Origin of the sequence: Serratia sp. H1w (genome assembly GCF_000633355.1) — a bacterium.
Lineage (GTDB): Bacteria > Pseudomonadota > Gammaproteobacteria > Enterobacterales > Enterobacteriaceae > Chania.
The window spans coordinates 57,672-115,342 of the sequence record NZ_AYMQ01000046.1 but is presented as its reverse complement, the minus strand read 5'-3'; the positions used below and the strand labels follow the sequence as shown (position 1 = coordinate 115,342).

Genomic DNA, 57,671 nt, shown 5'->3' with positions numbered 1-57,671 from the left:
TCGATTGGGAACTAGGTTCCATATAGTGGAACAAGGCGAGCCATGACCACATTAGAAAATGCTGCTGCGGTGTTAAAATTATTTTCTCAACGGCAGATTACCCATGGGCATGGGGGGATTTCTTTTACTGATGTCGTCGAGCGACTTGGGTTGCCAAAAAGTACGGTTTCCCGTTTGCTGCAAACGATGGAAAATCAGGGGCTATTGGAGCGCGATCCGCAAAGTCGTCAGTATCACATTGGTTATATGTTGCTGGGGGTGGCTAGTCATTACCTGTCAACGCCGCTGGTAGAGAGCGCAACGGCGGCAATGATGCAGCTTAATCAGTTGACCTTTTGTACCGGTTATATTTCCAAGCTGGAAGGTCGAGAGAACTGGGTCATGCGCACCTTACCCGGCCGGCATTTTCTGCAAGTGGTGACGCCAGTAGGCACCAGTTCCCCGGCGGCAGAAACCTCGGTGGGGCGTGCGATGCTGGCGCGGGAAAGTGATGAACAGGTGCGCGAGCGTTTTGATGCGGGCTACCATGTCGCCTCGAAAAATGCCCCCCAAACGCTTGAGGAATTGCTGCAGAAACTGGCAATGATCAGGCAACAGGGATGGTCGCTGGCCCGTAACGAAACGCTGCCGGGTATCAGCTCCCTGGCGACTTCGGTGATCAACAAACATCGCAGTGAGACCGTGGGGCTCTGTTTATCTTTCCCTTCGCAGACGGAGGAGCAACCTTATTCGCCCCAGGTGCTCGAGGCACTAATGGCAGTTTCCCGGCAATTGGCAGCAAAGCTCGGTGATGAATATTGGCAGCAGATCAAATAGCTCACCGTCAATCATATCTTTAACAGGCTTAATTAGCGCGCCAACACCAGGGCATCTCGCTGATTGGTTAATGCCAGGGGCCATTTCCCTGTCATTAATTTAGCCAAGGTAGGCACTGAATAATAGATTTCAACGGCTAGAGTTCCGAATAATGGAACTTTATCGGCAACTTATGCCTGAAATATTATTTTCGCCATCAAGTAGGGATATTCACGGGGCAGATTTATGAAACCAGAAACAACCACCAATCCATTGAAAGATATCGGTACGCTATTGGTAATGGTGCTGTTATCCATCATCGGCGCGATAATTGGCGTGCAACTGATCACCACGTTGGGTGTGACGCCCAATACCTCGATTATCGGTGCGCTGATTGCCATGTTGCTGGCACGCATTCCATTGCAGATGTTCCAGCGTTACCGTTCGATCCACACCCAGAACCTGGCTCAGACGGTGATTTCCTCTGCCACCTTTGGGGCGGCCAACAGCCTGCTGATGCCGATTGCCGTGCCTTATGTCATGGGGCAGCCGCAACTGATCCTACCGATGTTCTGCGGCGTGGCTGTCGCCATGCTGTTGGATGCCTACTTGCTGTATCGGATGTTTGATACCAAGGTTTTCCCCGCCGCCAATGCCTGGCCGCCAGGCGTGGCGGCAGCGGAAGCCATCAAAGCGGGCGATCGCGGTGGCAAACAGGCCTGGCTATTGGTCGTTGGTGTATTGGTGGGCATTGCCGGTTCGATGCTGAAGATCCCGATGGCGGCCTTTGGCACCGCGTTTATCGGCAATATCTGGGCGCTGAGCATGTTTGGTGTTGGTCTGCTGCTGCGAGCCTATGGCCAACCGCTGACCGGGGTTGATATCAATGCGCACTATATTCCACATGGGGTGATGGTGGGTGCAGGGCTGGTGGCGTTGATCCAGGTCGTACAGGTGATCCGCAATAAAAACCAGCAGACGGCGGCAAGCTTTAGCCAACCAGACAGCGAGGTGCGCAAAGCCTTGGGGCTAGGGGCAGTTGGCTATGTTGCTATTGCCGCGTTACTGGCATTGGGCAGCGGGTTATATAGCGAAATGTCGTTGACCATGTTGCTGCTGTTTGTGATTTATGCCGCGTTTGCCGCCTTCGTGCATGAGCTGATAGTGGGGATTGCCGCGATGCATTCTGGCTGGTTCCCGGCATTTGCGGTGGCGCTTATTACGCTGATCGTCGGGATTTTAATTGGCTTCCCTCCGTTAGCACTTTGCGTGCTCACCGGTTTTACTGCGGCTACCGGCCCGGCGTTTGCCGATATGGGCTTTGATCTGAAAGCCGGCTTTATTTTGCGGGGCTACGGCAAGAATTTACAGCAGGAGCTGCTAGGGCGACGTATTCAGCTGATCGCCGCCATGATTGCCTTCGTGATTGCGATCCCGGTGGTTTACCTCTCTTACACCAGCTATTTCCTGCAGGAACTGATCCCGCCGGTGGCTCGGGTGTATGCCAAAACCATCGAAGCTGGGGTGCAGCCCGGTATTGCCTCCAGCCTGCTGATTTGGGCCATTCCGGGTGCCATCGTGCAGTTTATTGGTGGGCCCAAGCGCCAACTCGGCGTGCTGTTGGCCACGGGGTTGCTGATTAACAACGCGCTTGCAGGCTGGGCTGTGTTGGTAGGGATCGCACTGCGCATTCTGATCGTTAAACGCTGGGGAGATAAAGGTCGTACGCCGATGGAAATTATGGCCGCCGGGTTTATTGCTGGTGATGCGCTGTACAACTTCTTCAACTCGATCTTTTCCAGCAAGGGAAAATAACGCTATCCCCGCTATGGCGGGAGGCAACAATCTACCAGGCAACATTTGCGAGGGATGACTATGAGTTTGCAACAAACGCTACAGGTCTTTGAACTGATTGATAATGCCTATGTTAAGGGGCAGGACGTGGTGGATCTGTTTGCCGATTATCCGCAGGTATTGGCTAGCACTCTTCGCGTCAGCGGTGACAAGGGCACCACGGATTTTGTCCGTATTGAAATCCCCGGCAGTGCAGGCAAGTTATCCGGTGGCAATGCGCCCACGCTGGGGATCATTGGCAGATTGGGCGGCATTGGGGCGCGGCCAACACGTATCGGCCTGGTTTCTGACGGTGACGGCGCTATTGCGGCGATCGCCAGCGCCCTGAAGCTGGCAGAAATGCAGCGCAAAGGCGATGTGCTAGCTGGGGATGTCGTTGTTACCACCCATATTTGCCCCAATGCGCCGACTCGCCCACACGATCCGGTCGATTTTATGGACTCGCCGATCGATGACGTCACGATGAACGACAACGAAGTGGTGCCGCAAGCGGATGCCATTTTGTCGATTGATACCACTAAAGGGAATCGCATCATCAATCACAAGGGCTATGCGCTGTCACCAACGGTGAAACAGGGCTACATCCTGCGGGTGTCGGAAGATCTGTTGCGCATCATGGAGATGACCAGTGGCCGCCCGGCGGTGACTTTCCCGATCACGACGCAAGACATCACGCCTTATGGCAACGGTGTGCACCATCTTAACAGTATCTTGCAGCCCTCCACTGCGACGGCCGCGCCGGTCGTAGGCGTAGCCATCTGCACCGAGTCGGTCGTACCGGGTTGTGGCACCGGGGCCAGCCATGAGGTAGACATCGCGCTGGCGGTAAAATTTGCCGTGGAAGTGGCAAAGGAGTTCGGGCGCGGAACCTGTAGCTTCTTCGATGCCGCCGACTATGATCGCCTGTTGGCGCTCTACGGCAGCCTGAGCCATCTGCAACAGAGGAAATAATGCGATGAACGCATCATTTGCCACCTTGACCATTGGCCAGGCTCCACGCAGTGACATCATGCCGCTGTTAGCGACCTATCTGCCGCTTGAGCAAATGATGCATGTTGGGCTGCTGGATGGGATGAGTGAACAACAGATCGCTGCGCGTTACTGCCCGCAGGTGGGTGAGAAAGTGCTGGTATCCCGATTGCTGAATGGTGCTCAGGTGAGGCTTTCTGCTCAGCAGGTAGAGCAGGAACTACAACTGAAAATCACCGAGTTGGAGGCGATGGGATGTGACGTGATCATGCTGCTCTGCACCGGCGAATTCGGTCATTTACGTACGGCAACGGCGCTACTGCTGGAGCCGGACCATATTGTACCGCCGCTGATTTCTGCCATTGTCGGTGAACACAGGGTTGGTATTGTGGTGCCTGTGAAGGAACAGATCCAGGAACAGGCCAGCAAATGGCAGCTACTGGCCACGCCACCTTGTTTTGCCGTCGCCAGCCCCTACTTGGCCGATAAGGCAACCCTGGCGCAGGCCGCACAGAGCCTGCTGCAACAGGGGGCTGAAGTGGTGGTGCTAGACTGCATTGGCTATCACCAACAGCAGCGGGATTTTTTGCTGACCAAGCTAAAAATACCGGTACTGCTATCGAACGTGCTGGTAGCCAAGCTGGCTGCTGAACTCATTGTTTGATCCCGCTCATGTTTTGCCATGCGTAGCGATCGCATTTCGTAGTAAAAACCAGTGACAGACCCGGTTTCATCCCCCAATATGGAGACTCCTCAAAGATGATTACGCGGGTGCCAGTCTATGCTGAAAGTGAACGAGTATTTTGCCGGGAAAGTGAAGTCTATCGGTTACGATAGTAGCAGCATCGGTCGTACCAGCGTCGGGGTGATGGAAGAGGGTGAGTACACCTTCGGTACCGCACAGCCGGAAGAAATGACGGTGATCACCGGGGCATTGAAAGTGTTGTTACCGGGCGCGCCGGATTGGCAGGTATTTACGCCAGGCGAGAAGTTCTTTGTGCCTGCGCAGAGTGAATTCAACGTCCAGGTTGCTGATGCGACAGCCTATCTGTGTCGTTATCTCAGTAAGTAAAAATACCCGTCGTCTTTCAAGCCGCAGCGTTGTTACCTGCACTCACTCACCCCAGTCACTTACTAAAAGTAAGCTCCTGGGGCTGAGTGAGCTTGGTGCCTAACTGCGATTTGAAATCCATAGGGTATTTGTCGTGATTACCAATTTTCTAGTATTTTAGTGGGCGCAACTTGTTGCGCCCCTTTTGTTTTAGCGCTGAGCCTCGCCACCCAGGGCTTCGATGGTGTTGCTGATCAAGGCCGCCAGTTCGCTGGTCATCAGGATGAAATCGGCGTCGAAACGCTGGGCAAAATCTTCACGATCGATATCGTCGTTCTGATCGCGCAGGGTATCGGCAAACTTCAGGCGTTTGAGTGAGCCGTCGTCGGCCAGCACCAGTTGAATGCGCTCTTGCCAATCTACCGCCAGCTTGGTCACCAGCTTGCCAGCCTCGATATGCACGGCAATCTCGTCGCTGATCAGGTTCTGCTTCTTGCAGCGGATCACGCCGCCTTCTTCCAGAATGGCTTTCAGTTCAGCCTCATCCTGAATGATAAAACCGGCTGGCAGTTCACCGGAGCGCACCCATTCGGTCAGCGTCAGCTCGATCGGGCTTTCCATGGTCAGCGGCACCACCGGCAATGAACCCAGGCTCTTGCGCAGCAGCGCCAGCATATCTTCGGCACGCTTGGCACTGGCGGCATCGACCATAATCAGATCGTTAACGGTATCGATCCACATGTAGGTCTGGTTAAAGCGGCTGAAGGCGCGTGGCAGCAAGCTGTGCAGCACTTCATCTTTCAGCGAATCTTTCTCGGTTTTCTTCAGCTTACGATGCTGCTCACCTTCCAGCTTTTCGATCTTGGCCTGTAGCTCTTGTTTCAGCACCGGCGAGGGCAGGATCTTCTCTTCTTTACGGGCGCAGATCATGATCTGGCCGTTAACCGCGTGCGTCAGCGCATCGCTGTGAGAGCCCATCGGGGAAACCCAGCCGGTTTTCGCCATGTCCTGGCTGCCGCACGGAGTAAAGGCAAAGGCGCTGAGCTGTTTTTCCATTTCATCCGCAGTTAGCGCAACGTCGCGGCTCAAACGGTAAACCATCAAATTCTTAAACCACAGCATAATGTTATCCCAGGCTGGGCGTGCATTTGGCACGCAGATTCATCAAAAGCAGGGCGGCATAATAACGAATTGACGCTGAAAAATCGCCTGATTCCCGTCGATTTGCGTCCGTTACCGCGTTTCGCTGGAATTGCCATTGATGTCACATTCGCTGAGCGTGGCGTGAGCCGGGCTATGCGCTACACTGGGCGGCAAGTTTGTTGTCGTGCTGAATTAGGGAGAGGAATTGTGCGTATTGGTATCGATCTGGGTGGCACTAAAATTGAAGTGATTGCGTTAGCCAACGACGGGGCCGAGCTGTTCCGCCATCGTATCGCCACGCCTCGTGATGATTATCAACTGACGCTGGAGGCTATCTGCGGGCTGGTCAGTCTGGCGGAGGAAAAAACGGGCCAGCAAGGCTCTGTGGGCGTGGGGATCCCTGGTACGCTGTCGCCCTTTACCGGTCTGGTAAAAAATGCCAACTCGACCTGGCTGAATGGCCAGCCGATGGATAAAGACCTTTCGGCCATGCTGCAACGCGAAGTGAGGATGGCCAACGATGCCAACTGCCTGGCAGTATCGGAAGCCACCGATGGTGCCGCTGCCGGTAAGCAAACCGTGTTTGCGGTTATCATTGGTACCGGCTGTGGCGCTGGGGTGGCGATCAACGGTCAGGTGCACTCTGGCGGCAATGGAATATCCGGAGAATGGGGCCACAACCCGCTGCCGTGGCTGGATGAGGACGAACTGCGTTTTCGTGCTGAGGTGCCCTGCTACTGTGGTAAGCAAGGCTGCATTGAAACCTTTATCTCCGGCACCGGTTTCGCTACCGACTATGCCCGGCTGAGTGGCCAGGCGCTGAAAGGTTACGAAATCATGGCGCTGGTGGCGCAGAAGGATGCGGTAGCTGAGCTAGCCCTCCAGCGCTACGAAATGCGACTGGCGAAGTCCCTGGCACATGTGATCAACATCTTTGATCCCGATGTGATCGTCTTTGGCGGTGGTATGAGTAACGTGGATCGGCTGTATCAAACGGTGCCACCGCTGGTGAAAACCTGGGTGTTTGGCGGCGAGTGTGAAACACCGATCCGCAAGGCAATACATGGCGACTCCAGCGGCGTCCGTGGCGCTGCCTGGCTATGGCCGCAGGTATAACCGGGCGCAGCATGCCGCGCCCCTACGTGTGCACCCGGCTAGGGAAGGTCAGCAGTTCCAACCTTAGTCCTTCGGTGCATAATCCTTTTCACTTTCGCTGCGCACCCGCTCGATGTGGATGGTCAGAAACATCATCTCTTCACTGGTCAGCGTATGCTGGTAGCTCTTCTCGATATGCTGATTGATCTTACCGGCACAGGCGAATGACTCTCGGTATTTCTCCTTCACCACCTGGTACAGCGAATCGTCGTCGCTGTTGACGTAGTTCTTGCCTAGCAGCCGCTGGGCGAAGAACTTCAGGTGGGTGACAAAGCGATGGTAGCTGAGCGCCTCCTCGTTGTAGTCAAAGCGGAAATGGTATTTGACGATATTGAGGATTTCCTGCATCACACGGGTGATATGCAGGGTGTTGTGCATTTCGTCATTGAGCTGGGCGTTGACCAGATGCAGGGCAATAAAGCCAGCCTCGTCTTCCGGCAGCGTGGTCTCCAGGCGCTGGGCGATGATGGTTAACGCCTCCAGCCCAATGGCAAACTCGTTCGGATAGAGCTTTTTGATCTCCCACAGCAGCGCGTTCTTGATATCCAGCCCTTGAGCATGGCGTTGCAGCGCAAAATGGATATGGTCGGTCAGCGTGATGTAGACAATGTTATGCAGTTTACCCGGCAGCCGCTCGCGGGCGAGGGTGATGATCTTGTCTGCGGTGGTGACACAGGCCAGCGGAATTTCCGCCAGCAGTTCTTTGTAGCGCTCGCTCATCTCGCCGCTGTTGAGGGTGAAGACCTTTTCGATCAGGCTTTCATCCAAGCTATCCCCGGCTTTCTTTTTAAAGCCAATGCCACGCCCCATGACCACCGTTTCTTCCTGATGGTCATTCAGCGTAATCACTACATTATTATTAAGTATTTTAGCGATTTTCATGGCTATTCCCGGCCCGCTGAAAACGAAAAAACCCGACGCCCGGGTGCGATCCCGAAGGTCAGGTTTTGCCTGTATTCACAGTGACAATCCTGTTATTGGCACCATGATAAACCTTGTTGTCCTGCGCTCAATGCTTTTCACTGTGTACTGTCGCCGCGATCACACTTCTGGCGGTTGTTAGCGCTTGACGTAGTGCTCAGTCGCGGTCATTCGATGCGAAACTGAGCGTCCAGGCGGCTAACGCCCAGCCCATTGACCTTTTTCACCTTAATCTGCACCGGGATACGTTCCTTCATCGCCTCCACGTGACTGATCACGCCAATGGTTTTACCGGTGGCGTTAAGGCTGTCCAAGGCATCCAGTGCGGTATCCAGTGTCTCGGCGTCCAGCGTGCCGAAACCCTCGTCCAGGAACAGCGAATCAATGCTGGTCTTGTGGCTGACCAAATCGGACAACGCCAGGGCCAGCGCCAGGCTGACCAGGAAGCTTTCGCCGCCGGACAGGGTGCGGGTATCGCGCAGCGCGTCGGCCTGCCAGGTGTCCACCACCTGCAATTCCAGGGCATCGCTGGTTTTACGTTGCAACAGATAGCGCCCGTGCAGACGGCCAAGCTGGTTGTTGGCCAGATACACCAGATGATCGAGGGTTAAACCCTGGGCGAACTTGCGGAATTTGTCCCCCTCTTTGGAGCCGATAAGCTGGTTGAGCAAGCTCCAATCGTCGTATTGCTGCTGGCTTTGGGTGATCTGTTCGAACAGCGACTGCTGATTGAGACGACGTTCGGCATCGCTGCTCAGTTGGTTGCGCACTTCGCCTTGGCGCAGCTGTAGCGTTTTCAGCCGATCCGCCAGTTCGCTGACTGCGGCAGTAAGCTGCTCGGTATTGACCTGCGCTTCATCCAGATCCACAGGGCGATCCACACGATGCTGTTCCAGAGCCTGCACGGCCTGCGCCAACAGCGTGGTGGCCTGCACCTGGCGCTCCTGCAGCTGCTCTTTGTGCTGTTGCAAGCGCAGACGTTCGCCGTCATCCAGCAAGGCGGCGTTAAAGGCGGCCTCATCGTCGAAGGTGCTGCTGGCCAAGGCTTGTAGCCATTGCTGCTCGGCGTGATGCTCACGTTCGGTCTGCTGTTGCAGCTGTTGCTGCAAACCGAGCCACTGACCGGCCAGCCGATCGCGTTGCTCCTTCGCTTTATGCAACTGCTCCGTGGCCTGTTGTAAGGCGCTCTCTACGGCAGCTTGTGCCGTGCGTAACTGCTCGCGGACCTCGGCTACCGCTTGCTCACCAAACAGCGCGATACGTTTGTTACGCTGTTCCAGCAGTTGGGCTTCATGCGTCAGGCACTGCTGTTGCCACTGCGCCAACTGACGCTGAGTTTCCTGCTGGTTTTTTTCAAGCAATTCAAAACGTTCATTCAGTCGCGCCGTTTCCTGTTGCGAACTCTGCTGTTCGGTTTGCAGGGCATTCAGGGCGTCCTTCGCCAACTGTACCGCCTTGGCGAACCGTTCGTGTTGCAGCAGAAGTTGCTGACCGGCCTGTTCCTCACTATCGCAAGTTTCCAGCCAGTCGGTTAACCGGGCGCTGTCTTGCAGCGTAAAGTCGAAAGCCAAGGGGGCGCTGAGGGTTTGCCAGCTTTGCAGATGGCTTTGCTGCTGTGCAACTTCCTGATTCAGCTGCGTCTCCAGCCGTAGCTGTTGCTCTTTCAGACTTTCGCTGAGTGCACGCAGCTCGGTACCTTTAGTGTGCAGTTCGTCGGTTTGGGCGCGTAATTGAGTGACGCGCTGTTCCGTTTCTGACGGTTTAACGGCTTGATACTGTTCGATTGCCGGATGGTGTGTGGAGCCGCACAATGGGCAAGGGGCATCGGTTTGCAGTCGCGCCCGCTCGGCTTCCAGGCTGACGATGCGTTTTTCAAGCTCAAGCGTTTTTTCAACGTCAGTCTGATGTGCTTTTTGCTGTTTATACTGCTGGCGAACGGCATCGAGCTGGGTTTCCACCTCGGTCAGCTGTTTTTGGCGCGTGGCAAATTCGAGCCGTTGCTGTTCAAGGCGCAGTTGGTTCTGTTGGAACAGCAAAGCCAGTTTAGAGAGCTGTTGACGTACCGGGCGCAAGCCGCTCAGTTCTGTCTGGCGGTGGCGCAGTTTCTCCGCGGGGGATTGCACCTCTAGCGCCGCTTGCTGCTGGAGCTGATGATCCAGCGCTGCCGTCAGTTCGACCTGCTTAGCCCGGTATTGGCTCGCCAGGGTAGCCAGTTGGCTGCGCCTTTCGGTCAACTGTTCCAACGTACGCCGCAGTTCTTCGCTCTGCCGCTGGCTCTCCGCATGCTGCTTGCGCATTTCTGCCAGCTGATTTTGCAGCTGGGCGATCTGGTGATCGAGCGGTAGCACCTGGTCATCAATCAGCGTTTGCTGCCGTTGTTGATGCTCCGTCTGGGCCAGTTTGGCTTGCTGAGCCTGTTCCAATTGTTGTTGGAGCGGGGTCAGCTCGGCCAATTGCCGCTGTTGCTGCTGCGCCAACTGTTCGATCTGCCGTTGTAGCGCCAGGCGATCCTGCTGACAGCGATTACGTTCATTGAGCAATGGCCGGAGTTTCTCTGCGGGTTCACTGCGCGCTAATTGTTGTAACTGCGGCTCGGCCTGCTGAAACTCCTGCTGCACGCCAGCCAACTGCCGCTGATGATCAGCAGTCTGCTGCTGGAGGGTTTGCCAACGTTGCAGCCAGTTCAGTTGCTGTTGTTGCCTCTGTGCCTGTTGGTTGAGCAGCAGTTCTTCAGCACCCAGTCCGTTGAGTTGATTTTCCAACTCTTGGCGCTGCTCATCGTTGAGTAGCTCAATTCCGCTGGCACGGTGATGCAAGGCATCCAGATCGGTTTTCGCCTGTTTGTGCTGTTCGAATACCTGCGCCGACAGCCGGCCATAAATCTCGGTACCGGTCAGTTCTTCCAGTAGTTCGGCGCGCTCGTTGGCCTTGGCGTTGAGGAAGGCGGCGAACTGCCCCTGCGACAGCATCATCGACTTGGTGAAACGGCCAAAATCCAGGCCGGTGATGGCGGCAATCAGCTCTTTTTTATCGGAGATTTTATCCGCCAGGATTTTGCCATCTTCCCGCAGCGCCAACTCCACCTTGGGAGCTTGCAGGTTGCCGTCCGGATCGTTTTTCGCCCGGCGCTGGCTCCAGAAGGCACGATAGCCGACGCCTTTGACCTCAAACTCCACTTCGGCCAGCGATTCGGCGGTGTGGCGGGTCATCAATTCGTTCTGGCTGGCGCTGACTTCCAGACGCGGCGTTTGGTGATAGAGTGCCAGGCAGATGGCATCCAGCAGAGTGGTTTTCCCCGCTCCGGTGGGGCCGGTGATGGCAAACAGACCGTTGCTGGCGAAGGGTTCTGCCGTAAAATCGATTTTCCACTCACCCTGTAGCGAGTTGAGGTTTTTCAGCCTGAGGCTCAGGATCTTCATGCCGATGGCTCCTCATGCTGATGCAGGGTTTCTACCACCTGCTGGAACATTTGGCGCATTTGCTGCTGGCGCGGTTCGGCCATCTCGGCTTCCAATGCCAGCCGCCGCTCGAACACTTCGCCGACGCTCAATTCATTCAAGGTTTCTTTATCCTGCTGGGCAAGGGTCTGGTTACGCTGCTCTTTGCTGCGCCGCAGCAGTACCACTTCCACCGGTAAATCTTCTGCTAACTGTTGGATACGGCGCTGAATGTCGCTGAGGTAATCCTGGGTAGCCACTTCGATATCCAGCCAAACCGGCAATTCACCTTGATAGTCGGCAAACTGCTGCAACTGGGTTTCGATTTGCTGCAAATCCCCTTTGATCAACTGCATGGGCTGAAAGGTGGGGATTTCCAGTGGCGCGATCTGTTGCAGCGCACCGTCGGCAAAATCGACCATAAACACGCTTTTGGCTTTGCCTAACTCGTCAAAACTCAACGGGATGGGCGAGCCGCTGTAGCGGATATGTTCGGACTTGGCGACGTTCTGCGCCCGATGGATATGCCCCAGCGCAATGTAATCGGCAGGGGGGAACGCCTGGGCCGGGAAGGCGTCCAGCGTGCCGATGTAGATATCGCGCACCGAATCCGAGGTGGTGACGCCCACGGTCGTCAGATGGCCGGTGGCGACGATCGGCAGTGGCAAACCCAGCGTATCGCGACGCGCACAGGCGGCCTGATACAGGTTGTGGTAATGCTCGGCGATAGCTTCTTGCAATGCCTGCTGCTTTTGGTTGCCAGACTCGCCGGCGCGGCTGGTGAGCAGATCCCGTGGGCGCAGGAACGGGATGGCGCAGAGCACGGCACCAGGTTGGCCATCAAGCTGGTTGAGCACCACGATTTGCTGCTCAAGCTCGCTTTGCGCATTGGCAATCACGGTGGTATTCAGGCAGGAAAGCAGCTCACGCGATTCATTCAGCGTGGCCACGGAGTCATGGTTGCCGCCCAGCACCACCAACTGGCAACCAGTGCGTTGCAAATCCACCACAAAGCGGTTGTACAGTTCGCGGGCGTAGCTTGGCGGGGAGCCGGTATCGAACAGATCGCCTGCGACGATCAGCGCATCCACCTGTTGCTGTTCCACCTGTTCGATCAGCCAACGTAAGAAGGCCTGATGCTCGGCGGCGCGGCTTTTGGTGAAAAAGTACTGGCCCAAATGCCAGTCGGAGGTATGGATCAGGCGCATAAAACTCCCAGGGCGACAACATAATGGCGACGATTATAAAGGGGGGGAGCCCTCCTGTCGTGGCACAATCAAGCAGAGGGCAGAATGATTTTTGTGGCTCGTTAGAAATAATCACTATGCTTACTGCCATCCATGAGGCTTTTTTTTCATAAAAGTGTCACAAAACTGACGCATAATGGCGACCGCAATCAACTGAGATCGCTAACACATTGGCAGGATTGACGATGGCAAGACGCATACTGGTGGTGGAAGACGAAGCGCCGATCCGTGAGATGGTGTGCTTTGTGTTGGAACAGAATGGTTACCAACCGTTGGAAGCCGAGGATTATGACAGTGCCGTTACGCGCCTGTCTGAGCCGTTCCCTGATTTGGTGTTACTGGACTGGATGTTGCCCGGCGGTTCCGGGATCCAGTTTATCAAGCATATGAAGCGCGAGGCGATGACCCGGGATATTCCGGTGATGATGCTGACCGCGCGCGGTGAAGAAGAAGACCGGGTACGTGGCCTGGAGGTCGGGGCGGATGATTACATCACCAAACCTTTCTCACCCAAGGAGCTGGTGGCACGTATCAAGGCGGTGATGCGCCGGATTTCACCGATGGCCGTAGAAGAAGTGATTGAAATGCAGGGGCTAAGCCTGGATCCTTCCTCGCACCGGGTGATGGCCAATGAGCAGGCGCTGGATATGGGGCCGACCGAGTTCAAACTGCTGCACTTCTTTATGACTCATCCGGAGCGTGTTTATAGCCGTGAACAGTTGCTTAATCACGTCTGGGGCACTAACGTTTATGTGGAAGACCGCACCGTTGATGTGCATATCCGCCGGCTGCGTAAGGCGCTGGAGACCACTGGTCATGACAAGATGGTTCAAACCGTTCGCGGCACCGGTTATCGGTTCTCGACGCGCTACTAGTCGCACTGCGCTGAAGGGGTTACCGTGCTAGAACGTTTATCGTGGAAGAGGCTGGCGCTGGAGCTGGCCCTTTTTTGTTTGCCTGCTTTATTGCTGGGGCTGATTTTCGGTTATCTGCCCTGGCTGTTGTTGATTTCCGTACTGGCTGCACTGGTCTGGAACTTCTATAACCAACTCAAACTTTCTCACTGGCTGTGGGTGGATCGCAGCATGACGCCACCGCCAGGCCGCTGGAGCTGGGAACCGCTGTTCTACGGTCTGTATCAGATGCAGCAGCGTAACCGCCGCCGCCGCCGTGAGCTGGCGCTATTGATCAAACGCTTTCGCAGCGGAGCCGAATCTTTGCCGGATGCGGTGGTGATGACCACTGTTGAGGGTAATATCTTCTGGTGTAACGGTCTGGCACAACATCTGCTGGGCTTTCGTTGGCCGGAAGATAATGGCCAGCACATTCTCAACCTGCTGCGTTACCCCGAATTCAGCCACTATCTGCAACGGCAGGAATTTACCAGACCGCTGACGCTACAGCTGAATAACGAGCACTTTGTCGAATTCCGTATCATGCCCTATTCCGAAGGCCAACTGCTGATGGTGGCCCGCGATGTCACCCAGATGCGTCAATTGGAAGGGGCCAGACGTAACTTCTTCGCCAACGTCAGCCATGAGTTGCGCACGCCGCTGACGGTGTTGCAAGGCTACCTGGAGATGATGAGCGACGAAGAGCTGGATGGTTCGCTGCGTGGCAAAGCGCTGGGTACCATGCAAGAGCAGACCAAACGTATGGATGGGCTGGTGAAGCAGCTGCTTACGCTCTCCAGGATTGAAGCCGCGCCAAACGTGGATATGAACGAGAAGGTGGATATTCCGTTGATGCTGCGAGTGTTGCAGCGTGAGGCGCAATCGCTCAGCGGCGGCAATCATCAGATTAACTTCCGGGTGAACGAAAACCTGGAGGTGTTTGGTAATGAGGATCAACTGCGCAGCGCGGTTTCCAACCTGGTGTACAACGCGGTCAACCATACGCCAGCGGGTACCAACATCGAAGTGAGCTGGCAGCAGACGCCGCAGGGGGCGCAGTTCCAGGTCAGCGATAACGGGCCGGGAATTGGTCCTGAACATATCCCGCGCCTGACCGAACGCTTCTATCGGGTTGATAAGGCGCGTTCGCGACAGACCGGCGGCAGTGGGCTGGGGTTAGCCATAGTCAAGCATGCGCTCAGCCATCACGATTCACGGCTGGAGATCCTCAGCGAGCCGGGGATGGGCACCCGTTTTATCTTTACCTTGCCTAACCGGTTGATTGTTCCCGCGGCTTTATCAGAGAATGCGGTGAAAAATTAACAGGTAACCCCGCGATGAACCGATTTACCCAAGCTTTGCTATTTTGCCTGCTGTTATCGGTTGGCCGAGGGGCCGTGGCCGCACCGGACGGCATGCTCTCCGGCAACCTGTCCAGTGTAGGTTCAGATACCCTGGCCAACCTGATGGCGCTGTGGGGACAGGATTTCAGCCGACACTATCCCAACGTTAATCTGCAATTACAGGCTGCCGGTTCCTCAACGGCACCCACCGCTTTGGCGGCAGGGGCGGCACAGCTTGGCCCGATGAGCCGGCCGATGAAGGCGGCGGAGGTCTCGGCATTTGAGCATCGCTATGGCTATGCGCCATTGGCGGTGCCGGTCGCGGTCGATGCGTTGGTGGTGTTGGTGCATCAGGACAATCCGCTGCGTGGATTGAATCTGCAACAGTTGGATCAAATCTTTTCCGCGACCCGCCGCTGCGGGGAAAATACGCCAATTAACCGCTGGGGCGAACTGGGGCTACAAGGCAGTTGGCAGCAGCGCGCCCTGCAACGTTTTGGCCGCAACTCCGCTTCGGGTACCTATGGGTATTTCAAACTGCGCGCGTTATGCGGCGGTGATTTTATGGCGCGGGTGAATGAACTGCCGGGCTCGGCCTCGGTGGTACAGGCGGTGGCCGGATCGTTAAACGGTATTGGCTATGCCAGCATCGGTTTTCGTGCCAGCGGGGTGCGGTTGCTGCCGCTGGCTGAAACGGGTGACCGTTATATTGAGCCCAGCGAAACCAACGTGCGCAACGGCAACTATCCGTTGGCACGCTATCTGTATATCTATATTAACAAAGCCCCCAATCAGCCGCTGGAACCTCTGACGGCAGCATTCCTCGATCGTGTGCTGTCTGCGCAGGGGCAAGCTCTGGTTAATCACGACGGTTATCTGCCGTTACCTCCGGCTACGTTGCTCAAAACCCGTGCACTTCTGGGGCTGGAGTAAGGGCGATATTTGAGCGCATACCGCGCGTTTTATGGTGGTTTATTGGTGTTTGCATGCGCTTTGTAACCAGTTGTTTCACATTTCGTGAGTGATGTGTGCAAAAATAATACAAATCATGTAGGGCGTATTTATTGATAACCCCTATGTTCGACTGGATGCGAGATATTATCTGGACGATCACTCTGCTTTCCGTCCTACGTATTGCCTTTTGGCACTATAAACGTTTAACTTGACCCCCATTGCCGGACTAAACCTCCATTTTTCCCTGCATCCTTCGGTGATAGCTACCAGGAGTTGAGCGGGGGGAAAACGTCTAAAAATCTGCTCGTCATCTCGAGTCTTCGCCGTTATCAAGGTAAGACGCCGCTATTGCGCGCTGTCTGTTGCCTATGCGTTTCACGATGAGAGAGCTGGCCGGCAACCGAAGTGGGGCAGCTTTGCCACCATCCATATTGGTGAATTTTTATTGCAACAGGCAGCACGACATCCTATGAGTCATCGTTTAGCGTCAAAAGATATTCTGGCATTGGGTTTTATGACCTTTGCCTTGTTCGTCGGGGCCGGGAACATCATCTTCCCGCCGATGGTAGGTTTGCAGTCTGGCGAACACGTCTGGACTGCGGCAATTGGCTTCCTGATCACCGCCGTGGGTCTACCGGTGCTGACGGTGATTGCCCTGGCTCGCGTTGGCGGCGGTGTTGATGCGTTAAGCTCACCGATTGGCCGTAGCGCAGGTCTGCTGTTGGCGACGGTCTGCTATCTGGCCGTTGGCCCGCTGTTTGCCACCCCGCGTACCGCGACTGTTTCCTTTGAGGTCGGTATTGCGCCATTGACCGGCGACGGCCCGCTGCCGCTGTTTATCTATAGCCTGGTCTATTTCGCGCTGGTGATTGGCATTTCACTCTATCCGGGCCGCCTGCTCGATACCGTGGGCCATATTCTGGCTCCGCTGAAGATCGTGGCGTTGGCCGTGCTGGGGATTGCCGCCGTGCTGTGGCCTGCTGGGACGCCGATCCCGGCGGCAGAAGCCTACCAGTCCGTACCGTTCTCTTCCGGTTTTGTGAACGGCTATCTGACGATGGATACGCTGGGCGCCATGGTGTTCGGTATCGTTATCGTTAACGCCGCACGTTCCCGTGGGGTGAAAGATGCCGGTCTGCTGACCCGTTATACCATCCTGGCCGGTCTGATCGCCGGTGTAGGCCTGACGCTGGTCTACCTGAGCCTGTTCAAGCTGGGTTCCGGCAGTGGCGTGCTGACACCGGATGCCACTAATGGCGCGGTGGTGCTGCATGCCTACGTACAAAATACCTTCGGTAGCCTGGGGAGCTTCTTCCTGGCGGCGCTGATCTTCATCGCCTGTATGGTGACCGCGGTGGGCCTGACCTGCGCCTGTGCGGAGTTCTTCGAGCAATACCTGCCGTTCTCTTACAAAACGCTAGTCTTCATTCTCGGCCTGTTCTCGATGGTGGTGTCCAACCTGGGCCTGAGCCATCTGATCCAGATTTCGATCCCGGTGCTGACCGCGATCTATCCCCCTTGCATCGTGCTGGTATTGCTGAGCTTCACCCTGCGCTGGTGGAATAGTGCATCACGTATTGTTGCGCCGGTGATGTTAGTCAGCCTGTTGTTTGGTATCCTTGACGCAGTGAAAGCGTCCAACTTCCAGCATTTTATGCCAGAATGGACCAATCACCTGCCGCTGGCGGCGCAGGGGCTGGCATGGTTGCCACCTTCGCTGCTGATGCTGGTACTGGTCGCGATTTATGATCGGGTTTTTGCACGCAGCCAAGTGACTGCTCACCCTTAAACCTCCGGTCTGAATTTTAGGCCACGGACTTGTCCGTGGCTTTTTTACGTTTAAAAAAGACGGGTCATTTTCATGCAACAACAGTCACCCACCGCAGCACCAGCCAATAAGCTCAAACGTGGCCTCAGCACGCGTCACATCCGTTTTATGGCCCTGGGTTCGGCCATTGGTACCGGTCTGTTTTACGGCTCCGCAGAAGCCATCAGAATGGCTGGCCCCAGCGTCCTGCTGGCTTACCTGATCGGCGGTATCATCGCCTTTATCATCATGCGCGCACTGGGCGAAATGTCGGTGAACAACCCGCAGGCCAGCTCGTTCTCGCGTTATGCCCAGGACTACCTCGGCCCAATGGCGGGTTACATTACCGGTTGGACCTACTGCTTTGAGATCCTGATCGTTGCCATTGCCGACGTGACGGCATTCGGCATCTATATGGGCGTCTGGTTCCCGGAAGTGCCGCATTGGATCTGGGTGTTGAGCGTGGTGTTGATTATCGGTGCCATCAACCTGATGAGCGTGAAAGTGTTCGGTGAGCTGGAGTTCTGGTTCTCGTTCTTCAAGGTTGCCACCATTATCATCATGATCGTTGCCGGTATCGGCATCATCGTCTGGGGCATCGGTAACGGGGGACAACCGACCGGGATCCACAACCTGTGGGTCAACGGCGGTTTCTTCAGTAACGGTTTTATCGGCATGATCCTGTCGCTACAGTTGGTGATGTTCGCCTACGGCGGGATTGAGATCATCGGTATCACCGCCGGTGAAGCCAAAGATCCTAAAGTATCGATCCCTAAAGCTATCAACTCGGTACCCTGGCGTATCCTGGTGTTCTACGTCGGGACGCTGTTCGTCATCATGTCCATCTATCCGTGGAACCAGGTGGGTACCAACGGCAGCCCGTTTGTGCTGACCTTCCAGCATATGGGAATCACCATTGCGGCGGGTATTCTTAACTTCGTGGTGATCACTGCGTCACTATCGGCGATCAACAGCGACGTGTTTGGCGTTGGCCGTATGATGCATGGCCTGGCAGAGCAAGGACACGCTCCGAAGGTCTTCAGCAAGATCTCCAAGCGCGGTATTCCTTGGGTAACGGTGGTCGTGATGATGGCGGCTATGCTGATCGCCGTATATCTCAACTACGTGATGCCGGAAAGCGTGTTCCTGGTGATTGCCTCACTGGCGACCTTTGCCACCGTGTGGGTGTGGATCATGATCCTGTTCTCGCAAATCGCTTTCCGCCGCAGTTTGAGCAAAGAGCAGGTTGGCAAGCTGGCCTTCCCGCTGCGCGGTGGGGTATTCACTTCGGTCGTTGCGATTATCTTCCTGGTGTTTATCATCGGTCTGATCGGCTACTTCCCAACGACGCGTGTTTCCCTGTACGCCGGGCTGGTATGGGTCGCGATACTGTTGCTGGGCTACTTTGTGAAGGTTAACCTTCAGAAAAGCAAACCCGTTCTGACACAGCAGGATTAAGCAAGCTGCCCCCTCACCCCAACCCTCTCCCACAGGGAGAGGGAGCTGGTACGGTGTTGTGGATAGGCACCGTGTAGGGGCGCCGCATGCTGCGCCCGTTAACTCTCTTCGTCACGATCCCCATCACCAGCAGCCCTGGCTACAATCACCAGATTGTTTTCTACTATTCGTTCTTCCTTTCCTTCTCTGGCACAGCGAGCCAATCCTTCACGCAGATCCATCATGCTGCTGCTCAAGGCGCAGAGTGCCGGTTGCAGCGTACGGCTCATCTGGCTTTCATCCAGCGTGGCGCTATGTAAGTAGCCAGCAAACATCAGCGTGGCCAACAAAGTAAACAGACGGTGTTTTGACGGTTTTAACAAGATGCCTGCTCCGAACGGTAAAAATGGCGAGTGGGTATATTAATAGCCATTCGGCGGCGGAAGAAAAGCGGGCGGAGATATCTGCTGGCAATTGGCGTCAGATAATTACCAGCAGAAATAATTTCGTCAGGTTAGGTCAGGGATTGTTGGCCGCGGGCTGTAGGTTTGTCAGCATGCTGCGCATATCGTTACCGCTTGGCGTCTGGTGGATGCGCAGATCAAATTCACCGATCGCCGCCAGCAGGTGATCGAAGATATCTGATTGGATCCCTTCGTATTCTGCCCACACCGTGGTGTTGGTAAAGGCGTAAATCTCCAGCGGTAACCCTTCCGGTGTTGGCGCCAGTTGGCGCACCATCAGCGTCATATTCTGGTGGATCCCTGGGTGCGAACGTAAATAGGCTACCAGGTAGGCGCGCAGGGTGCCTACGTTGGTCAGGCGGCGGCCGTTAAGCGGCGAGCTGAGATCGACCTCGCGTTGCTGGTTGTACTGGCCCAGTTCCTGGGATTTTTCGTTCAGGTAGCGCTGTAACAGTGGGTTACGGTTAAGGCGTTCCTGTTCCTCTTCTGTCAGGAAGTGAACGCTGGTGGTGTCGATATTGATGCTACGCTTGATGCGGCGGCCACCGGATTCGGACATCGAACGCCAGTTCTTGAACGAGTCGGAGATCAGCGCGTAGGTAGGAATGGTGGTGACGGTGTTGTCCCAGTTTCTGACTTTTACCGTGGTGAGGCCGATATCGGTTACCGCGCCGTCGGCACCATACTTGGGCATTTCCAACCAATCGCCGAGTTTCAGCATATCGTTGGCGGAGAGTTGGATCCCGGCGACCAGACCGAGGATTGGATCTTTAAATACCAACATCAATACCGCCGTCATGGCCCCCAAACCGCTGAGTAACAGCAGCGGCGAGCGCCCCATCAGCAGGGAGATGGTCATGATGCCAATAAAGATGGCGGCGACCAGTTTCACGCCCTGGAAGATGCCACGCAGTGGGAGTTGGTTGGCCAGCGGGCTTTGACGCATCAGCGCCAACAGCGTATCGAGCAGCGAAAACAGCGTCAGCAGGGCAAATAACAGGATCCATACCTGCGCCGCCGTGACGATAATCGCCTGAGTCTGGCTACCATTGTGCAGCCACAGCACCGCCTGCACGTTGATGATTACCCCTTGCAGCAGCAGCGCGGCACGCTGAAACAGCTTATGTTGGGTGATGGCCTGCTGCCAGAGATGCTGGGAATGTTGACCACGGCGCTGAATAGCGGCCAGCACCACGCGGTGTAACACCAGGTGGATCGCCACGGAAATTAAAACGATTAGCCCAAGCACCATCATCAGTGACATCATGTCAGTGAATTCCAGCCCAACGCTTTCCAGCCATTGTCTTATCTGTTGTTGCATGCCTGCTCCCGTCAAAAAATGCGCAAAAAATATCCAAACGCGTTAAAACCCATTAGCCTAGCGGCTATCAGGCATGATGTGTGCCTGTTTACACTTTTTTACTATCTCCACCCCTCGGCTCATCCCTTAGTTTAAGGCTGAAAGAGGAGGGGGAAAGGCGCGCAACGTGGCATGGTGCGTGGCATTGCATGAGTCGTCGATTTCGTTTGCACCATCAGGAGAAAATTTATGCTAAATGCCTGGCATCAACCGGTTCCCCCCTTCGTGGTGAACAAGGAACAACGTCTGGAGATCACTTTATGGTTACGCGGGGAAGATTTGCCTAAGCAGGTCTTTTTACGTGTAGAGCCGGACAACGAAGAGTGGTTGCTGATCATGAAGCCAAAGGCGGTGGAGGGGCTGTGGCGCTATCAGGCCAGCCTGACGCTGCACGAAGGGGAGCCGGTAAGGCGTTACTGCTTTAAACTGCTGTGGGCTGACCGCCAGCAGTGGTTCGGCCCACAGGGCTGGTCGCTGACGCCGCCGGGGCAACTGGCCCAGTTTGCTTTGGATGAGCCAGATACCAGCCCTGCTTGGGTAGCTGATCAGGTGTTTTATCAGATCTTCCCCGATCGCTTTGCCAGCAGCGGCGGGGAGCATGGCATCCAAAGTGGCAGCTATCACCATCATGCCGCCGGTTGCGATGTGATACGCCGTGACTGGCAACATCCGCTGGAGGATGAACATGCCGCCTCCACGTTCTACGGCGGCGATCTGGATGGTATCAGCGAAAAGCTGCCCTACTTGCAGCAGCTCGGGGTTACCGCCCTGTATTTGAACCCGATTTTCACCTCGCCAAGCGTCCATAAGTACGACACCGAAGATTATTATCAGGTCGATCCTTACTTTGGCGGCAATGACGCGTTGCTGCGTCTGCGAGTAAGCACTCACAAGGTGGGGATGAAACTGGTGCTGGATGGCGTGTTTAACCATACCGGTGACTCTCATCCGTGGTTCGATCGTTATCAACAGGCAAAGGATGGCGCGTGCCACCATCCTGACTCCCCCTATCGCGGCTGGTTCAACTTCTACCCGGACGGTAACGTGCTGAGTTGGAAGGGCAATACCAACCTGCCTAAGCTCAACTTCGCTGAACCGCAGGTGGTTGATGCCATTTATCGGGCAGAGGATAGCGTAGTGCGCCATTGGCTACGGCCACCGTACAGCATCGATGGTTGGCGTTTGGACGTGGTGCATATGCTGGGGGAAAACGGCGGAGCTGCGGGGAACCTGCATCATCTGGCCGGGATCTATCAGGCGATCAAGCAAGAAAACCCTCATGCTTACGTGCTGGGGGAACATTTTGGTGATGCACGCCGCTGGCTGCATTCCGGGGTTGAAGACGCTGCCATGAACTATATGGGCTTTGCTTTGCCGGTGCGGGCGTTTCTGGCGGGAGTTGATGTGGCTTATCATCCGGTGCTACTGGATGCGGCAGACTGCGTACAGTGGATGGATGGCTATCGGGCCGGCTTGCCTCATAATCGCCAACTGATCCAGTTTAATCAGTTGGACAGCCATGACACTGCGCGTTTCCTGACCTTGTTGGATAACAACCCGCGTCGTATGCAAATGGCGGCGGTGTGGCTGTTGGCGTGGATTGGTGTGCCATGCCTGTATTACGGCAATGAAATTGGCCTGGATGGCGGCAACGATCCGTTCTGCCGCAAGCCGTTCCCTTGGGATGAAAGCCAATGGGATCGGCCGCTGCTGGACTTGTTCAGCCGCCTTACGGCGCTGCGTAAGAAGAGCAGGGCGCTACGGCGTGGCGGTTGCCAGGTGCTGTATGCACAAGGGGAAACGCTGGTGTTTGTACGTACTTACCAGCAGGAGCAGGTACTGGTGGCATTGCAGCGCAATGGGAGCGGTGAAGTTGACCTTTCTTATTGCCCGCTGTTGCGAGAGGGAAAATGGCAGCTTGTGGAAGGCGAAGGCGAGCTGGTTGCGCGGGAAGGTGGCTTGCGATTGCAGCTAGCGGCTGAGTCGGCCAGCATATGGCGATTGCGCTGATAAAGCCTCTCACCCTAACCCTCTCCCACAGGGAGAGGGGACCGATCGAGGTCGTTAGTTACTCTGCGTAATACCTTGTTTTTCTGGTTTTTACTCCCGACTTTCCGAAGTTGTATGGGCTTATTACGCACTCCGGGCAGCTCCCTCTCCCTGTGGGAGAGGGTTGGGGTGAGGGGCTCAATACCCCACAGCAGATCCCGCTGGACGGCGAACGTCATTGGCTCCGTACAGATAGCCCTCGCGCACCAGGCCGGAAACGGCTGAGTCATTGCCCGAGTTGGCCGGGATGACACCCGCCGCACCGGGTAATCCCACCAATATCAGCTCGGCAGCGCCCCAAGGGGTTTGCTCAACCATCTTGTAGCCCATCTCCTTGAGGATTTTCAGCGTATCGGCAGAGACGCCACGCTGCTCGTAATAGACTTCATCCGGCAGCCATTGATGATGGATCCGCGGGGCATCCACCGCTTCCTGCGGAGCCATGCCATGATCGATCACGTTCAGCGCGGTTTGCAGCGTGATGGTAATAATGCGTGAACCGCCTGGTGAGCCAAGCACCATAAAGATCTGATTGTCTTTGGTCACCAGCGTGGGGCTCATGGAGGATAGTGGGCGCTTACCGGGGGCGATGGCGTTAGCCGTTCCCTGCACCAGGCCATAGAGGTTCTTCTCGCCGACCTTGACGGTAAAGTCATCCATTTCATCGTTGAGGAAGAAGCCGGTACCTGGGGCAATCACCACGGCCCCGAAACGGCCGTTGACGGTATAGGTGGTGGATACGGCGTTACCTTAATGATCGACAATCGAATAGTGGGTGGTTTCCGGTTTTTCATGCGGTTCCATGCCCGGCTGCACGTTTACGGATGGCGTGGCCTGATTGGCGACGATTTTCTTACGGATTTCATCGGCGTAGCTTTTGCTTACCAGCCTATCGATCGGATTTTTGATAAACTCGGGGTCGCCGAGATAGGTATTGCGGTCCATATAGGCATGGCGCATCGCCTCGGTCATGGTGTGGATCGCCGCAGCCGAGTTAAAGCCCATACTTTTCAAGTCGTAACCCTCAACGATATTGAGGATCTCGCATAGCGTTACGCCGCCAGAGCTGGGCGGTGGCGCAGAAACGAATTTATAGCCGCGATAGCTACAGGTAATCGGTGCCGTTTCGGTCACTTTATAGTTGGCGAAGTCGGCAGCGGTGAGGATGCCTCCGCCCTGTTTAGCCGCAGCTTCAACCGCCTGCGGGATTTTACCCTGATAGAATGCCGTGGTGCCTTGCTTGGCGATGGCTTCCAGCGTGTTAGCCAGATCAGTTTGCACCAGGCGATCGCCCGGTTGCAGCGCAGAGCCGTCTTTCCGCAGGAAAATTTTGGCCGACTCCGGGTCTTGCTTGAAGCGGGCGACGGTGGTGTCAAGAATATCGGTATCGGCCCGCGTCAGGATAAAGCCCTCGCGTGCCAGCTTGATGGCCGGTTCCATGACCTGTTCACGGCTCAGCTTGCCGTACTTTTCTCGTGCCATTTCCATCCCCAGCACCGTTCCCGGCACGCCTGCGGCCAGATAACCGTACAGGCTGGCGCCTTTTTTCACCTTGCCGTCCGCATCCAGATACATATTGGCGCTGGCCGCCGCCGGAGCAGTTTCACGGAAGTTGATAAAGGTATCGGTGCCATCGGCCAAATGCAGGGTCATAAAGCCGCCGCCGCCGATGTTACCGCAGCAGGGGTTGACCACCGCCTGGGCATAGCCGACCGCGACCGCCGCATCCACCGCGTTGCCACCCATCTTGAGAATATCGACGCCGACCTGCGAGGCCAGATGTTGCGATGTTACCACCATGCCATTTTTCGCTTCTACCGCCGGATTTGAGGCGGCGTACAGATGGCTGCTGACCAGTAAGGCTGCCAAGGTCAGCGGTTGACTCCATTTTTGCAAAAGCATAACGACTCCTGTGTGATCCCTGTTTTTTTATCTGTCGCGAAGGTGCTGCAAGGTGCAGGCCAACCTTTGAATAGTAGCTACGGATAGGGAACGTAGAGGCAGGACGAGTGAAAAATGTGAAGCGAAACAGCGGAATATTGCACTGGCGCAGGGCGGTTGCACCGATTTTGCCCATAAAAAAACCGGCCAGCAGGGCTGACCGGTTCTGACACTTACCGGCTGAAATTACAGCTTGGAAGCGTTCTCAGACAGGTATTTAGCTACGCCGTCTGGAGATGCACCCATACCTGCTTTGCCTTTTTCCCACTGAGCTGGGCAAACTTCACCGTGCTCTTCGTGGAATTGCAGCGCGTCAACGGTACGGATCATTTCGTCGATGTTACGGCCGATTGGCAGGTCGTTCACGATCTGGGAACGAACGATGCCGTTCTTGTCGATCAGGAAAGAACCACGCAGAGCAACGCCCGCTTCTGGGTGTTCGATGCCGTAAGCTTTCTGAATTTCGCGCTTAACGTCAGCAACCATTGCGTATTTCACTTCACCGATGCCGCCTTTGTCGACAGGGGTTTTACGCCATGCGTTATGGACGAATTCTGAGTCGAAGGAAACGCCTACAACTTCAACGCCGCGCTTCTGGAACTCTTCATAGCGGTGATCGAAAGCGATCAGCTCAGAAGGACATACGAAGGTGAAGTCCATCGGCCAGAAGAACAGTACGGCTGGTTTGCCGTTCAGGTGCTTCTTCAGGTTGAAGTTTTCTACGATTTCGCCATTGCCTAAAACGGCTGCAGCGGTGAAGTCAGGGGCTTGACGAGTTACCAGGACCATAATTACTCCTGTAATAGTAGTTCAATGGGTTGATGTAAAAGCAGGGGCCAGTATAAGGGCCGCCACTCGGTGAGGGAAGGGCGAAAGACCAATCAATGAGATAGCTTCCACCTATCAAACCGAGAGAATAAAAACAGCAGTCTTTCAAAATAACCTTTTCGTACAAAAGGGCAAGAACTAAAAGCCACATTCCATTAACCACTGGAATATTATGGTTTTTTAGCTGGCGCTCACAAGGACTTGTTTCTTGCCTGCTCCATCATACGGGGATAAAACTGCCAGAACTGTGTTTCAAGCTGATGATACTCGCGCTGCACATCGGCAAAGGAGCCTGCCAGTGCGGCCAGCCGTGGGCGGCGGCTCGCCATGCCCGCCAAAACATCGCCGATAAACGGCAGTTCGGCGTAACGTTCCAGCCAGCGCTCGGGCCACAGATAGCTGTTCAGGTTCTGGAAACGCTGTGGCGTGTGTGGCAGGTGCGGCACAATCAGGCCACGAGCCTGCTGGGTGAAGTTTTGCAGGCTGCACGTCGGTTCAAGCTGTTGCCAGTGGCGGGCCAGAAAGTGATCCCAGACCACGTCGAGCGTGATCGGGGCGACGCGGCGGAATTCCGGGCTGAAGTAGTCGCGGCAGGCTTTGACTTCCGGCTGAGTATCGGTCAAAACGTCGACACGCCGGTGCATCATGATGCCTGCGACCACCGCCGGGTCGTAATCACCTGCGGGGTTGCCGCGCACGAAGTCGGCGAGCAGGTTGCCAAGCAGCGAGCTATCCGCAAGCTGGGCCAAATGGAGATGAGCAAGAAAATTCATCCAGCAACTATAACCCAAGTCATGCAATTCTTCCTTATTCCTTGCTGCTTGTCGCCTGCGGCTTTAGACTGTACCGCCTGTTTTTTCCCAATTAGTCAGCAGAAGAAGTGAATACCCATGCGCGTCGCCGATTTTTCTTTTGAGCTCCCCGAGTCTTTGATTGCCCGCTATCCACAGCCAGAGCGCAGCGGTTGCCGCTTGTTGCAGCTGGACGGGCCGAGTGGCGGCCTGACGCACGGCGTGTTCACCGACCTGCTCACTAAGCTGGAGGCTGGCGATCTGCTGGTGTTCAACAATACCCGCGTGATCCCGGCGCGCCTGTTTGGCCGTAAGGTCAGCGGCGGCAAGATCGAAGTGCTGGTCGAAAGGGTGTTGGACGATCATCGCGTGCTGGCCCATGTGCGGGCTTCAAAAGCGCCTAAACCAGGTACCGAACTGCTGCTGGGTGATGATGAAAGCATTGCTGCCAACATGGTTGCACGCCATGACACGCTGTTTGAACTGCGCTTTAACGACGATCGTGACGTGTTCACCATCCTCAATGCGGTAGGCCATATGCCGCTGCCACCGTATATCGATCGCCCGGATGAAGACGCCGACCGCGAGCTGTATCAGACCGTCTACAGCGAAAAGCCGGGTGCCGTAGCGGCCCCGACGGCAGGCCTGCATTTTGATGAACCACTGTTGGCTGCGTTGCGCGCCAAGGGTATTGAGATGGCGTTTGTCACCTTGCACGTGGGCGCTGGCACTTTCCAGCCGGTGCGGGTGGAAACCATTGAAGAGCACGTGATGCACGCGGAATACGCCGAAGTGCCACAAGACGTGGTGGATGCGGTATTAGCCTGTAAAGCGCGTGGCAAAAGAGTGGTCGCCGTAGGCACCACCTCGGTACGCTCGCTGGAAAGCGCGGCCAATGCCTGCCAGGATGCGCTGATCGCACCGTTCTTCGGCGACACCAGCATCTTTATCTATCCGGGGTACCATTATCAGGTGATCGACGCGCTGGTGACCAACTTCCACCTGCCAGAATCCACCCTGATCATGCTGGTCTCGGCGTTTGCCGGTTATAAGAACACCATGAACGCCTATCATCAGGCGGTGGCTGAGCAGTACCGTTTCTTCAGTTACGGTGATGCGATGTTTATCAGCCGTAATCCACTGGCGGAAAGCGAATCCGTCGGGGAATAAATTCCCGGGCTACGCGCATTGCGTGGTCCTGTTTTAATGACGTCAGACTGTATCTCTGACGCTGGAGGTTTTGTGAAGTACGAATTACAGACAACCGATGGCCGTGCTCGTCGTGGCCGCCTGGTCTTTGAACGTGGCGTAGTGGAAACTCCGGCCTTTATGCCGGTAGGTACCTATGGCACGGTCAAAGGCATGACGCCGGAAGAAGTGAAAGACACCGGTGCGCAGATCCTGTTGGGTAACACCTTTCACCTGTGGTTGCGCCCAGGGCAGGAGATCATGAAACTGCACGGCGATCTGCATGATTTTATGCAGTGGCACGGGCCGATCCTGACCGACTCCGGTGGTTTCCAGGTGTTCAGCCTGGGGGCAATGCGCAAGATTAAAGAGGAAGGCGTTTATTTCCGTAACCCGATCAACGGCGATAAGGTGTTCCTCAGCCCGGAAAAATCGATGGAGATCCAGTACGACCTGGGGTCTGACATCGTGATGATTTTCGACGAGTGCACGCCTTACCCGGCGGATTGGGACTATGCCAAGCGTTCGATGGAAATGTCGCTGCGTTGGGCACAGCGCAGCCGCCAGCGTTTCGATGAACTGAATAACAACAATGCGTTATTCGGCATTATCCAGGGTGGCGTTTACGAAGATTTACGTGATGTATCGGTAAAAGGGCTGGTGGATATCGGCTTTGATGGTTACGCTGTGGGCGGTTTGGCGGTAGGCGAGCCAAAAGAGGATATGCACCGCATTCTTGAACACGTTTGCCCACAAATTCCAGAAGACAAGCCACGCTATCTGATGGGGGTTGGCAAGCCGGAAGATCTGGTGGAAGGCGTGCGTCGCGGCATCGACATGTTCGACTGCGTGATGCCAACGCGTAATGCCCGTAACGGCCATCTGTTTGTGACCGACGGGGTGGTAAAAATCCGTAATGCCAAGCACAAGGATGATACTTCCACGCTGGACTGTGAGTGTGACTGCTATACTTGTCGCCATTATAGTCGTGCCTATTTGCATCATCTCGATCGTTGCAACGAAATTCTCGGTGCCCGATTGAACACTATCCATAACTTGCGCTATTACCAACGTTTGATGGCGGGTTTACGCCAGGCCATCGAAGAGGGTAAATTAGAGCTGTTTGTGGCGGATTTCTATGGTCGGATCGGTAAACCGATACCACCTTTAAACGCTTGAATTAATAATTGATATTTTAATGAGGGAATTTTAATGAGCTTTTTCATTTCCGATGCAGTGGCAGCAGCAGGGGCTCCATCTCAGGGCAGCCCGTACTCTCTGATCATTATGCTGGTGGTGTTTGGTCTGATCTTCTATTTCATGATCCTGCGCCCACAGCAGAAACGTGCTAAAGAGCACAAAAAACTGATGGACTCCATCGGCAAGGGTGATGAAGTGTTGACGACCGGTGGCCTGATTGGCCGTGTCACTAAAGTGGCAGATACTGGTATCATTGCCATCGCGCTGAATGACACCACGGAAGTGATGATCAAGCGTGACTTCGTGGCGGCCGTACTGCCGAAAGGTACTATGAAGGCCCTGTAATTTTGTTTTCCCTAAGGGAACTGCCGTGCTAAACCGTTATCCTCTGTGGAAGTATCTGATGCTGATCGTCGTGATCCTCGTCGGTCTGCTCTATGCACTTCCCAACATTTACGGAGAGGATCCGGCCGTACAGATCACTGGCGCGCGCGGAGTCGCCGCCAGTGAAACTACGCTGGTCCAGGTTCGTAACGTATTAGAAAAAGACAATATCGCGAGCAAGTCGATTGCACTGGAAAACGGTGCCATCCTGGCTCGCTTTAAAGATCCTGACGTTCAGCTGCGCGCCCGTGAAGCCTTGATGGCGGAACTGGGTGACAAATATGTCGTCGCATTGAACCTCGCCCCGGCAACGCCTGCCTGGTTGGCGATGCTCAACGCCGAGCCGATGAAGCTGGGTCTGGATTTACGTGGTGGCGTGCACTTCCTGATGGAAGTTGACATGGACACCGCACTTGGCAAGTTGCAAGAACAAACTATGGATACCCTGCGCAGTGAACTGCGTGAAAAGGGCATTCCTTACGCTGCGATCCGCAAGTTGGACAACAACGGCGTGGAAGTTCGCTTCCGTGATGACGCCGCTCGCGACCAGGCCATCAGCTACATGGCGCCACGTCAGCGCGATCTGGTGCTTTCTGCCAATGGCAGCAACACCCTGAAAGCCACGATGACCGACGCTCGTCTGAGCGAAGCGCGTGAGTATGCGGTGCAGCAGAACATCACCATCCTGCGTAATCGTGTCAACCAGCTCGGCGTTGCCGAACCGTTGGTACAGCGTCAGGGTGCCGATCGTATCGTTGTTGAATTGCCGGGTATTCAGGATACGGCGCGCGCCAAAGAGATTTTGGGTGCGACCGCTACGCTGGAATTCCGCCTGGTAAATACCAACGCGGATGCGACCGCGGCGGCCAATGGTCGTGTGCCGGGTGACTCCGAGGTGAAATACACCCGTGAAGGCCAACCGGTAGTGCTGTACAAGCGTGTGATCCTGACCGGTGACCACATTACAGACTCCACCTCCAGCACCGATGAATACAACCAGCCGCAGGTTAATATCTCGCTGGACAGTGCCGGTGGTACTGCCATGTCCAACTTCACCAAAGACAGCATTGGCAAACCCATGGCGACGCTGTTCGTGGAGTATAAAGACAGCGGCAAGAAAGATGCCAACGGCCGTTCCGTGCTGGTGAAGCAGGAAGAAGTGATCAACGTGGCGAATATTCAGTCACGTCTGGGCAACAGCTTCCGTATCACCGGTATCAGCAACCCGAACGAAGCCCGTCAGCTGTCGCTGCTGCTGCGTGCCGGTGCGTTGATTGCGCCAATCCAGATCGTGGAAGAGCGTACCATCGGCCCGACCTTGGGGCAGCAGAACATTACCCAGGGCCTGGAAGCTTGCCTGTGGGGTCTGGTGGCTTCGATCGTCTTTATGGTGGTTTGGTACCGCAAGTTTGGTCTGATCGCCTCTACGGCGCTGATGGCTAACCTGGTGCTGATTGTTGGTGTGATGTCTCTGTTACCAGGGGCGACGCTAACCATGCCGGGGATTGCCGGGATCGTGCTGACGCTGGCGGTGGCGGTTGACGCCAACGTACTGATAAACGAACGTATCAAGGAGGAGCTGAAGAATGGGCGATCCATTCAGCAGGCCATCCATGAGGGCTATAAAGGCGCGTTCTCCAGTATCGTTGATGCCAACGTCACTACCTTGATTACCGCTATCATTCTGTACGCAGTCGGTACCGGTTCGATCAAGGGCTTTGCAATTACTACCGCAATCGGTGTGGCGACGTCCATGTTCACCGCGATTGTCGGTACCCGTGCCATCGTCAACCTGCTTTACGGCGGCAAGCGCATTAACAAGCTGTCTATCTGAGGAGTGCGTTGTGGCACAGGATTATACTGTTGAGCAACTCAACTACGGCCGTAAAGTCTATGACTTTATGCGCTGGGATTACTTGGCCTTCGGCATCTCTTTGGTGTTGTTGATCGCCTCGATCGCCACTATGTCCGTGCGCGGGTTTAACTGGGGGTTGGATTTCACCGGTGGTACGGTGATTGAAATTACCCTGGAGCAGCCTGCGAATCTGGATCTGATGCGCGAAACGCTGGAAAAAGCCGGGTTCCAGGACCCGATTATCCAGAACTTTGGCAGCAGCCGTGACGTGATGGTGCGTATGCCACCGGCGATCGGCACCGCAGGCCAGGAACTGGGTAACAAAGTCATTGGCGTGATCAACGAATCAGTCGATAAGAATGCGTCCGTCAAGCGTATCGAATTCGTTGGCCCGAGCGTAGGGGCAGAACTGGCGCAAACCGGCGGCATGGCGCTGCTGGTTGCACTGATTTCTATCCTGATTTACGTGGGCTTCCGTTTCGAATGGCGTCTGGCGGCGGGGGCGGTTATCGCCCTGGCGCACGACGTGGTCATCACCATGGGCGTGCTGTCACTGTTCCATATCGAGATTGACCTGACCATCGTGGCATCCTTGATGTCGGTGATCGGTTACTCGCTGAACGACAGTATCGTGGTATCTGACCGTATTCGTGAGAACTTCCGCAAGATCCGCCGCGGTACGCCTTACGAAATCATGAACGTCTCGCTGACGCAGACGCTGAGTCGTACCATCATGACCTCCGCCACGACCCTGATGGTGGTTCTGATGTTGTACATCTTCGGCGGCGCGATGTTGCAGGGCTTCTCACTGACCATGCTGATCGGTGTGTCTATCGGTACCGTATCCTCTATCTACGTCGCCTCTGCGCTGGCGTTGAAACTGGGTATGAAACGTGAACACATGCTGCAGCAGAAAGTAGAGAAAGAAGGCGCCGATCAGCCTTCGATCCTGCCGTGATGACAAGTTGGTGATGCTGCTGAATTGGTAGGGGTCGAACATGTTCGACCCGATTTAACCCATTGATTATCCAGACGGGTACCATGTGCGGCTAACTGGGCGCAGCATGCAGCGCCCCTACGTTGTGACTCTGGTAAGAATTGTCAGCAGTTCTCAATGCCGGTCAGTTTACTCTGACCGGCATTTTTTTTGCTCCTGCGCTGCCAACAGGTTTAACGAACTGACCAATTCCGCCAGGCTGGTGGCCTGCATTTTCTCCATCACTTTAGAGCGGTGCACCTCAACGGTACGCACGGCAACGAAGTAACGATCGGCGATGGCCTTGTTGGTCATTCCGGCAGCGACCGCGCTGGCGATATCGCGCTCGCGCGCGGTCAGCGTAGTGAAACGTTGCTGCAACTGGTAACGCTCCACCTGACGTTGGGAATGCTCGATCCCACGCTCCAGTGCTTCGATCAGCGGCGCGGTGGCAATCGGTTTTTGCAGAAAATCCAGCGCCCCCAACTTCATCTCCGCCACGGCCATCGCGATATCACCATGACCGGTCACGATCACCACTGCCAGCGTACTTTCCCGCTCGCGTAGTCGCTGGTGGATCTGCTGCCCGTCAATCCCGGGCATGCGAATATCCAGCATCACAACGCCGCATTGGTAAGGGTCGACCTGCTCGATAAAGGTTTGGCTGTCGTTCCAGATCCGTACCCGATAGTCCAGCCCTTCGAGTAAAAAGCGGCTGGCATCGGTGACCGCCAGATCGTCATCGACCAGATGTATCAGCGCCATGGCGAGTGTCCTTTTTGCTTTCAGGGAAGTGCAGGGTCACGCGTAGGCCCTGTCGTTGTGGTGATACGGCATAGTTTTCCAGCGTCAGTTCACCCTGCTGGCTTCTCAGCAGCCGTTGGCAGATCACCAGCCCCAGGCCAAGTCCTTCCGATTTGGTGCTGCGAAAAGGGACGAACGGCTGTGCCAACTGTTCAGCGCTGAGGCCCCCGGCATCGTCTTCCAGTATCAGCTTCTGCCGATCGCCATCGGTTTCCCGCCGCAGGGTGATCTGTTGAGCACCGGCCTGCAGGCTATTGCTTAACAAGTTGGTGAGCACCTGCTCCAATAGCGTAGCCTGGCAATACAGTTGGCTTTTCGGGGCGATGGCAATCACCAGCCGACACTGTGGATAATGCTGTTCGATGCGCATCAGTTTGACGACGTTTTCCACCAGGGGACGTAACGCCAACCATTGTGCGCTTTCATGCTGCGGCGTTTTGCTGACCCACTGGCGCAGATTGACGATAGTTTCTGCCCCGCGCTGTGCCTGTTGGCCAATCTGTTCGAGGATCGGCAACAGTTCGTGCTGTGGATCGCTGCGTTCAAGGCGAATGCGGCAGCCTTCGGCATAGTGGCGAATGGCCGCCAGAGGCTGGTTCAGTTCGTGTGCAAAACCGGAAGCCATCTCACCCAGGGCACTGAGGCGTTGTGCTCGGGCAAGTGCGGCTTCTCTGGCCCGTAACGTCAGATGCATTTGCTCTAGCTCGCGCCCACGGCGGCGCACCAGATGGCCGATCCACAGATGGTTGGCACCGAGCAGCAACATGCCCCCGGCTATCGCGCCAAGCAACAACAGATGTTGCAATGCCCAGCTATGTGCTTCTTGCCAGAGTGAGCGCTGAGCCGGATGGCGATCCAGATCACGCAGCAGCTGGTCAACCTGACGGGATGAGGCGGGAGCACCCCAGGCTGGGAGATCAGGGGCATTCATTTGCAACAGTTGGCGGGTCAGTTCATCAACCAAAGGATCGGGCACGTGGTTCAAGGCGGCAAACGACCAATTGGGGTAAAGCACACTGCTGGTCAGGCAGGATTGCTCACTGGGTTTGGCAAGTAGGGCACGGTAATCAGCGGCTCTTAGCAATCCCTCTGCTTCCATCTCTTCCAGCAGGCAAACCGGCACGATTGCGGCGTCTAGCGCTCGATCGCGCAGCAGGTATAGCAGGGCATCCACCGGATAGCCGCTGAAGTGCAGTTGCAGATCTTTCTCTGGATGCAGGCCTGCGGCCAGTAACTCTTTATAACCCAGCAGATAGCCGCCAAAAGCATCAGGGGCGACCGCGCCCACTTTCTTACCAGTGAGCTGATCGGCCTGGGTTACCGGGCTATCGCGGCGTACCAATATTACGCTGCCTACCACGTTGCTTGAGGCATTCTGTTGATTTCTGCTGGAGCGTAATGACACCAACCAACGTAACGGGTAACTGTTGTCCAACTGAATATACTGCGCTGGGTTGGTCAGTAGAAAGTCGACCCGACCATTGCTGACGGCTTCACTCATGTCGGCCAGATTCAGTGGTAAAAGTTGAAAACTTTCGTCTGGGAACTGACGGTTGAGATGGTCGATTAACGGCTGCCATTGGGTGAGGGCGTGGGCATCGCCACGCAGTGCCAGCACGGCGATAGTCCATTGCCCTGCCCAAACCGGGCTCAACCAGCCGCATAGCAAGATCATCAGCACTGCTTTCTTCACATCATCTCCATTTTTATGATCTCGATCGCCTACTGGAATTGTCCTGGATCAAGCCGCCGCAGGGAATGTGGTAAACCACAATATGGGCGGTCGCTCACCACTTTTACACTCCTTTGTATCAGCTCCCCGGTTGATACATTTTGGGAGAAATCAATGGATAGTGGAAAAAGGCAATTTTTACAGCGTCTCGGCGTGCTGACCGCCGGTGCCGCACTGGTACCGCTGGCGCATTCCGGTTGGCAGCTACAACCCGAACGGCGGGAAGGTGATGGCAAAAAGCGCATGGCGATGCTGATCGATCTGCGCCGCTGTATTGGCTGCCAGGCCTGTACGGTCAGCTGCGCGGTGGAAAATCAGCTGCCGCAGGGACAATTTCGTACCACGGTACTGCAATATCAGATCGTCACGGATAGCCAGCGTATCCCGACCAACGTGCTGTTACCGCGCCTGTGCAATCACTGTGATAACCCACCTTGCGTGCCGGTTTGCCCGGTTCAGGCGACCTTCCAGCGGCAGGACGGCATTGTGGTGATCGATAATACCCGCTGCGTCGGTTGTGCCTATTGTGTACAAGCCTGCCCGTATGAGGCGCGCTTTATCAACCATGAAACTCAAACCGCGGATAAATGCACCTTCTGTGTCCACCGTCTGGATGCAGGATTATTGCCAGCCTGCGTGGAGTCTTGTGTTGGCGGCGCGCGCATGATCGGCGATCTCAATGACGATAATGGGGTGTTAAGGCGTGCGCTGGAGCAGCATCACGGGCAGCTAAAGGTGCTCAAGCCCGAGCAGGGAACGCATCCGCAAGTCTTTTACCTGGGGTTGGATGACGCCTTTGTCAGCCACGTCCAGGGACAACCGGCGCTGTGGCAGGAGGTACACGCATGATCCGCGAAGTGATGGCTCGTCCGCAGGAGATCGCCTGGCTACCCTGGGCGGTACAGTATTTCTTCTTTATCGGCCTGGCATGCAGCAGTATCGCCATTGCGGCCTGGCTACGCTGGCGCTCAGAGCAGGAGGCTTCAAGGCTGGAGTTGGCTGCCGTTTCGCTGGCGGTGGTGAGCGGCACCGTCGCACCGTTGGCGCTAAGTGCCGATTTGCATCAGCCCGCTCGTATCTGGCACTTCTATGCCCATTTCGCGCCCTGGTCGTGGATGTCTCTAGGTTCGGTGTTTTTACCGCTGTTTACCCTGCTAGTGATGGCTTACTTCATCCTGTTGCTGCGTTGCCAGTTGCGGACGCAAACCCTGCCGTTCTGGGCGCGTTGGTTGCTGTTCAGGCCCGTATGGCAAGAACAGAAAGCTTTGCGCTGGGTGGCGTTGGCGACCTTGCTGTCGGCATTCAGCATCTTGCTCTATACCGGAAGGGAGGTTTCCGTGCTGCGTTCGCAACCGCTGTGGTTCAGCCTGTGGTTGCCTTGGCTGCTGTTGCTCACTGCCATGCAGGCGGTTCCTCCGCTGTTAGCTTATTGGTTACGTCACGAACCTCAGTGGCAACCGCGTTTGGCCCGCTATCAGGCTTGCTCTCTACTGTTGCTGTGCGCCTCCAGTCTTGGCTGGTGGTTGGACGGTAGTTCCTCTGCCGCCGTGTTGCACCAGTTGCCAGCGCAGGGGAGCATTTGGACACAGGCGGGTAGCGCATTTGCCGTATTGATCCTGCTGTTACTGGCATCGGCCTGGCGAGCACATCGTCGGGCGCTAGGGACCACAGGGCTGCTGGTTCAGTGCGTGGCGGCTTTGTCGCTCTGTTGGGGCGTGCGTTGGATGCTACTGATGCAAACCCAGACGCTGCCCAAGTTCAATATCTTACTCAATCCCTATGTTTTACCGTCCGGCAGCGAAGGGCTGTTGGCCATCCTGGGCACCTTCGGGCTGTGGATGGCGCTAATCATCGGGGTTCGTGAATTACAGCATGGGTTGATGGAGAAAAAACGCTATGGCTAAGTCAACGCGTCGTCAGTGGTTGAAAGGCGGGCTCGCTTTAGGTGGGTTGGCCGTGTTTGGTGCCAGCTACAGCGAAATGGTGCAGAAGGTGTTTACCGGCTTGCGTGACGGCAGCAGCGGCAAACTGACGTTGGACGGGATCAGCGCCAACGCGTTGCCGCCGGAAGGCCGTCAGCATCCTGAAGGTTGGCAGGCCAATCCCCAGCAGGCGGTGTCCATGACGCAATGTTTTGGCTGCTGGACGCTGTGCGGCCTGCGGGTGCGTGTCGATCGCGATAGCAATCAGATACTGCGTGTGGCCGGTAATCCTTATCATCCGCTGTCTCACGATCATCATTTCCCTTACCGTTTGCCAGTGAGCGACGCGCTTAACCGGCTTGGTGGTGAGGCTGGTTTGGAACAGCGCTCAACCGCCTGTGCGCGCGGTGCGACCTTGCTGGAAGGGCTGACCAGCCCGTATCGCGTGCTGGAGCCGATGAAACGGGTAGGGCCACGAGGTAGTGGGCAGTGGCAGCGTATCAGTTTTGAACAGCTGATCCAGGAGGTGGTTGAAGGCGGAAATCTGTTTGGTGAGGGGCACGTTGATGGCTTAAGGGCCATTCGCGATCTGCAAACGCCGCTCGATCCGGCACAGCCAACGCTGGGGCCGAAGGCCAATCAGCTGCTGGTCACTAACGCCGGTGATGAGGGGCGGGATACCTTTATCAAACGTTTTGCGCAGAACGCCTTTGGCACACGCAACTTCGGCCACCACGGTGCTTACTGTGGACTGGCTTACCGGGCAGGTTCTGGGGCGCTGATGGGCGATCTGGATAAGAACGCTCATGTGAAACCCGATTGGGATCACCTGCGCTTTGCACTGTTTCTGGGGACGTCACCCGCACAGTCCGGTAACCCGTTCAAACGGCAGGGGCGTCAGTTGGCCAATGCCCGCCTGCGCGATGAGTTCCGCTATGTGGTGGTGGCCCCGGCGTTGCCGTTAACCACCACGCTTGCCAACGATCATAACCGTTGGGTGCCGGTACTGCCGGGAACGGACTCTGCACTGGCGATGGGCATGATCCGTTGGATTATCGACCAGCAGCGCTATAACGCCGATTACCTGGCGCTACCTGGCGAACTGGCCATGCAGGCCGCCGGGGAAAAAAGCTGGTCGAACGCCACACATCTGGTGGTGATCGATGAAGATCATCCCTTGTGCGGCCAGTTCTTGCGTAAATCCCATCTGGAAGGTGGTGCAGCCAGCGAAGGGGAAAGCCCGGCTTTGGTGTGGGATGCACAGCGGGCTGAACTGATGCCAGCTACCGAGGCCTTGCATGGCCAATTGCTGGTTGAACAGCCGGTGCAACTGGCCGATGGTTCGCAGGTGCGGGTCCGTTCGAGCTTCCGTTGCCTGCAAGTGGCGGCGGAACGCTTTACGCTAGCCGAATACAGCGCCCAATGTGGCGTCAGTGCCGAAACCATTGCGGCGTTAGCCAAGGAATTCACTTCCTACCAACGGCAGGCGGCGGTGATCTCCCACGGCGGCATGATGAGTGGCAACGGTTTCTACAGCAGTTGGGCGGTGATGATGCTCAATGCGCTGATCGGTAACCTTAATCTCAAGGGCGGCGTTTCGGTGGGCGGCGGCAAGTTCAAGGAGTTTGCCGAGGGGCCGCGCTATAACCTGGCCACCTTCCCTGACATGGTGAAGCCGAAAGGACTAGTCTTGTCACGCAGCAAGCAGGCCTATGAAAAGTCGGATGAATATCGCTACAAGGTGGAACAGGGCGTCAATCCCTATCCGGCGCGTGGGCCGTGGTATCCCTTTGTCGCTGGCCAGTTTACCGAGCAGTTGGCCCCCGCGTTGATGGGATATCCTTACCCGCTGAAGGCCTGGATCAATCATATGGGCAACCCGCTCTACGGCGTAGCCGGGCTGCGTGAAGTGGTGGAGGACCGGCTGAAGGATCCGCAGCATCTGCCGCTGTTTATTTCCGTTGACGCCTTTATCAACGAAACCAGTGCGTTGGCGGATTATGTCGTACCGGATACGCATAACTTTGAGAGCTGGGGTTTTACCTCCCCTTGGTCTGGCGTGATGGTCAAGGCCAGTACCGCCCGTTGGCCGGTGGTGCCTGCGCGCACGGCGAAGACGGCGGACGGGCAGCCGGTCGCACTGGAAAGCTTTGTCATTGCGCTCTCGAAAGCCATGGGATTGCCGGGCTTCGGTGATGGTGCGTTACAGGATGCGCAAGGCAACCTTTGTGGGCTGCATTGTGCTGAAGATTATTACCTGCGTGCCGCCGCCAACGTGGCGTTTGCCGGTGAACCGTTGCCGGAAGCGACGGCAAGTGAGCTGCGTTTGACCGGCGTCGATCGCCTGCAACCAGCGCTGGAAAAAGTACTGAAAGCGGATGAGCGCCTGCGGGTGGGCTATATGCTGGCACGTGGCGGTCGTTTCGCGCCCCATGAGCAGGCTTGGCAAGGGGAGGCGACCGGCCCGCAGTGGAAACAAGGGCTGAATATCTGGAATGAAGAGGTGGCACGCCATCGCCATGCCATGACCGGCGAACGTTATAGCGGCTGCCCGACCTATTATCCGGCGCGTTTTGCCGATGGTTCCGACGTGGCGCAGCACTATCCGACCGAGGCATGGCCGTTCCGCCTGATGTCGTTCAAATCGCATCTGATGAGCAGTTCAACGGCACCCATCGAACGTTTGCGAGCGGTGAAGCCGGTGAATCTGGTCGCGCTCAATCCGGCCGACGCAGCGCGTTACGCTCTGAGTCATGGCGACCGGGTCAGGTTGCAGACACCGGGCGGCAGCGTTGAGGCGCAGATCAGCGTGCTCGATGGGGTAATGCCGGGCGTTATCGCCATTGAACACGGCTATGGGCATCGTGAAATGGGGGCGCGGGTGCATTCTCTGGATGGCCAGGCGTTGGCAGCGGATCCGCGCATTGCCGCAGGGATCAACCTCAACGATCTGGGGCTGGTCGATCCGACCCGCGAGGTGGGTAATAGCTGGCTGGACTGGGTGAGCGGGGCGGCGGTACGGCAGGGATTACCGGCGAAGCTGCAACGTTTGGGCTAGCCTGGTAATTAAATCCACCCCGGCCCTCTAAACATACAAGGGGCGCAGCATGCGGCGCCCCTACAATCGAATATGTGCGATTCGACATCAACGTCGAGTCACAGGCTCTACGCTGTGCACACGGATATAGCCCAGCTGTGCTGGCGTTACGCCACTCAGACGCAGTTCAAAGATCTGTTCGGTTTTTGGCAGCAGTGAACTGGCGCTCTGGATCTGTTGTGACTGCGCCTGCGCCGTCAGCGGCATACCGGTTGCCGGATCCAACTGGCCCCATTCCAGCGTCGCAGTAAAGCCGGGCAGATACTGGTCGGACAGCGTACGCACATACAACGTTGCCTAGCTGCCGTTGGCCTCGCTCTTTACATAGTTGAGGGACAGACTCAACTCGCCCACGCTACTTTGCAATCTAGCTGCGTTATTGGCGGCGGGAAGCAGGTAGACGCCGCTGCTCGAGCTTTGATTAAGTCGATTTTGGCGCTCCAGGGCAGTAGCCTGCTCGGTCAACTCCCCCAGCACCTGTTTCAACTCAACGACCTGATTGGTGAGCTTCGGCACTTCGCGGTTCTGTGCGCAGCCGGCCAGCAGGATCATGGCGGTGAGCAGGCAAACTTGGCGATAACGGATTGTCATAGCGGCAATTTCCTCTTCAATAACACTGGTTACCAGCTTAGCCCGATCGCGGGTCAAAGTCATGTTCAGCGCCCGCTCTGGCTGTTTTATTGCACAATCATGGCCGCAATTCGCAACAAATGTCCGGCGGTCTTTGTTGTGGCGGTAGTTCGGGGTAAACTGTATTCAACTATAAAAACGCTTATCAGGACGAGTTATGCATTGCCCTTTCTGCGCTGCCGTTGATACCAAAGTGATTGATTCCCGTCTGGTGGGTGATGGATCGCAGGTGCGCCGTCGTCGCCAATGTCTGGTCTGTAATGAACGTTTTACCACTTTTGAAGTGGCTGAATTGGTGCTGCCACGGGTGATTAAAAGTGATGAAGTCCGCGAACCGTTCAATGAAGATAAACTACGCCGTGGCATGCTGAAAGCGCTGGAAAAGCGCCCGGTCAGTTCCGACGACGTGGAAAACGCCATCAACCATATCAAATCCCAGTTGCGAGCGACTGGCGAGCGTGAAGTGCCCACCAAAATGGTCGGCAACCTGGTGATGGATGCGTTAAAGAAGCTGGATAAGGTCGCTTATATCCGTTTTGCTTCGGTATATCGCAGTTTTGAAGACATTCGCGAGTTTGGCGAAGAGATCGCCAAACTGCAGGATTAACGGGATCCGCATGCAAAACGACGAATTCTATATGGCGCGCGCCTTTGAGCTGGCGCGTTTGGGGCGCTTTACCACCACACCGAATCCCAACGTGGGCTGCGTTATCGTGCGCGATGGCAACATCGTGGGCGAAGGTTTCCATTTGCGGGCCGGTGAGCCTCATGCGGAGGTTCACGCTCTGCGCATGGCAGGGGAAAAGGCGCGCGGGGCTACGGCCTATGTCACGCTCGAACCTTGTAGCCATCATGGCCGCACGCCTCCTTGTGCTGACGCGTTGATCGAGGCTGGAGTCAGCCGCGTAGTTGCCGCTATGCAAGATCCCAACCCGCAAGTTGCCGGGCGTGGACTCTACAAGCTGCAACAGGCGGGTATCGATGTGCGCCACGGCGTGATGCTGGCAGAAGCGGAAGCCGTTAATCTGGGGTTCCTCAAGCGTATGCGCACCGGGTTTCCCTATGTGCAGCTCAAGCTGGGGGCTTCACTGGATGGCCGTACGGCGATGGCCTCTGGAGAAAGTCAGTGGATCACCTCACCGCAGGCACGGCGAGATGTGCAGGAGTTGCGGGCGGCCAGTTCGGCGATCCTCAGCACCAGCGCTACCGTGTTGGCCGACGATCCTGCGCTGACGGTGCGTTGGGATGAACTGAGCAGTGAAACCCAACAGATCTACCCGCGTGACAGCCTACGTCAGCCATTGCGGATTATTGTAGACAGCCAGAACCGGGTAACGCCGCAACACCGGGTCGTGCAGCAGCCGGGTATTACCTGGTTGGCACGTCAGCAGCCAGACGATCGGGTTTGGCCAGCCGGTGTCGAGCAACTCTCCTTCCCGCTGCACGGCGGTGGTATCGATCTGGTGGTGATGATGATGCAACTGGCCAAACGTCAGGTGAACAGCATCTGGGTCGAGGCTGGCGCGCAGCTTGCCGGTGCACTGTTGCGGGCCGGGCTGGTGGATGAGCTCATTGTGTACATCGCGCCAAAATTATTGGGTGATAATGCCCGTGGCCTGTGCCAGTTGCCAGGTTTGACGCAACTGGCCGATGTGCCTGAGTTTGTCTTTAGCGAGGTGCGCCAGATTGGTCCCGATCTGCGCCTGCGGTTAACCGCCAAATAGAGAATGTGACCTTTGCCTGCCGGTGTAGCCGCGTTTTACAAAAGCGCCGCGCAGGCGGGCAAAGAATATGATAGAATCCGCCCCCCTGCGGGGTATGAACCCATTTTTAAGGAAAGCCCATGAAAGTTATCGAAGGTGTTGTTGCTACTCCTAATGCCCGTGTGGCGATCGCAATTGCACGTTTTAACAATTTCATCAACGACAGCCTGCTGCAAGGTGCCATTGATGCACTGAAGCGTATCGGCCAGGTTGCTGATGACAACATCACCGTTGTTTGGGTCCCAGGCGCTTACGAGCTGCCATTAACCGCACGCGTGCTGGCTAACACCGGCAAATATGATGCGGTAATTGCGCTGGGTACGGTGATCCGTGGGGGCACCGCGCACTTCGAATATGTGGCGGGCGAAGCCAGCTCCGGTCTGGGCAATGTCTCAATGAATACCGAGATCCCGGTTGCCTTTGGCGTGCTGACCACCGAAAGCATCGAACAAGCGATCGAGCGTGCCGGCACCAAAGCGGGCAACAAAGGCGCAGAAGCCGCCCTGACCGCACTTGAAATGATTAATGTAATCAAAGCTATTAAAGCCTGAATTTAGTTTAAGGGGAATTCCGTGAAACCTGCTGCTCGTCGTCGCGCTCGTGAGTGCGCTGTTCAAGCGATTTATTCTTGGCAGTTGTCTAAAAATGACATTGCCGATGTTGAACACCAGTTCCTGACGGAGCAGGATGTCAAAGATGTTGACGTCGCCTATTTTCGTGAGCTGCTGTCCGGTGTGGCAGTCAACGCAGGTATGCTGGATGGCCTGATGGCCCCCTTCCTGTCGCGCCAGCTTGAAGAATTGGGCCAGGTGGAAAGAGCCGTGCTGCGCATTGCGCTGTTCGAGCTGAAAATGCGTGAAGATGTCCCTTACAAAGTGGCCATCAACGAAGCGATCGAACTGGCGAAAACCTTCGGCGCGGAAGATAGCCACAAGTTTGTGAATGGCGTGCTGGATAAAGCAGCCCCCAGCATCCGCAAGAAAAAATAAAACGTAAGGCCGGGAAACCGGCCTTACTTCTTTGGAAGACAGACCATGGCATGTGGCGAATTTGATCTCATTGCCCGCTATTTTGACCGGTTCAAAAGTGTGCGCCGGGATGTACAGCTAGGCATTGGCGATGACTGTGCACTGCTGACAGTGGCAGAAAAACAGCTTTTAGCCATCAGCACCGATACCCTGGTGTCAGGCATTCACTTCTTGGCAGATATTGATCCTGCCGATCTCGGCTATAAAGCACTGGCGGTAAACCTGAGCGACCTGGCGGCAATGGGCGCCGATCCCGCGTGGCTTTCGCTGGCGTTGACGTTGCCGGAAGTCAACGAAGAGTGGCTCAAGGGGTTCAGCGATAGCCTGTTCGAACAGATGAATTACTACGGCATGCAATTGATTGGCGGCGACACTACTCGTGGCCCGCTGAGTATGACGTTGACGATCCACGGCCTTATCCCGGCCGGGCGGGCATTAACCCGCAGCGGTGCACGCATTGGCGACTGGATTTACGTGACCGGTACGCTGGGCGACAGCGCTGCCGGATTGGCCATCCTGCAAGATCGTTTGCAAGTGTCTGATCAAGTGTCCCGGGACTATTTGCTGGCGCGTCATCTGCGTCCGCAGCCGCGTGTGCTGCAAGGCCAGGCGCTGCGTGATTTGGCCAGTTCGGCGATCGATCTCTCCGACGGCCTGATTTCAGATCTGCAACACGTACTGAAAGCCTCCGAGTGCGGTGCCCGTATCGAGTTGGATGAACTGCCAATGTCGCAGACGCTGACCAGCAATACCGATGCCGAACAGGCATTGCGCTGGGCATTGACCGGCGGGGAAGATTACGAGCTGTGCTTTACGGTGCCCGAGATCAATCGGGGAGCGCTGGAAGTGGCGTTAAGCCATTTAGGTGCGGACTACACCTGTATTGGCCAGATCGGCCCGCAGTCTGAAGGGATGAAGTTCTATCGCGAACAGCAAGAGGTTGAACTGCCGTGGAGCGGTTACGATCACTTTGGTAGCGCTCAAGGGTCGTAAAATAGTAAGGTCGGAGGCGGCAAACCTATCAGCGCATAACTGTACGAAATTGCATCTGCTTGTCTTCTAACTTATTCTCAATTGGTTAGTAAAAGATGGCTCAGTTCCGGCCAGAGTTATCGGCCGAAACGTAAAAACCCGACCTCACCAGTCGGGTTTTTGCATTTTTGACTACGCGTTGCAGTTATTCAAAACCGACCACATGATGCGGCACATAGGCTGTTTCCAGTTCAGCAATCTCTTGTGATGTCAGCTCCAGATCAATGGCGGCAACGGCGTCGAGCAAGTGTTCGCTGCGTGAGGCACCAATAATCGGCGCAGTCACTACCGGTTTACTCAACAGCCATGCCAGGGCGACTTGTGCCCGTGAAACGCCACGTTGTTCCGCAATGGTGGCTACACGCTCGGCAATCAAGGCATCAACCCCTTCGGTCGCGTCATACAGGGTTTTACCATATTGGTCGCTGACCAGCCGCGCGGTGGTTTCCCCCCAAGGGCGTGTCAGCCTGCCACGCGCCAATGGACTCCAGGGAAGTACTGCAATCCCTTCTGCGGCGCATAGCGGATGCATTTCACGTTCTTCTTCACGTTGGATCAGGTTGTATTGATCCTGCATGCTGGCAAAGCGTGTCCAGCCGTGCAAATCGGCGGTATACAGCGCTTTGGCAAATTGCCAGGCATACATCGAAGAAGCGCCGATATAGCGCGCCTTGCCGGCTTTCACCACGTCATGCAGGGCTTCCAGCGTTTCTTCGATCGGAGTTTCATAATCCCAGCGGTGGATTTGCAGTAAATCGACGTAGTCGGTACCTAAGCGTTGCAGGCTGTCGTCGATCGACTGCATGACCTTCGGGCGTGACAGGCCACGCTCCAGATTGCTCATCTGGTTATAGACTTTGGTGGCAATCACCACCTCGTCGCGGCGTGCATAGTCGTGCAGCGCCCGGCCCACGATCTCCTCGCTGCTGCCATCGGAATAGTTGTTGGAGGTATCAAAGAAGTTGATACCCGCCTCCAGCGCCTGTTTGATCAGCGGACGGCTGCTCTCCTCCGGTAGCGTCCAGGCGTGGTTGCCACGTGAGGGCTCGCCATAGGTCATACAACCCAGACAGATACGGGAAATGTTTAAATCGGTGTTACCCAGTTTCAGATATTTCATGCCTCTCTCCTGTGTACCGTTTAAAAAGTCACTGTAGTGGAAAATGATGCAGAAATGATGGGTGTGGCGTTGGGGGATGAAAATGATCAGGGCGCACGCTGTGGCACGCCCCTACGCTAGATTATGCCAACCAGGTTTCGATCTGGCGTTGAATACCGGCCGCATCCAGGCCCAGATCGCTGCGGATCTCTTCCTGGCCGCCCTGTGGAATAAAGTAATCAGGCAGGCCAATATTCAGCACGGGAACGACTCGACGTTTAGCCATCAGCAGCTCGTTAACTCCGCTGCCAGCTCCGCCCATAATGGCGTTTTCTTCCAGCGTCACCAGCACTTCGTGGCTGGCGGCCATTTCCAGCACCAGCTGTTCGTCCAGCGGTTTGACAAAGCGCATGTCTACCAGCGTGGCATTCATCGCTTCGGCCACCTGAGCGGCTTCCGCCAGCAGGGTACCAAAGTTGAGGATAGCGGTTTTTTCCCCTTCGCGGCGCACGATGCCTTTACCTAACGGCAATGCGGCCAAAGGCTCCAGCGTTGCGCCCGTACCGTTACCCCGTGGGTAGCGTACCGCCGTTGGGCCATCGTTATGGTGATAACCGGTAAACAGCATCTGGCGGCATTCATTTTCATCGCTCGGCGTCATGATCACCATGTTGGGGATACAACGCAGGAATGAAATATCGAATGCGCCCTGGTGAGTCTGGCCGTCGGCCCCGACAATGCCGCCGCGATCGATGGCAAACATGACCGGCAGGTTCTGGATCGCCACGTCGTGGATCACCTGATCGTAGGCGCGCTGCAAGAAGGTGGAGTAGATTGCTACCACCGGCTTGTAACCGCCAATCGCCAACCCGGCGGCGAAAGTTACCGCATGCTGTTCGGCGATCGCCACATCGAAATATTGCTGCGGATAGTCACGTGAGAACTGCACCATACCGGAGCCTTCGCGCATGGCCGGAGTGATTGCCATCAACTGGCTGTCTTTGGCTGCCGTTTCACACAGCCATTCACCAAAGATTTTGGAATAGGTTGGCAGACCGCCAGCACTTTTTGGCAGAGTGCCGCTGGCAGGATCGAATTTGGGCACCGCATGGAAGCTGATCGGATCCTTTTCTGCCGGAGCATAGCCACGACCTTTCTTGGTCATGATATGCAGTAACTGTGGGCCTTTCAGGTCTCGCATGTTTCTCAGCGTGGCGGTTAATGCCTGCACGTCATGCCCATCTACCGGGCCAATGTAGTTAAAGCCAAGTTCTTCAAACAGCGTGCCAGGCACTACCATGCCTTTGAGGTGTTCTTCGGTACGCTTGATCAGCTCTTTGATCGGCGGCAGGCCGGAGAGCACCTTTTTACCGCCTTCGCGTAGCGTGGAGTAGAGCTTGCCAGACAGCAACTGCGCCAGATGATTATTTAACGCCCCGACATTTTCGGAGATCGACATTTCGTTATCATTCAGCACCACCAGCATATCCGGGGTGATGTCGCCAGCGTGGTTCATGGCTTCAAACGCCATACCAGCGGTGATGGCACCATCGCCAATCACGCAGACGGTGCGGCGGTTTTTGCCTTCACGCGCGGCGGCCACGGCCATGCCCAGACCCGCACTGATTGAGGTTGAAGAGTGGCCAACGGACAACACGTCATATTCGCTTTCGGCGCGCCACGGGAATGGATGCAGGCCGTTTTTCTGGCGAATGGTCGAGATGCGGTCACGCCGACCGGTCAGGATCTTGTGTGGATAAGCCTGATGGCCCACGTCCCAAACCAGGTGATCGAATGGGGTGTTGTAGACGTAATGCAGCGCCACCGTCAGCTCGACGGTACCCAGCCCTGACGCAAAGTGGCCGCTGGAGCGGCTGACGCTGTCCAGCAGATATTGCCGCAGTTCATCACACAACTTCGGCAGGCTTTCTTTTGGCAATGAACGGAGCTCTTCCGGGTTTTCCGCTAGGGCCAAGGTCGGGTATTTGGCTATATCAAGACTCATTCAGTACTCATATCAGAGGAGTTAATTGTCGCGTTCAATAATGAAGTTGGCTAACGCCCGCAATGGCGCCGTGTTATAAGATTGTGTCGCCAACAATTCTAATGCTGCCAAGGCTTCCTGATAGAGATCCCACGCCTTTAGCTTGGCGCTGTCAAGACCAAGTAGCGCCGGGTAGGTACTCTTGCCAAGCTGTTGGTCGGAACCTTGGCGTTTACCGATTTTTTCGGTTTCGCCCACGACGTCGAGAATATCGTCCTGTACCTGAAACGCCAGGCCAATGGCCGCGGCGTAACGATCAAGTTCAGGTAACGCCGCACGCCCCGGTTCACCAGCAGCCAATGCCCCCAGACGAACCGCAGCACGGATCAACGCGCCGGTTTTGTGACGATGGATCTGCTCTAACGCTTGCAGATCGATTTGCTTACCTTCGGCTTCCAGATCCAACGATTGACCACCGCACATACCGGCAACGCCGCTGGCTTTGGCCAGTTCGGAGATCATTGCCAGCCGATCTCGCAGCGCTACGTCGGGCATTTCGGCATCGGCCAGGATCGAGAAAGCCAGCGTTTGTAGAGCATCGCCCGCCAGAATGGCGTTGGCTTCACCAAATTTGATATGGCAGGTGGGTTGGCCACGGCGCAGGTCGTCGTCATCCATCGCCGGCAGATCGTCATGGATCAGCGAGTAGGCATGGATGCACTCCACCGCCGCCGCCGGGGCATCCAGATTATCCAGGCTCAGGCCAAACATCTGTCCGGTGGCATAAACCAGAAAAGGCCGTAGCCGTTTACCGCCCAGTAAGGCGCCGTGACGCATCGCCGAAACCATTTTGCCATCACTGAACGGCAGCGGAGCGATAAAACCAAGCAGTGCGCGATCGCTGCGCTGATGGAAGGCCTGTAACTGATCGTGGAACTCAGACATCGTAATTACTCAGCGTCCGGGGTAAAAGGGGCCAGTGCAGCATCGTCGTCATGGTCGTTGAGCAGGATCTGTACGCGCTGCTCCGCCTGTTGCAGTTTTTGTTGACCTTGGCGCGCCAACTGGACGCCGCGTTCAAATTCGTTGAGCGCATCTTCCAGCGGTAATTCACCGGATTCCAGACGGGTCACGATACTCTCAAGTTCACTCAGAGAGTTCTCAAAGCTGATGCTTTGCTCTTTATTGTCTGATTGTGCAGGTTTTTTCGCCATAATTTTCTTTTTACATCACCATGTGAACTGGGGTACCAGAGCCTATCCTAGCGGATCTTGATTAGCAAATCATGGCACTTCTATGTGGTTTTGTGCACGGCGCGCAGGCAGATAGTGATATACTTCGCGCCCAGATAAGATTGATAAAAGCTCGGTCAGCCCGCGATTTTATCAATCTTATCGCCATTGTATACCTAATAGCCTTGCAGTGGCAGCTAGCTGCAGCCGCCAATAAAGGTATCCCCTATGGATTTCAAGTTGCAGCTAGGCGACAAGCTTGCCCACCCCAGGAGCTTACTATTGTAAGTGACTGGGGTGGGCAAGTGCAGGTAACAACGCTGCAGCTTGAAAGACGACGGGGAGAGGTATTGATTTTTTACCCGTAACTTTCATCAGACTATAAAGACCGCCATGAAGTTTATCATTAAATTGTTCCCGGAAATCACCATCAAGAGTCAATCTGTGCGCTTGCGCTTCATTAAGATCCTGACTACCAACATTCGTAACGTCCTGAAGCAGTATGATGAAACGCTGGCGGTTGTCCGTCACTGGGATTTTATCGAGGTGCGAGCTAAAGACGAAGATCAGCGCCCGGTGATTGCCGATGCTCTGACGCGTATTCCCGGTATTCACCATATCCTGGAAGTAGAAGACCGCGCCTATACCGATGTCCACCATATCTTTGAGCAGACGCTGGAGACCTACCGCGAACAGCTGGAAGGCAAAACCTTCTGTGTGCGAGTGAAACGTCGTGGCAAGCATGAGTTCAGCTCACAGGATGTGGAACGTTACGTCGGTGGTGGTTTGAACCAGCATATTGAAAGCGCGCGCGTGAAGCTTTCACACCCTCAGGTTACGGTGAATCTGGAGATCGAAGACGACAAGCTGATGCTGGTCAAGGCGCGCCGCGAAGGGATTGGCGGCTACCCAATTGGCACCCAGGAAGACGTGTTGTCACTGATTTCCGGCGGTTTTGACTCCGGTGTTTCCAGCTATATGCTGATGCGCCGTGGCTGTCGTGTACACTATTGCTTCTTTAATCTGGGCGGTGCGGCGCACGAAATTGGCGTTAAGCAGGTTGCTTACTATCTGTGGAACCGTTTCGGTAGCTCACACAAAGTGCGTTTTATTGCCATCGACTTTGAGCCGGTGGTCGGTGAGATCCTGGAAAAGGTCGACGATGGCCAGATGGGCGTGGTGCTCAAGCGCATGATGGTGCGTGCCGCTTCTCAGGTGTCTGAACGCTATGGCGTGCAGGCTTTGGTAACCGGCGAAGCGCTGGGCCAGGTTTCGAGCCAGACCTTGACCAACCTGCGTCTGATCGATAACGCCTCCGATACCCTGATCCTGCGCCCGCTGATCTCACATGATAAAGAGCACATCATCAACGTGGCACGTGAAATCGGCACCGAAGATTTCGCCAAGACCATGCCGGAGTATTGCGGTGTGATCTCGAAAAGCCCGACGGTCAAAGCGATCAAGGCCAGGATCGAAGAGGAAGAAGGGCATTTTGACTTCGAGATCCTCGATCGCGTGGTGCGCGAAGCGCGTAACGTCGATATCCGTACCATTGCAGAAGAAGCACGTCAGCAGGTCGCGGAAGTAGAAACCGTGGCTGAATTCAGCGCTGACGAAGTGATCCTGGATATCCGCTCGGTGGATGAGCAGGAAGAGAAGCCGCTGCAACTGTCACAGGTAGAAGTTAAACCGTTGCCGTTCTACAAGTTAGGCACGCAGTTTGCCGATCTCGATCAGAGCAAAACCTATCTGCTGTACTGTGACCGTGGTGTGATGAGCCGGTTACAAGCGCTGTACCTGCTGGAGCAGGGCTACGCCAACGTCAAGGTTTACCGCCCGTAATCTGCTTTAAGGGTAGCAATGCCGCTGCTGTGGCGTTGCTATCCTTACCTCCTGTTTGCTCCTCTTTTTACCCTTTCCCTGCGAATAACTTTGACATAACGGCTTACTTTGGTTTATTTATTGTTACGTTATAACATATCAATAATCAGCAGGAGCACGTTTATGCAGTTAAAACCGTTGGCGCTAATACTACCCTGGTTGTTTATCAGCCCGTTACAGGCCCATTCTTTATGGGTTAATGCACTCCCCGCTACGGGCGGGCAGAGCATGATTGAGCTTGGTTACGGCGATGAATTCCCAACCGCAGAAACGATCCCTGAAGAGCGCCGGCACATTTTCGAGCCGGCACAGCTAATTGGGAAAAGTGGCGATCTGGTGCTGAAGCCGGGTAAAGAGAATTACCAGTTCGTGACGGAAAAACCGTTGGCCAAAGGCAGCTATGCCGCTATCGCTATCTATAAGCCTACCTATTGGTCGCAAAATAAAGCGGGATGGCAACAGCAGAGCAGGACGGAAATGCCCGACGCGCTGTACTGTGAGCGGGCCTCCATGTTCGGCAAAACCGTAGTGAATATTGATGGGGCGACGGAGACAGCGGTCATCAGCCAGCCGCAGGGGTTACAGCTGGAGATTATCCCCCTGGCCAACCCGGCCACCATCAAGCCAGGGCAGCCGCTGCCAATACAGGTCTTGTATGACGGCAAACCTCTGAAGAATGCCGATGTGACGGCAACGTTTGCCGGTTTTGGTGACCAACACGAGCACCACGGGCATACCCACAGCCATGCCAAAGCCTTTTTGAATCAGACCGACAGCAAGGGCAAAGTTAACGTTTATCCGTTGAAGGCGGGATATTGGGTCGTTGAGACCGAACACAAACTGCCTTATGTGGATAAGGCGAAGTGTGATGAGTCCGTATTACTGTCAACGCTGACCTTCACTATCAGCGAATAACAGTGTTATTCGGCAGGCCAATTGGCCTGCCAATACAGTTTCAGTCGCGGAAGTCGTACATGCCGGGGATGAGCACCAGTTGTGCTGCTATCTCCGCCGCCTTGGCCTTACCCAACAGCAAATCGATCAGCTTCAGGGCAAACTCCATCGAGGTGCCCGGCCCCTGACTGGTGAGCAGGTTGACGCGCGGATCGAACACCACCCGTCTTTCCATCCACTGCCCTTCAGGGATCTGATCTTTCAGGCTGGGGAAGCCGGTCATATTGCCGATCGGGAACAGCTTGTGATGCTGTAAGACCAGGGCCGGTGCCGCACAGATAGCGGCCACAATGTTACCTTGCAGATGCATCTGGCGGACTTTTTCTACCAGTAGCGGGCTATCGCGAAAGCACTCTGCGCCCTTGATACCGCCCGGTAAGACGATGGCGTCAAAATGCTCGTCAACAATTGCCACCAGGGGGGCGTCTGCCAGCAGCTTGACGCCACGAGAGCAGACAATGGTCAAATCGCCGTCACTGGCTACGCTGGCGGTCGTGACTTTGACTCCGGCACGAACCAGCAGATCGATGGCAGTAACTGCTTCGGTTTCTTCACTACCAGGTGCCAGGCAGACCAACGCCGTTGCGCTCATAGCTATTTTCCTTGCGTTTAATAATTTCAAACAGCCGGGTATTTTCTGGCAGGGGGATGCCGTGGCTACGCCCGCGACGCAGTAAATAACCGGTAATGTAGTCGATCTCGGTGTGCCGTTGGGCACGGATATCCTGCAACATTGAAGAAGTATTGTCCGCCGTCGATTGGATCACCTGCATCACATAGAACATCAGGCTTTCGCAGGAGGTGTGGTGACCTTCCATCTCCATCACGCTAGCCACTTCACTACAGATAAGCTCTATTTGCTCTGGGTAGCGTTGCAGATCGCCATTACGGCAGTCATATATCGCCGTTAGCGGGTTGATAACACAGTTGACCGCCAACTTGCGCCAACTGGCTGAAGCGATATTGTTATGCCAGGCAACGTCCGGCAGGGCCTGATGCAGTATCTCTGCCAGATGGCTGAGATGGGTGGCCTGCTGGGTTGTTGGGCCGATATGGGTAGTGCCGTTGGCGACGTGCACAATGGTGTTACCATCATGGCGTGCAGCATGCGTGGTGATGCCCTGTAGCACCGGCTGGCTGTGCGGCGGCAGCTCTTCTTGCGTTCCTATGCCGTTATGTAACAGTAAAATGGCACAGCGAGGGTTCAATTTAGGCAACAATGCCGTCACTGCGCCGGAAACCTGCCACGCTTTCAGCGTGACCAGCAGCAGTTCACTGTGCCGCAGGTGCTCGGGATCGTTGGTGGGCAAATTACGGTTAAATGATGTGCCATCGGGTTCAATGACGTTGACCGCACAAAATGGCTGGGGCACCCGTAACCATCCCTGTACATCGTGGCCCTGCTGATACAGCTTGGCAAGCCACAGTTGTCCGAGTGCACCGCAACCAAGAATGGTTATTTTCATTTTATCTCCCTGGTGTCCGGTAAGACCACTGATGGATCCTTTTGATTATAGGCTTTTCTATGGTTAAGCGTGTTGTTCAAGCGCATATCTGAATTTTGCCTGACAGCGCAAAGCGGGTATTATGCACGGCATCGAAAATCATAGAGCACCCATTCAGGAGGAAGAGAAGTATGCCATCTTTCGACATCGTTTCCGAAATTGATATGCAGGAAGTTCGTAACGCCGTTGAGAATGCCACCCGCGATCTCAGTACCCGTTGGGATTTCCGTAACGTCCCGGCCAGTTTTGAGCTGAACGAGAAAGACGAAAGCATTAAGGTCGCCAGCGAGTCTGACTTCCAGGTGCAGCAACTGCTGGATATCCTGCGTGAAAAACTGATGAAGCGCAGCATTGACGGCGGCGCTCTGGAGATCCCGGAAGAGCTGACCCACAGTGGGAAAACCTACAGTGTAGATGCCAAGCTCAAAAAAGGGATCGAAAGCTCAGTGGCGAAGAAAATCGTCAAGCTGATCAAAGACAGCAAGTTGAAGGTTCAGGCGCAGATCCAGGGTGATGAAATCCGCGTTACCGGTAAGGCACGCGACGATCTGCAAGGCGTGATGGCACTGATCCGCGGTGCCGATCTGGGGCAGCCGTTCCAGTTTAAAAACTTCCGCGATTAAGTTTTATAGCCCCTCACCCTAACCCTCTCCCACAGGGAGAGGGGACCGCCCGTGCCACAAGTTTAATTCCGTATTTAACCTCAACACCGTATCAGCCCCCTCTCCTTTTTGGGGAGAGGGTTGGGGTGAGGGGGAACATCAGACGATAAAGCCAAACCCTTATAGCGCGGCGATCAGGGCTTCCAGCTCACCGCGATTGGTCTGTTTGGTATCCACCTTCACGTAGGCGCTGCGTTCCTCGGGCACCACAATCGCTTCTGCAACACCCGGCTGAGCCAGCAAACGGCTTTGCAATGCCGAATCTTTTACCGCCAGTTCAGACAAGGTAATCCGCAGGCTGCTGACGTAAGGCGGCTCTTTCATGGTGCTGCTGACAACAAACCAGATTGCGGCAAGCACGGCACCGGCGATAAACACCAATCCTGCCCCCTGTAGCCCATACAACCAACCGCCTACACTACCGCCGATAGCCACGCCAATAAACTGGCTGGTGGAATAAACACCCATAGCGGTGCCTTTATAACCCGCAGGTGACTCCTTGCTGATCAGCGAGGGCAGAATGGCTTCCATGACGTTAAACGCCATAAAGAACAGCTGAACCCCGGCAATGATGCCCCACAGATGCAGGCCAGAGAACCACAGTACCACCTCGGCGCAAAACAGTACGGCTACGCAGCCCATAAAGACCTGCTTCATGCGGCGGTATTTTTCCGCATAAATGATGAACGGTACCACGGCAACGAAGGACACCAGCATGGTGACCAGATAGACTTTCCAGTGATCCGCCGCGGCTAACCCGGCTTTTTCCATTGCCAGCGGCAGGGCGACGAAGCTGGACATCAGCAAGACATGCAGACACAGGATGCCAAAGTTGAGTTTCAACAGCCGCGAATTGCTCAGCACCTTGCTGAAACTGCCCCGTACGATACTCGATTCGCGGTTCAGTACGTGTTGGTCGGCGGAAGGGACGACCAGCAAAGTGATGGCGATACCGGCGAGTGACAGCACGGCAATCATCCAGAACAGCGCATGCAGGCCGAAGGCATGAGTGACAATGGGCCCCACCACCATGGCGATAGCAAAGGTGATGCCGAAGCTGACGCCGATAAACGCCATTGCCTTGGTACGGTTCTGTTCGCGGGTTAAATCCGACAGTAGTGCCATGACCGCAGCGGCGATGGCTCCGGATCCCTGCAACGCCCGGCCAAGGATGATGCCCCAGATCGAGTCGCTCAAGGCTGCGATCACGCTGCCCAGGGCGAAGATTAACAGCCCACCGACGATCAGCGGCTTACGGCCAACGCGATCGGAGATCAGGCCGAAGGGGATCTGGAATACCGCCTGCGCCAGGCCATAAATACCGATAGCCAGGCCAATCAGCGCCTCACTGGCACCGTGTAGCGCCATGCCATAGGTGGTCAGTACCGGTAATACCATAAACATGCCGAGCATGCGCAGAGAGAAAACGGTACCCAAGCCCCAGGTCGCGCGACGTTCTTGGGGAGTCATAATATTGTCGTTCATGTAGACCTCGATAGAACCTATTCCAACGGGTTAAGCGGGGGGACTTAGCCAGTTGGAATAGCCTCGGCAAAGCTGCGTCATTCTAGTGTGTAGGGCAGGGGGGGGTAAATCGAATGTTGTTTAACAGATATTACAGTTGGCGTGATTTTCTGCGCAACAAAATAAAATGGGCCGCTAGGCGGCCCATTCGCAGATAACCGCAGTTTACCAAGCGTAGGTTAACAGGGTTTCTGGTGTAGCACTGGCGCTGAAATCGATAGACATCATTACGCTGAGTGAAGTAATGGCGACGATTGAGAACACAAACAGTTTGCGCGCCCAGACGCTGTCATTCTCCGCTTTGTAGCCGCGTAACGCCATGCCCAGCCACCAAACGCTCACCGCCGCTGCGACGATCAGGTATTTGTAGCCAGCATAACCACCCAGGGTCAACATCAGCGTGGCAATCATAAACGCCAGGATGTAGAGCGTGATGTGGTTTTTGGCCACGGAAATGCCTTTCACCACCGGCAGTACCGGAATATTGGCCGCCTGGTAATCTTTAAAGCGGAAGATGGCAATCGCATAGGAATGCGGCATCTGCCACAGGCTGAAGATAGCCAGCAGGATCAATGCACCAGCATCAAACTCGTTGGTCACCGCGCAATAGCCAATCACTGGCGGCGCGGCACCCGACAGGCTGCCGATCAGCGTGCCGTATACCGAGTGGCGTTTCATGTACAGGCTATAAACCCCGACATAAACCACGAAGCCCATCACCGCCAGCCACATGGCCAGCGGGTTGGCTGCGATATACAGCAGTGCAAAACCAGCAATACCCAGCAAGGTAGCGTAAACCAGGCTCACACTCGGCGCGATCAGGCCTTTTACCAGCACCCGGTTCTTCGTTCTCTCCATTTTCTTGTCGATGTCGCGGTCAATGTAGTTGTTAAATACACAGCCCGAGGCAACCACCAACGAGACTCCCAGCAGGGTGGCGAGAAACAGGGGATAGTCGATGCTCCCTTTGGAAGCGAGCAGGAATCCCCCGACGACAGAAATTAAATTACCGAAAATAATTCCTGGTTTAGTTACTTGCAGGTATTGCTTAATCATCACGTCCAGCTCTGCTCTTAATCGACCATCATATTGATGTTGAGGTTGTACATAATCCAGAGTGAACCCACAACAACGATACCGATGATCATAGCGGTGAACAGCAATGCCACCAGGTTCCAGCGCTCTTCCGATGAGGTGTTCATATGCAGGAAGTAAACCAGGTGAACGATCACCTGGATAACTGCCATGCCGACCACAACCGCCAGGATAGTGGAGTGAGAGGCGCTGCCGCTCATCACCATCGCAAATGGAATTACCGTCAGGATGACGGACAGGATAAAGCCGGTCAGATAGGACTTCACGCTACCGTGGCTTGCGCCGCCGTGAGAGGTATCATGGGATGAATGGCTCATTACATTACCCCCAGCAGGTAGACAACGGTAAATACGCAGATCCAGACCACGTCCAGGAAGTGCCAGAACAGGCTCAGACACATCAGACGGGTTTTATTGGTTGGGTTCAGGCCACGCTTGCTCACCTGTACCATCATGATGATGATCCAGATCAGACCGGTGGTCACGTGCAGACCGTGAGTACCGACCAGCGCAAAGAAACTGGAGAGGAACGCACTGCGGTCTGGGCCGTAACCTTCGGCGATCAGGTGATGGAATTCATAGATTTCCATCGCCACGAAGCCGACGCCGAACAGGAAGGTCAGGAACAGCCATTTGTTAACGCTGCTGACATTGCCTTTGTTCATGCCGATCATCGCCATACCGTAGGTGATGGAGCTGAACAGCAGCAGGAAAGTTTCGACCAGAACAAAATTCAGGTCGAAGATATCTTTCCCAGCGGGACCGCCAGCGGTCCCATTTACCAGTACTGCATAAGTTGCGAACAAGCTCGCAAACAAAATACAGTCACTCATCAGGTAGATCCAGAATCCGAAGACCTTGGTTTCTCCTGCGTCGTGGTGCCCATGCTCGGCATGGGCTGCGCTATGGTTGGTCAGAGTATCAGTTGACATGTTTCACGCCTGCTTTGCTGATTTGTTCATAGTGTTGGTTTTCAATGCGCTCGATCTCATCAACCTGCACATAGTAATCAACATCTTCATCGAAGCTCTTGACGATCCAGGTCACGATCATGCCAGCAAAGCCAGCGATCGCCATCCACCAGATATCCCAGATCATCGCGAAACCAAATACCAGGCTGAAGCCAGCAATAATCACACCGGCGCCGGTATTCTTCGGCATATGAATCGGCTCGTACTTCGCGGGTTTCTTATAAGCTTCGCCTTTTTCTTTCATGTCCCAGAAGGCATCACGGTCGTGAATTTCTGGTACTACGGCGAAGTTATAGAACGGAGGTGGTGAAGACGTTGACCACTCCAGCGTACGTGCACCCCATGGGTCACCGGTCAGATCTCGGTTTTGCTCGCGGTCACGGACACTGACGTAAACCTGAATCACCTGGCACAGGATACCGCAGGCAATCAGAGCTGCACCACCAGCCGCAACCAGCAGCAGTGGGTGGAACTCAGGGTTGATATTCTGGCTGATACGGCGAGTCATCCCCATGAAGCCCAATGCGTACAGCGGCATAAAGGCAACGAAGAAACCAATGATCCAGAACCAGAACGCACGGATACCCCAGGTCTCATTCAGGCGGAAGCCGAAGGATTTAGGGAACCAGTAGGTCAGGCCAGCGAAGCAACCGAACACCACACCACCGATAATCACGTTATGGAAGTGGGCAATCAGGAACAGGCTGTTGTGCAG

At 55.5% G+C, this 57,671-nt stretch carries 49 protein-coding genes and 2 pseudogenes (1 of these 51 only partly in view); 28 read left to right on the top strand and 23 right to left on the bottom strand.

What is annotated here, in order from left to right; translation table 11 throughout:
- Positions 1-42: 42 nt before the first annotated feature.
- From U869_RS0109910 to ppnP, 5 genes are all read left to right on the top strand, one after another.
- Positions 43-816: an IclR family transcriptional regulator gene (locus U869_RS0109910; protein WP_025120294.1), complete on the top strand. Its 774-nt coding sequence runs from the start codon at positions 43-45 to the stop codon at positions 814-816.
- Positions 817-1,041: 225 nt separating this feature from the next.
- A complete protein-coding gene (locus tag U869_RS0109905) occupies positions 1,042-2,610 on the top strand; it encodes an OPT/YSL family transporter (RefSeq protein WP_025120295.1) in 1,569 nt (522 codons plus the stop codon).
- A gap of 60 nt (positions 2,611-2,670) precedes the next feature.
- Positions 2,671-3,600 carry a DUF1177 domain-containing protein gene (locus tag U869_RS0109900; RefSeq protein WP_025120296.1) on the top strand — a complete coding sequence of 310 codons (930 nt, stop codon included), beginning with the start codon at positions 2,671-2,673 and terminating at the stop codon, positions 3,598-3,600.
- Positions 3,601-3,604: 4 nt separating this feature from the next.
- A complete protein-coding gene (locus tag U869_RS0109895; protein WP_025120297.1) occupies positions 3,605-4,282 on the top strand; it encodes an AroM family protein in 678 nt (225 codons plus the stop codon).
- A 117-nt stretch (positions 4,283-4,399) separates the two neighbouring features.
- Positions 4,400-4,690, top strand: a complete 291-nt coding sequence (ppnP, locus tag U869_RS0109890) for a pyrimidine/purine nucleoside phosphorylase (protein ID WP_021180225.1) — start codon at positions 4,400-4,402, stop codon at positions 4,688-4,690.
- Positions 4,691-4,879: 189 nt separating this feature from the next.
- Here ppnP and rdgC read toward each other — a convergent pair whose 3' ends face one another.
- Entirely contained in the window at positions 4,880-5,791 is a 912-nt protein-coding gene (gene rdgC, locus U869_RS0109885; RefSeq protein WP_021805520.1) for a recombination-associated protein RdgC, read from the bottom strand.
- Positions 5,792-6,019: 228 nt separating this feature from the next.
- Here rdgC and mak point away from each other — a divergent pair, with 228 nt between their 5' ends.
- Complete coding sequence (gene mak / locus U869_RS0109880) at positions 6,020-6,928, top strand: fructokinase (RefSeq protein WP_025120298.1); 909 nt, start codon at positions 6,020-6,022, stop codon at positions 6,926-6,928.
- Between the two features lie 63 nt (positions 6,929-6,991).
- Here the strand turns inward: mak and licT are convergent, their stop codons facing one another.
- The 3 genes from licT to sbcD all read right to left on the bottom strand — a co-directional run bounded on the left by licT (position 6,992) and on the right by sbcD (position 12,533).
- The gene (gene licT / locus U869_RS0109875; RefSeq protein ID WP_025120299.1) at positions 6,992-7,849 is read right to left on the bottom strand and encodes a BglG family transcription antiterminator LicT; all 858 of its coding nucleotides are present in this window, start codon (positions 7,847-7,849) and stop codon (positions 6,992-6,994) included.
- Between the two features lie 206 nt (positions 7,850-8,055).
- Positions 8,056-11,307: an exonuclease subunit SbcC gene (gene sbcC / locus U869_RS0109870; protein ID WP_025120300.1), complete on the bottom strand. Its 3,252-nt coding sequence runs from the start codon at positions 11,305-11,307 to the stop codon at positions 8,056-8,058.
- Entirely contained in the window at positions 11,304-12,533 is a 1,230-nt protein-coding gene (sbcD, locus tag U869_RS0109865) for an exonuclease subunit SbcD (RefSeq protein ID WP_025120301.1), read from the bottom strand. The genes sbcC and sbcD overlap by 4 nt, the downstream gene beginning before the upstream one ends.
- 224 nt (positions 12,534-12,757) lie before the next feature.
- Here sbcD and phoB point away from each other — a divergent pair, with 224 nt between their 5' ends.
- From phoB to proY, 5 genes are all read left to right on the top strand, one after another.
- Positions 12,758-13,447, top strand: a complete 690-nt coding sequence (gene phoB / locus U869_RS0109860) for a phosphate response regulator transcription factor PhoB (RefSeq protein ID WP_025120302.1) — start codon at positions 12,758-12,760, stop codon at positions 13,445-13,447.
- Positions 13,448-13,471: 24 nt separating this feature from the next.
- Entirely contained in the window at positions 13,472-14,788 is a 1,317-nt protein-coding gene (phoR, locus tag U869_RS0109855) for a phosphate regulon sensor histidine kinase PhoR (RefSeq protein WP_025120303.1), read from the top strand.
- A gap of 14 nt (positions 14,789-14,802) precedes the next feature.
- A complete protein-coding gene (locus U869_RS0109850; protein WP_025120304.1) occupies positions 14,803-15,741 on the top strand; it encodes a PstS family phosphate ABC transporter substrate-binding protein in 939 nt (312 codons plus the stop codon).
- Positions 15,742-16,231: 490 nt separating this feature from the next.
- A complete protein-coding gene (gene brnQ, locus U869_RS0109845; protein ID WP_025120305.1) occupies positions 16,232-17,551 on the top strand; it encodes a branched-chain amino acid transport system II carrier protein in 1,320 nt (439 codons plus the stop codon).
- A gap of 72 nt (positions 17,552-17,623) precedes the next feature.
- Positions 17,624-19,027 (top strand): proline-specific permease ProY, encoded by a 1,404-nt coding sequence (gene proY, locus U869_RS0109840; RefSeq protein WP_025120306.1) that lies wholly within the window; start codon positions 17,624-17,626, stop codon positions 19,025-19,027.
- Positions 19,028-19,125: 98 nt separating this feature from the next.
- On the opposite strand, the gene U869_RS0109835 is transcribed toward proY, so the two are convergent.
- Both U869_RS0109835 and U869_RS0109830 read right to left on the bottom strand, forming a co-directional pair.
- Entirely contained in the window at positions 19,126-19,389 is a 264-nt protein-coding gene (locus U869_RS0109835) for a hypothetical protein (protein ID WP_025120307.1), read from the bottom strand.
- A gap of 136 nt (positions 19,390-19,525) precedes the next feature.
- Positions 19,526-20,791 carry a mechanosensitive ion channel family protein gene (locus U869_RS0109830; RefSeq protein WP_025120308.1) on the bottom strand — a complete coding sequence of 422 codons (1,266 nt, stop codon included), beginning with the start codon at positions 20,789-20,791 and terminating at the stop codon, positions 19,526-19,528.
- Between the two features lie 228 nt (positions 20,792-21,019).
- On the opposite strand from U869_RS0109830, the gene malZ reads away from it, so the two are divergent.
- Positions 21,020-22,840, top strand: a complete 1,821-nt coding sequence (gene malZ, locus U869_RS0109825; RefSeq protein ID WP_025120309.1) for a maltodextrin glucosidase — start codon at positions 21,020-21,022, stop codon at positions 22,838-22,840.
- 177 nt (positions 22,841-23,017) lie between these two features.
- Here malZ and ggt read toward each other — a convergent pair.
- The 3 genes and pseudogenes from ggt to U869_RS0109810 form a co-directional block, all read right to left on the bottom strand.
- A pseudogene (gene ggt / locus U869_RS29325) lies at positions 23,018-24,781 on the bottom strand (gamma-glutamyltransferase).
- Positions 24,782-25,006: 225 nt separating this feature from the next.
- Positions 25,007-25,609, bottom strand: coding sequence for a peroxiredoxin C (locus U869_RS0109815; RefSeq protein WP_024483916.1), 603 nt, complete (start codon positions 25,607-25,609; stop codon positions 25,007-25,009).
- A gap of 230 nt (positions 25,610-25,839) precedes the next feature.
- Positions 25,840-26,421 carry an ACP phosphodiesterase gene (locus tag U869_RS0109810; RefSeq protein ID WP_025120310.1) on the bottom strand — a complete coding sequence of 194 codons (582 nt, stop codon included), beginning with the start codon at positions 26,419-26,421 and terminating at the stop codon, positions 25,840-25,842.
- Positions 26,422-26,538: 117 nt separating this feature from the next.
- Here U869_RS0109810 and queA point away from each other — a divergent pair, with 117 nt between their 5' ends.
- From queA to secF, 5 genes are all read left to right on the top strand, one after another.
- Positions 26,539-27,609, top strand: a complete 1,071-nt coding sequence (gene queA, locus U869_RS0109805) for a tRNA preQ1(34) S-adenosylmethionine ribosyltransferase-isomerase QueA (protein ID WP_025120311.1) — start codon at positions 26,539-26,541, stop codon at positions 27,607-27,609.
- A gap of 72 nt (positions 27,610-27,681) precedes the next feature.
- Complete coding sequence (gene tgt, locus U869_RS0109800) at positions 27,682-28,806, top strand: tRNA guanosine(34) transglycosylase Tgt (protein ID WP_025120312.1); 1,125 nt, start codon at positions 27,682-27,684, stop codon at positions 28,804-28,806.
- A 33-nt stretch (positions 28,807-28,839) separates the two neighbouring features.
- Entirely contained in the window at positions 28,840-29,172 is a 333-nt protein-coding gene (gene yajC, locus U869_RS0109795; protein WP_021180200.1) for a preprotein translocase subunit YajC, read from the top strand.
- A 25-nt stretch (positions 29,173-29,197) separates the two neighbouring features.
- Positions 29,198-31,045, top strand: coding sequence for a protein translocase subunit SecD (gene secD / locus U869_RS0109790; protein ID WP_025120313.1), 1,848 nt, complete (start codon positions 29,198-29,200; stop codon positions 31,043-31,045).
- Between the two features lie 10 nt (positions 31,046-31,055).
- Entirely contained in the window at positions 31,056-32,024 is a 969-nt protein-coding gene (gene secF / locus U869_RS0109785) for a protein translocase subunit SecF (RefSeq protein WP_025120314.1), read from the top strand.
- Positions 32,025-32,192: 168 nt separating this feature from the next.
- On the opposite strand, the gene ttrR is transcribed toward secF, so the two are convergent.
- Positions 32,193-32,807 carry a tetrathionate respiration response regulator TtrR gene (gene ttrR / locus U869_RS0109780; RefSeq protein ID WP_025120315.1) on the bottom strand — a complete coding sequence of 205 codons (615 nt, stop codon included), beginning with the start codon at positions 32,805-32,807 and terminating at the stop codon, positions 32,193-32,195.
- Positions 32,782-34,521 (bottom strand): tetrathionate respiration histidine kinase TtrS, encoded by a 1,740-nt coding sequence (ttrS, locus tag U869_RS0109775; RefSeq protein ID WP_051588649.1) that lies wholly within the window; start codon positions 34,519-34,521, stop codon positions 32,782-32,784. Before ttrS ends, ttrR begins: the two co-directional genes overlap by 26 nt.
- A gap of 171 nt (positions 34,522-34,692) precedes the next feature.
- Between ttrS and ttrB the strand changes: the two genes are divergently transcribed.
- Genes ttrB through ttrA form a run of 3 tightly spaced genes read left to right on the top strand, consistent with a single transcriptional unit; the run spans position 34,693 to position 39,558 of the window.
- Positions 34,693-35,427, top strand: coding sequence for a tetrathionate reductase subunit TtrB (gene ttrB / locus U869_RS0109770; protein WP_025120317.1), 735 nt, complete (start codon positions 34,693-34,695; stop codon positions 35,425-35,427).
- The gene (gene ttrC, locus U869_RS0109765; protein ID WP_025120318.1) at positions 35,424-36,482 is read left to right on the top strand and encodes a tetrathionate reductase subunit TtrC; all 1,059 of its coding nucleotides are present in this window, start codon (positions 35,424-35,426) and stop codon (positions 36,480-36,482) included. The genes ttrB and ttrC overlap by 4 nt, the downstream gene beginning before the upstream one ends.
- Positions 36,475-39,558, top strand: a complete 3,084-nt coding sequence (gene ttrA / locus U869_RS0109760) for a tetrathionate reductase subunit TtrA (protein ID WP_025120319.1) — start codon at positions 36,475-36,477, stop codon at positions 39,556-39,558. The genes ttrC and ttrA overlap by 8 nt, the downstream gene beginning before the upstream one ends.
- An 87-nt stretch (positions 39,559-39,645) precedes the next feature.
- Here the strand turns inward: ttrA and U869_RS29320 are convergent.
- Positions 39,646-40,188 (bottom strand): annotated as a pseudogene (locus tag U869_RS29320) (DUF3251 domain-containing protein).
- A 196-nt stretch (positions 40,189-40,384) separates the two neighbouring features.
- On the opposite strand from U869_RS29320, the gene nrdR reads away from it, so the two are divergent.
- From nrdR to thiL, 5 genes are all read left to right on the top strand, one after another.
- Positions 40,385-40,834 (top strand): transcriptional regulator NrdR, encoded by a 450-nt coding sequence (gene nrdR, locus U869_RS0109750; RefSeq protein WP_025120320.1) that lies wholly within the window; start codon positions 40,385-40,387, stop codon positions 40,832-40,834.
- 10 nt (positions 40,835-40,844) lie between these two features.
- Positions 40,845-41,951 (top strand): bifunctional diaminohydroxyphosphoribosylaminopyrimidine deaminase/5-amino-6-(5-phosphoribosylamino)uracil reductase RibD, encoded by a 1,107-nt coding sequence (gene ribD / locus U869_RS0109745; RefSeq protein ID WP_025120321.1) that lies wholly within the window; start codon positions 40,845-40,847, stop codon positions 41,949-41,951.
- A 119-nt stretch (positions 41,952-42,070) separates the two neighbouring features.
- Positions 42,071-42,541: a 6,7-dimethyl-8-ribityllumazine synthase gene (gene ribE, locus U869_RS0109740; protein WP_025120322.1), complete on the top strand. Its 471-nt coding sequence runs from the start codon at positions 42,071-42,073 to the stop codon at positions 42,539-42,541.
- 21 nt (positions 42,542-42,562) lie between these two features.
- A complete protein-coding gene (gene nusB, locus U869_RS0109735) occupies positions 42,563-42,979 on the top strand; it encodes a transcription antitermination factor NusB (protein ID WP_025120323.1) in 417 nt (138 codons plus the stop codon).
- A gap of 45 nt (positions 42,980-43,024) precedes the next feature.
- Entirely contained in the window at positions 43,025-44,011 is a 987-nt protein-coding gene (gene thiL, locus U869_RS0109730; RefSeq protein ID WP_025120324.1) for a thiamine-phosphate kinase, read from the top strand.
- A gap of 184 nt (positions 44,012-44,195) precedes the next feature.
- On the opposite strand, the gene U869_RS0109725 is transcribed toward thiL, so the two are convergent.
- The 4 genes from U869_RS0109725 to xseB form a co-directional block, all read right to left on the bottom strand.
- A complete protein-coding gene (locus U869_RS0109725; RefSeq protein ID WP_025120325.1) occupies positions 44,196-45,170 on the bottom strand; it encodes an aldo/keto reductase in 975 nt (324 codons plus the stop codon).
- Between the two features lie 121 nt (positions 45,171-45,291).
- A complete protein-coding gene (gene dxs, locus U869_RS0109720) occupies positions 45,292-47,154 on the bottom strand; it encodes a 1-deoxy-D-xylulose-5-phosphate synthase (RefSeq protein WP_025120326.1) in 1,863 nt (620 codons plus the stop codon).
- A gap of 21 nt (positions 47,155-47,175) precedes the next feature.
- Positions 47,176-48,078 (bottom strand): (2E,6E)-farnesyl diphosphate synthase, encoded by a 903-nt coding sequence (ispA, locus tag U869_RS0109715; RefSeq protein ID WP_025120327.1) that lies wholly within the window; start codon positions 48,076-48,078, stop codon positions 47,176-47,178.
- Between the two features lie 5 nt (positions 48,079-48,083).
- Positions 48,084-48,347, bottom strand: a complete 264-nt coding sequence (gene xseB / locus U869_RS0109710; RefSeq protein WP_025120328.1) for an exodeoxyribonuclease VII small subunit — start codon at positions 48,345-48,347, stop codon at positions 48,084-48,086.
- Between the two features lie 411 nt (positions 48,348-48,758).
- On the opposite strand from xseB, the gene thiI reads away from it, so the two are divergent.
- A complete protein-coding gene (thiI, locus tag U869_RS0109700; protein WP_025120330.1) occupies positions 48,759-50,207 on the top strand; it encodes a tRNA uracil 4-sulfurtransferase ThiI in 1,449 nt (482 codons plus the stop codon).
- A gap of 162 nt (positions 50,208-50,369) precedes the next feature.
- Complete coding sequence (locus U869_RS0109695; RefSeq protein WP_025120331.1) at positions 50,370-51,161, top strand: DUF4198 domain-containing protein; 792 nt, start codon at positions 50,370-50,372, stop codon at positions 51,159-51,161.
- Between the two features lie 40 nt (positions 51,162-51,201).
- Here the strand turns inward: U869_RS0109695 and yajL are convergent, their stop codons facing one another.
- Both yajL and panE read right to left on the bottom strand, forming a co-directional pair.
- The gene (yajL, locus tag U869_RS0109690; protein WP_025120332.1) at positions 51,202-51,792 is read right to left on the bottom strand and encodes a protein deglycase YajL; all 591 of its coding nucleotides are present in this window, start codon (positions 51,790-51,792) and stop codon (positions 51,202-51,204) included.
- Positions 51,755-52,666 carry a 2-dehydropantoate 2-reductase gene (panE, locus tag U869_RS0109685; protein WP_025120333.1) on the bottom strand — a complete coding sequence of 304 codons (912 nt, stop codon included), beginning with the start codon at positions 52,664-52,666 and terminating at the stop codon, positions 51,755-51,757. The genes yajL and panE overlap by 38 nt, the downstream gene beginning before the upstream one ends.
- A gap of 170 nt (positions 52,667-52,836) precedes the next feature.
- Between panE and U869_RS0109680 the strand changes: the two genes are divergently transcribed.
- Entirely contained in the window at positions 52,837-53,328 is a 492-nt protein-coding gene (locus tag U869_RS0109680) for a YajQ family cyclic di-GMP-binding protein (RefSeq protein WP_025120334.1), read from the top strand.
- 159 nt (positions 53,329-53,487) lie between these two features.
- Here U869_RS0109680 and U869_RS0109675 read toward each other — a convergent pair whose 3' ends face one another.
- The 5 genes from U869_RS0109675 to cyoB all read right to left on the bottom strand — a co-directional run.
- Complete coding sequence (locus U869_RS0109675; protein WP_025120335.1) at positions 53,488-54,852, bottom strand: MFS transporter; 1,365 nt, start codon at positions 54,850-54,852, stop codon at positions 53,488-53,490.
- A 204-nt stretch (positions 54,853-55,056) separates the two neighbouring features.
- Entirely contained in the window at positions 55,057-55,947 is an 891-nt protein-coding gene (cyoE, locus tag U869_RS0109670) for a heme o synthase (protein WP_021180177.1), read from the bottom strand.
- A gap of 17 nt (positions 55,948-55,964) precedes the next feature.
- Complete coding sequence (locus U869_RS0109665; protein ID WP_024483939.1) at positions 55,965-56,303, bottom strand: cytochrome o ubiquinol oxidase subunit IV; 339 nt, start codon at positions 56,301-56,303, stop codon at positions 55,965-55,967.
- A complete protein-coding gene (locus U869_RS0109660; protein ID WP_025120336.1) occupies positions 56,303-56,917 on the bottom strand; it encodes a cytochrome o ubiquinol oxidase subunit III in 615 nt (204 codons plus the stop codon). Before U869_RS0109660 ends, U869_RS0109665 begins: the two co-directional genes overlap by 1 nt.
- On the bottom strand, positions 56,907-57,671 hold the end of the coding sequence (gene cyoB / locus U869_RS0109655; RefSeq protein WP_025120337.1) for a cytochrome o ubiquinol oxidase subunit I. Its footprint extends 1,227 nt past the window's final position; only the last 765 of its 1,992 coding nucleotides appear in the window; its start codon lies beyond the right edge, outside the window; its stop codon occupies positions 56,907-56,909. Before cyoB ends, U869_RS0109660 begins: the two co-directional genes overlap by 11 nt.

Coding starts and splice junctions, on each gene's coding strand:
- U869_RS0109660 (WP_025120336.1), bottom strand. CDS start 56,917: ATGTCAACTGATACTCTGACCAACCATAGCGCAGCCCATGCCGAGCAT.
- ribE (WP_025120322.1), top strand. CDS start 42,071: ATGAAAGTTATCGAAGGTGTTGTTGCTACTCCTAATGCCCGTGTGGCG.
- ribD (WP_025120321.1), top strand. CDS start 40,845: ATGCAAAACGACGAATTCTATATGGCGCGCGCCTTTGAGCTGGCGCGT.
- U869_RS0109695 (WP_025120331.1), top strand. CDS start 50,370: ATGCAGTTAAAACCGTTGGCGCTAATACTACCCTGGTTGTTTATCAGC.
- rdgC (WP_021805520.1), bottom strand. CDS start 5,791: ATGCTGTGGTTTAAGAATTTGATGGTTTACCGTTTGAGCCGCGACGTT.
- U869_RS0109850 (WP_025120304.1), top strand. CDS start 14,803: ATGAACCGATTTACCCAAGCTTTGCTATTTTGCCTGCTGTTATCGGTT.
- ttrA (WP_025120319.1), top strand. CDS start 36,475: ATGGCTAAGTCAACGCGTCGTCAGTGGTTGAAAGGCGGGCTCGCTTTA.
- ttrR (WP_025120315.1), bottom strand. CDS start 32,807: ATGGCGCTGATACATCTGGTCGATGACGATCTGGCGGTCACCGATGCC.
- cyoE (WP_021180177.1), bottom strand. CDS start 55,947: ATGATTAAGCAATACCTGCAAGTAACTAAACCAGGAATTATTTTCGGT.
- xseB (WP_025120328.1), bottom strand. CDS start 48,347: ATGGCGAAAAAACCTGCACAATCAGACAATAAAGAGCAAAGCATCAGC.
- ttrB (WP_025120317.1), top strand. CDS start 34,693: ATGGATAGTGGAAAAAGGCAATTTTTACAGCGTCTCGGCGTGCTGACC.
- U869_RS0109900 (WP_025120296.1), top strand. CDS start 2,671: ATGAGTTTGCAACAAACGCTACAGGTCTTTGAACTGATTGATAATGCC.
- U869_RS0109905 (WP_025120295.1), top strand. CDS start 1,042: ATGAAACCAGAAACAACCACCAATCCATTGAAAGATATCGGTACGCTA.
- malZ (WP_025120309.1), top strand. CDS start 21,020: ATGCTAAATGCCTGGCATCAACCGGTTCCCCCCTTCGTGGTGAACAAG.
- sbcC (WP_025120300.1), bottom strand. CDS start 11,307: ATGAAGATCCTGAGCCTCAGGCTGAAAAACCTCAACTCGCTACAGGGT.
- yajL (WP_025120332.1), bottom strand. CDS start 51,792: ATGAGCGCAACGGCGTTGGTCTGCCTGGCACCTGGTAGTGAAGAAACC.
- ispA (WP_025120327.1), bottom strand. CDS start 48,078: ATGTCTGAGTTCCACGATCAGTTACAGGCCTTCCATCAGCGCAGCGAT.
- U869_RS0109910 (WP_025120294.1), top strand. CDS start 43: ATGACCACATTAGAAAATGCTGCTGCGGTGTTAAAATTATTTTCTCAA.
- thiI (WP_025120330.1), top strand. CDS start 48,759: ATGAAGTTTATCATTAAATTGTTCCCGGAAATCACCATCAAGAGTCAA.
- nrdR (WP_025120320.1), top strand. CDS start 40,385: ATGCATTGCCCTTTCTGCGCTGCCGTTGATACCAAAGTGATTGATTCC.
- licT (WP_025120299.1), bottom strand. CDS start 7,849: ATGAAAATCGCTAAAATACTTAATAATAATGTAGTGATTACGCTGAAT.
- dxs (WP_025120326.1), bottom strand. CDS start 47,154: ATGAGTCTTGATATAGCCAAATACCCGACCTTGGCCCTAGCGGAAAAC.
- yajC (WP_021180200.1), top strand. CDS start 28,840: ATGAGCTTTTTCATTTCCGATGCAGTGGCAGCAGCAGGGGCTCCATCT.
- sbcD (WP_025120301.1), bottom strand. CDS start 12,533: ATGCGCCTGATCCATACCTCCGACTGGCATTTGGGCCAGTACTTTTTC.
- U869_RS0109815 (WP_024483916.1), bottom strand. CDS start 25,609: ATGGTCCTGGTAACTCGTCAAGCCCCTGACTTCACCGCTGCAGCCGTT.
- queA (WP_025120311.1), top strand. CDS start 26,539: ATGCGCGTCGCCGATTTTTCTTTTGAGCTCCCCGAGTCTTTGATTGCC.
- brnQ (WP_025120305.1), top strand. CDS start 16,232: ATGAGTCATCGTTTAGCGTCAAAAGATATTCTGGCATTGGGTTTTATG.
- panE (WP_025120333.1), bottom strand. CDS start 52,666: ATGAAAATAACCATTCTTGGTTGCGGTGCACTCGGACAACTGTGGCTT.
- phoB (WP_025120302.1), top strand. CDS start 12,758: ATGGCAAGACGCATACTGGTGGTGGAAGACGAAGCGCCGATCCGTGAG.
- U869_RS0109675 (WP_025120335.1), bottom strand. CDS start 54,852: ATGAACGACAATATTATGACTCCCCAAGAACGTCGCGCGACCTGGGGC.
- U869_RS0109680 (WP_025120334.1), top strand. CDS start 52,837: ATGCCATCTTTCGACATCGTTTCCGAAATTGATATGCAGGAAGTTCGT.
- U869_RS0109725 (WP_025120325.1), bottom strand. CDS start 45,170: ATGAAATATCTGAAACTGGGTAACACCGATTTAAACATTTCCCGTATC.
- proY (WP_025120306.1), top strand. CDS start 17,624: ATGCAACAACAGTCACCCACCGCAGCACCAGCCAATAAGCTCAAACGT.
- ttrC (WP_025120318.1), top strand. CDS start 35,424: ATGATCCGCGAAGTGATGGCTCGTCCGCAGGAGATCGCCTGGCTACCC.
- U869_RS0109895 (WP_025120297.1), top strand. CDS start 3,605: ATGAACGCATCATTTGCCACCTTGACCATTGGCCAGGCTCCACGCAGT.
- thiL (WP_025120324.1), top strand. CDS start 43,025: ATGGCATGTGGCGAATTTGATCTCATTGCCCGCTATTTTGACCGGTTC.
- ttrS (WP_051588649.1), bottom strand. CDS start 34,521: ATGATCTTGCTATGCGGCTGGTTGAGCCCGGTTTGGGCAGGGCAATGG.
- ppnP (WP_021180225.1), top strand. CDS start 4,400: ATGCTGAAAGTGAACGAGTATTTTGCCGGGAAAGTGAAGTCTATCGGT.
- U869_RS0109665 (WP_024483939.1), bottom strand. CDS start 56,303: ATGAGCCATTCATCCCATGATACCTCTCACGGCGGCGCAAGCCACGGT.
- U869_RS0109810 (WP_025120310.1), bottom strand. CDS start 26,421: ATGAATTTTCTTGCTCATCTCCATTTGGCCCAGCTTGCGGATAGCTCG.
- U869_RS0109830 (WP_025120308.1), bottom strand. CDS start 20,791: ATGCAACAACAGATAAGACAATGGCTGGAAAGCGTTGGGCTGGAATTC.